Below are 57,337 nucleotides of genomic sequence, written 5' to 3'. Positions count from 1 at the left end.
GCCGCGCCCGTGCGGCGGTTGCGAATCATGTAACCCACGCCGAGCACGGCGAGCCACACGGGAATCAGATACACAGAGATGCGCAGATCGGGGATCAGGCACATCACCACCAGAATGCCCGCGAGGAACACGAGGCACAGATAGTTGGTGAGCGGATAGCCGAGGCTCTTGAACACGGTCGTCTCACCGGCGCGAGCCTTCGCGCGGCGGAATTGCAGGTGGATCAGGCTGATCATCGCCCAGTTGATGATGAGCGCCGACACGACCAGACCCATCAGCAACTCGAACGCCTTGCCCGGCATCAGGTAGTTGATGAGCACGCATGCGGCCGTCGCCAGTGCCGAAACGCCGAGCGCCGCGAGCGGAATGCCGCGCTTGTTGACCTTGAGCAGCGCGCGCGGCGCGTTGCCCTGCTGCGCGAGACCGTAGAGCATGCGGCTGTTGCAGTACACGCCGCTGTTGTAGACCGACAGCGCCGCCGTCAACACCACTGCATTGAGCACGTGCGCGACGAAGTTGCTGTTCATTGCGTGGAAGATCAGCACGAACGGGCTGCCGCCGGCCACGACCTTCTGCCACGGATACAGCGAAAGCAGCACGCCGAGCGCGCCCACATAGAAGATCAGGATGCGGTAGATCACCTGATTGGTGGCGCGCGGAATCGTGCGCGAAGGATCATCGGCTTCGGCCGCCGTGATGCCGACCAGCTCCAGCCCGCCGAACGAGAACATGATGACGGCCATCGCCATGACGAGACCCGACACGCCGTTCGGGAAGAAGCCGCCATGACGCCACAGGTTCGAGACGCTCGCCTCCGGCCCGGCGTTGCCCGAGAACAGCAGCCAGCCGCCGAAGCCGATCATGCCGACGATCGCCACGACCTTGACGATCGCGAACCAGAACTCCAGCTCGCCGTAGGACTTCACGCTCGTCAGGTTGATCGCGTTGATCACGCAGAAGCAGACCAGCGCGGAGACCCATGTGGGAATGCCCGGCCACCAGTACTGCACGTAGATGCCGACGGCGGACAGCTCGGCCATCGACACCAGGATGTAGAGCACCCAGTAATTCCAGCCCGACAGGAAGCCCGCGTATTGCCCGCAGTACTTGTCGGCGAAATGGCTGAACGAACCGGCGACGGGCTCGTCGACCACCATCTCGCCCAGTTGCCGCATGATGAAAAACGCAACGATGCCGGCGATCGCGTAACCGAGCAGCACCGACGGTCCCGCCGTCCTGATGGTCTGCGCGATGCCGAGAAACAACCCGGTGCCGATCGCGCCGCCCAGCGCGATCAGCTGAATGTGACGGTTCTTCAGGCCGCGCTTGAGCGTGCCATCTGCCTCATGTGCCACGTGTCTCTCTCCTGTTGTGATGCGGTGAATTGCGGACGCATCGTACTTCAGGCGTCCCCCGCTCGATTTAGGGGAATCAGTGTAAATTTGTTGCGGCACAATAGGATTTCGTACGAACCGCAGATAAACCCTAGTTTGCGGATTTCGATTTCCTGAGAACGGCGTTTGGAGAAATTAAATTGCAGACTATCGAGATCGATCGTATCGACCTGCGTCTGCTCGGGATTCTGCAATCCCGGGGACGCATCTCCAATCTCGAACTGGCGGAGGCGATCAGCCTGTCGCCCGCGCAGACGCTCAGGCGGCATCGGCGGCTGGAGGAGCTGGGCGTGATCAAAGGCTATGAAACGCGGCTCGACGCGCAGACGCTCGGCTTCGGCGTGGTGGCGTTCATCCAGGTCACGATGGAGCGCGGCCACGTGCGCGACCTGGCGAAGTTCAAGGGCGTGGTCGCAAAGCTCGCGGAGATCCAGGAGTGCTTCGCGGTGACCGGCGATATCGATTACATGCTGAAGGTCATCGCGCGGGATCTGAAGGGACTGTCGGAGTTTCTGCTCGATACGCTGATGCGCATTCCCGGCGTGAGCGGCGTGAAGTCGAGCGTGTGTCTCGACGAATTGAAGTGCGTGAGCGCGGTGCCGCTCGAACCGTGACGCGCGCCGCCCTCACGCGCTGCGGGTTCAGATCGCCATGCCCCCCGACACTTCGATGCGTTGCGCATTCACCCAGCGATTGTCTTCCGACAGCAATGAGGCGATCATCGGTCCGATGTCGTCGGGCAGGCCCGCACGGCCGAGCGCGGTCATGTCGGCGATGCGCTTGTTGAGCTCGGGATTGTCGCGCACGATGCCGCCGCTGAAGTCCGTCTGGATCGCGCCCGGCGCGACCACGTTGACGGCGATCCTGCGCGGCGCGAGTTCCTTCGCCATGTATTTGGTCAGCACTTCAACGGCGCCCTTCATCGAGCCATAAGGCGCGCTTTCCGGCACGATGATGCGCGTGAGGCCCGACGAAACGTTCACGATCCGGCCGCCGTCGCGAATCAGCGGCAAGAGCTTTTGGGTAAGAAAGAACACGCCCTTGAAATGCACGTTGTAGAGCTGATCGAGCTCCGCTTCCGTGGTTTTCTCGATGCTGTTGTGATGCGACGTGCCCGCGTTGTTGACGAGAAAGTCGAAGCGCCCGGCGCCCCATCCGGCGAGCGTGCGACGCACTTCGTCGACGAACGCATCGAAGCCGCGCGTGTCGCCGGTATCGAGTTGCAAGATCGCCGATTGCGCGCCCGCTTCCGTCACGAGCTTCGCGACCTGCTCCGCTTCCGCGCGATTGCTGTGATACGTGAAGATGCTGTCGATGCCGCGCTTCGCGAGATTGAGCACGGTGTTGCGACCGAGTCCGCGGCTGCCGCCGGTGACGATCGCGATCTTTCTGTCGGACATGATGGACGCTCCGTGATATGTGTCCACAGAATAGCGGCCGCGACGCTGCTCGATAATCCGCTTCAATGCGCACGGGTTGTGCGCTACAGCGAACAATGCCGCCGCGTTCACGGCGTGGATGACGAGCGATCCTTCTGCCAGCAGCGCAGCCCGAAAAGCGGCACGACGCCATAGGCATGATCGATCAGGTCCGACTGCAGCTTTTCGTAAAGCTCCCAGCGAATCTCGCTTACATACAGATAAATCTCCAGCGCGACGATCGGCGCCGTGGATTGCATGTGGCGGATCACGAAGGGCTTGTCGCGGCGCACCGCCGGATGTTCGCGCAGATACGCGCTCAGATAGTAGCGGTATAGACCGAGGTTCGTGCGCGGCTCGCCTTCGGGAATCACGAGCCGCCGGCCGATGCGTTCGTTGAGTTGCGCGAGCATGGCGTCGTCGGGAAAGCGCACGGTGTCGACATCGAAATGAATTGCGTGACGCACGCGCCGCGCGCCCGACTCGGTCATGCCGCGCCAGTTCTTCACGCTGTTGGTCAGGAGAAGCTGGCTCGGCAACATCACGATCGTGTTGTCGAAGTTGCGCACTTTGATGGTGTTCAGCGCGATATCGATCACGGTGCCGTCCGCGACGAATCCGGGCACTTCGATCCAGTCGCCCACGCGCAGCATGTCGTAGGCCGCGAGCTGGATGCTGGCGACGAAGCCCAGCAGCGAGTCGCGAAAGATGATGATGAGCAGCGCGGTGATCGCGCTCAGGCCGGTGAGCAGATAGACCGGCGAGCGGCCGATCAGCAAGGACACGATCGCGATCAGCGCGATCAGATACACCACGATGGTGGCGATTTGCAGGAAGCTCTTGATCGGCCGCTCGGTCGCGGACGGAACATGGCTGTAGCGTTCCTCGATGCTGTCGCGCAGTGCGAGCGCCGCGCGCACCAGCGTGTAGACCATGTAGCAGGCGGCGAGCACGCCCATGGGCCGTCCGAGCGACGGGATCACGGGAAACGTGAGGCCGGAGAGCGTGGGCGCCGATGCATAGACGATCGCCGCGGGCACGAGCGGCGCGAGCCGATGGAACACCTTGTGGCGCTCGGCGGCGATCAGCCACTTGCGCCCTTCCCTGCGCGCGAGCCGGCTGACGACAATCAGCATGATCCAGCGGGTCAGGTAGTAGCAGAGGGTGCTCGCCAGGAGAATGCCGAGCAGAAGGATGGCCACCAGCAGGGTCGCGATGGCCCAGCTATCCGTGGCGACGTGGACCTGGCTCCAGTCCGCTCCGCTTTGGATATGCAAGTGGTTGCCGAACATGGACTCTCCTGCTGTGGGAAAACCAATGTCGTCACGCGGGTGCGTCCGGCCGATTCGTCTGGGGGATCGGACGGACGCGTGTAGTTATTGTAGTAGGGAGAGCGCCGCAATTTGCGCCACCGCCTCAGCTCCCGTCACCACGTCCCCTTAAAGGCCTCCTGCACGCGACCCGGGTCCGTGATCCCGTTCGCCACCAGCAACTGCGTGAGCAAGCGAGCCTTCTGCGGATTCAGGTCGAGCGATACCACGAAGCCGCGCTTGTCGTCGTCCACCTCGACGTTGCGGTTCACGAATCCCGACAACACCCGCGTCGAGCGAACCACCACGATGCCCTTCTTCACTGCCCGGTCGAGCGCGGCGAGCGCTTCCTTCGACGCGTCGCCGTCGCCTTCCCCTGCCACGACGATGCCCTTCGCGCCGTCGGCGATCGCGTGATCGATCTGGCGTCCGTCCATGTTGCTGTGCGCGTAGACGATATCGACACGCGGCAACTGTCCGTCGGCGGGCAGGCTCAGCGCGTCGCGCGCCGTTTGCGGCGCCGGTGTGACGAAGCGCACGCTCGCCGGATCGACATAACCGATCGCGCCCGCATTCGGCGACGCGAACGCCTGCACCGCCGTGGTATTCGTCTTGGTGATCCAGCGCGGCGCGTGAATCTGGTCGTTCATCACGACCATCACGCCCCTGCCGCGCGATTGCGCACTCGCCGCCACTTCGACGGCTTCGTAGAGGTTGTTCGGGCCATCGGCGCTCGTGGTCCCGCCGGGCCGCATCGAGCCGACCAGCACCACCGGCTTGTTCGAGCGCAACACGTTATGCAGAAAGAAGGCAGTTTCCTCGATCGTATCGGTGCCGTGCGTAATCACGACGCCGTCCGCCTCGTTCCGTTCGAACGCTTCGTCGATGCGCCGCGCGAGTTGCAGCCAGATCTTGTCGTTCATGTCCTGCGAGCCGACGTTCGAGATCTGCTCCGCGCTGATGCTCGCGAGCTTTTCGATGCCCGGAACGCCGCGCACCAGTTCCTGGCCTTTCACGTTGCCCGAGTTGTAGCCGATCGCCGAGCGCGGATCGGCCGTGCCCGAGATCGTCCCGCCGGTCGCCAGCACGAGCACGCGCGGCGCGCTCGCCGTCGCGGCGCCCGGTTGAGGCGACGGTGCATCGGCGGCCCCGGCGCTGGCGCCAGCTAGCAGCCCCGCGACGAGCAGCGCGGCGGCGCAAGAACGGCGCATCGTGTTGCGCATGATGATGCAGGTGTTCATTTTCGTTTCCTCGAATGATGGCAGCGCCGCGCATGACGCAGGCGCCGCTCCGTGAAAAGACCTTCAGGCAGCCGAAGCGATTCTTCTCGGTTGCGTGAGCATGGCGGGCTGCAGGATTTCGTCGAGTTGCGACTGGCTCAGCAGGCCCCGCTCGATCACGATCTGCGCCACGCTCCTGCCGGACGCGAGCGCTTCCTTCGCGACTTCCGTCGAATGCGTATAGCCGATATACGGATTGAGCGCGGTCACGATGCCGATCGAACTCTCGAGAATCGCGCGCAGCCGCTCGCGGTTTGCCGTGATGCCGTCGACGCACTTCGTGGCGAGCGTGAGGCAGCCCGCGCGCAAGTGAGCGACGCTCTTGAACAGGCTGTGCGCGATGATCGGCTCGAACGCGTTGAGCTGAAGCTGCCCCGCCTCGGCCGCGAAGCTGACGGTCACGTCGTTGCCGATGACCTCGAACGCAATCTGGTTGACGACTTCCGGAATCACCGGATTCACCTTGCCCGGCATGATGCTGGAACCCGCCTGCACCGGCGGCAGGTTGATCTCGCCGAGACCGGCGCGCGGACCGCTCGCGAGCAGCCGCAGATCGTTACAGGTCTTGGAAAGCTTGACCGCGACGCGCTTCAGCACGCCGGAAAGCTGCACGAACGAGCCGACGTCCTGGGTCGCCTCCACCAGGTTCGGCGACGTGCTGAGCGCGATGCCCGTGACTTCGCTCAAATGCCGGCACGCGAGCGGCGCGTATTCCGGATGCGTGTTGATGCCGGTGCCGATCGCCGTCGCGCCGAGATTGATCTCGCAGATCAGTTGCGCCGCTTCGCGGAGCCGCTCCTGATCCTCGCCGAGCATCACAGCGAAGGTGCTGAACTCCTGGCCGAGCGTCATCGGCACCGCGTCCTGAAGCTGCGTGCGCCCCATCTTGAGGTCGTCGGCGAACTCCCGCGCCTTGCGTTCGAACGATGCGCGCAGCACGCCCATCGCATCGACGAGCTGCATGATGCCGGCGTAGGTCGCGATCTTCAGCGCCGTCGGATAGACATCGTTGGTGCTCTGGCCGAGATTCACGTCTTCGTTCGGATGCAGCACGCCGTACTCGCCGCGCTGATGCCCGAGATGTTCGAGCGCGAGATTGGCGATGACTTCGTTCGCGTTCATGTTGGTCGACGTACCCGCGCCGCCCTGAATCACATCGACGACGAAGTGCTCGTGCGCGGTGCCCGAGCGCACTTGCCGGCATGCCTGCACGATGGCCTGCATCTTCACCTCGCTCAATAGCCCGAGATCGTGGTTCGCGAGCGCGGCCGCTTCCTTCACGCTCGCCAGCGCGTTGACGAGATTCGGATAAGCGGAAATGGCGATGCCGGTGATCGGGAAGTTCTCCAGCGCGCGCAGCGTGTGCACGCCGTAGTAGGCGGTGGCGGGCACGGCGAGATCGCCGAGCAGGTCGTGTTCGATACGTTCTGCGGGTGCAAGCATGATGTCCTCTCAAGTTCTGAAATCGACAGGCGAACCGGGTCATCCGGCACACATCGTGTGTGCCGGTCCGTCGCGTTGGGTTGGTTTGATGCGGTTGGGTTACTGCGGTGGTGAAGTGGCGTACGCCACGCATTGCTTCGCGAGCACGTCGGTCGGATCGACCACGCTCACGCGCGTGCCATTCACGCCGGTGAAATGCGTATCGCGCAGCAGCAGCGGCAACTCCGTGCAGCCGAGAATGACGACTTCGACGCCCTGCGCGATGAGCCCCTCGATGGCCGCGCCGATATCCTCCTGACACCGGCCCGACGTGAATCCGGCCTTCACGCCTTCCGTGCCGTAGATGGCTTCCATCACGCGCGCCTGCAGGGCCGGGCCGGGGACGACCTGCCGCAAACCTTGCGATTCGAGCGCCTTCTCATAGACGCCGCTCGCGAGCGTACCGGACGTTGCGAGCACGCCCACGTCGCGCAGCGATGGAAACGTCTCGCGCAGAAAGCGCACCGTCGTCGTCAGCATGTTGACGATGGGTATGCCGAGATACGGCTGAATGCGCTCGACGAAAGCATGGGCCGTATTGCAGGGAATCGCGATCAGGTCCGCGCCGCCGGCTTCGAGCTTCTTGCAGGTCGCATAGAGCGAGATCGTCGGATCGGGGCCGTTGCCGACGAGGTTCTCCGTGCGGTCGGGAATCTGCGGGTTCTGTTCGACCAGCAGCTTGATATGGTCCTGATCGCGCCGCGCGGGCGTGGCGCGCACGATCTTGTGAATGAAGTCCACCGTCGCCGCCGGCCCGACGCCGCCCACCACGCCGACCTTGAAGATCGTCTCGGGCGACTCGTACTGGCCGGACACCACGTATTGCGCATAGGCGAGATTCGAATCGACGAGCGGCACGCGCAACGCGCCCAGCTCGTCGGCTACGAGCGCGATCTCCGTGAGCCCCGGCACGATCACATTGGCGCCCTGCGCGATCAGGTCCTCGCATGCCGCGCGCAACAACTCGACCGGACGGCCGCGCAGGTTGCCGCTCTTCACGCCGTCCGCGCCGTATATGGCCTCGGTGACGAGATCGACGCCGTCGGCATTCGCGCGCGGATGGATCACTTCGAATTCCGGCGACGCGAAATACTTCTCGAACAACTGCCTGCGCCGCGTATGCGCCGACGCGAGCACGCCCACGCGGCGCACCGCCGGAAACTTCCTGCGCACGTGACTGCGTACCGCCTCGACCATATCGACGATCTGCAGCGGCGCATTCGCCTTCAACTCGTCGATGAAGGTATGACTGAGAAAGCACGGCAGCACGACCGTCGTGACGCCACGCTTCTCGAAGCTGCTGATCAGATCGAAGATATACAGCTTGCGCTGCGTGAGCGTCTCGCTGTCGGCATCCGCGCTGCGGAACGGCTGCTGCTCGAAGATCGCATCGAAGTGCTCGGCGTCGCGCGTGGCGGGTGTCGACTTGATCAGCTTGAAGAACACGTCCGCGCTCGCGAGCGGCCCGAGTCCGCCGACCACGCCGAATTTGCGCGCGCCCGTGGCGTCCGCGGTCTTCATTTGGTTTCGCCTTCCAGCTGACCGAACGAAGGCGTGCTCATCGCGGCGCGGCGCTCCTGCCGCGCGACACGTTTCACTTCCCACTTCGCGATGGCCGCCGTCGCGATGCTGTTGCCGATCACATTGGTCGCGGTGCGCCCCATGTCGAGAATCTGGTCGATGGCCAGCACCAGCACCACGCCCGACGGCGGCAGATGGAACATCGGCGCCACGGCGGCGACCACCACCACCGAGCCGCGCGCGACGCCGGCCATACCCTTGCTGCTCACCATCAGCACGAGCAGCATCACGATCTGCGTGCCGAGCGGCATGTCGATGCCGAAGGCCTGCGCGATGAAGATCGCGGCGAAGGCCTGGTACATCATCGAGCCGTCGAGATTGAATGCATAGCCGAGCGGCAAGGTGAAGCCGACCACTTTCTTGTCGACGCCGAATTCCTCCAGCTTTTCAGTCAGTCGCGGATAGGCGGCCTCGCTGCTCGCGGTGGAGAAGGCCAGCATCGCGGGCTCGCGGATCGCCTTGAGCAAGGTCCACACCGGCTTGCCGAGGAACGCGTAGCCGGCGAGGATCAGCGCGGCCCACAACAGCGCGAGCCCCGTATAGAAACTCGCGACGAGCTTGCCGTAAGTGGTGAGCACATCGAGCCCGTGCACCGTGATGGCGGAGGCGAGCGCGCCGAACACGCCCAGCGGCGCGAGCCGCATCACATAGTCCGTCAGCTTCAGCATGGCGGGGACGAGTCCCTCTACGCCCGCGATCAGCGGCGCGACGCGCGGGTCGGACTTGATCACGCTGAGCACGATCCCGAACATCACGGAAAAGACGAGGATCTGCAGGATGTCGTTGCGCGCCATCGCATCGAGGATGCTCGTGGGGAATGCGTGCGTCACGAAGTCCTTGAAATTGAGGCCCGACGTGTTGAGGCCGGTGGCGACATCGGCGCTCGTCTGCGTCATGTGCAGGCCCGCGCCGGGCTGCAGAAGATTGGCGAGCAGAAGTGCGAGCGCGAGCGAAAACAGCGACGCGCACAGGAACCATGCGATGGAGCGCAGGCCGATCCGGCGCACGTCGCTCGTGCCTTCCATGCCCGCGAGTCCCGAAACCAGCGTGGCGAAGACCAGCGGCGCGATGATCATCTTCACGAGCCGCAGAAAGATATCCGTAATGATGGAGAAGTAGCCCGCGATGACCTTGGCGTGCGCGGCGTCCGCAGCCGTGCGATGACAGACATAGCCGACAGCCACGCCGAGCGCCATGCCGGCGAGGATATAAAAGGTGAGCCGATTCTTCATGTGTCTCCGTCCAGGGATGGCGCACGAACGGTCGGACGACCGGCGCGCGCTCGGGTATGGCGGGCGCGCCGGGAATCGGAGCGCCGCGTTTTCGAGTTCAGGACGGAATCTTAGGGAAAGCAGAAAAAACGTGAATGCCAGTGCTGCATATGGCTATGCAAGTTTCGCATAGCGCGGGATAACCCTATCCGGCCGCACCGGATGCGGCGCGCAGATGGCGCCATAGCGTTTCCAGCAGCTCGCTGCGATTGCCGAGATCGCGGTACACGCGCAACTCGAGCGCGAGTTGCCAGTCGGCGCCGCCGGCGGCCACGAGATCGCCGGCATCGAGCTCCGCTGCGATCGAACTCTTCGGCAGCCACGCAATGCCCTCGCCTTCGAGAACCAGCTTCTTCACGACTTCCGCCATGTCGGATTCATAGTGCAGTCGCAGCGCGGGCGCTTGCTTCGATTGCTTCGTGTGCTCCATCACGAGCGCAAGGCAGCGCCCGAAATAGCTCGTCTCCGTGTAAGCGATGAACGACATCGGATGCGCCGGCGCGCCGGGCAGGCGGTACGCCGGCGCGAGCCGCTGATTCGGTTTGCAGACCGGCATGAAGGTATCGACGCCAACGGTCACGTACTCGTACTTCGCCGGATCGAGATGCAGCGGCAACTGCGGATGGTGATAGGCGAGCATCAGTTCGCAGTTGCCGTTGACGAGCATCAGGATCGAATCGTGGACGTTCGCCGGAATCACCCGCGCGCGCACTTCGCCGATATGAGCGGAGAGCGTGCGCAACCAGGCAGGCAGGAAGTTGAGTGCGATGGTGTGGCCCGCCGCGATCTGCAGGCTCTTGCCCGCGATGCGCTGCTCGGTGCGAATGATGGCGCGCGTGTCGAACAGCTTGTCGAGGATGTCCTCGGCGGCGTCGCGAAACAACTGACCCGCTGGCGTGAGCGTCGGCGGAAAGCCGCTGCGGTCGACGAGATCGGCGCCGACCCATTGCTCCAGCGACTGAATGCGCCTGCTGAAGCCGGACTGCGTGACGTTGCGAAACTCCGCCGCGCGCGAAAAGCTCTGATAACGGGCCAGCGCGATGAAGTCTTCGATCCACTTGATTTCCATGTGCCATCCGTCGGTCCGCCCCGTGGCGATCCGGCTCGCCACGGTGAGCGGAGATTCTACGCCGGGCGCGACAGGAGTCGCCGCCCTGCACGTGCGCGGATGGCACGGGCTGCATCCATCTATCTCGCGACCACCGCTTCCCCGACTTCCTCGCGATGCGGCCTTGCACACAGGATCAGCACGCCGCCCGTCAACCCGCAGCAGGCCAGCACGGAAAACGCCAGCTGGAAGTCGCTGCCCTTGCCGGACAGCAGGCCGACCAGCACCGGCCCGATAAATCCGCCGACGAGATTGCCGATCGCACCGATCAGCGCCGTGCCGACGATCGCATCCGCTGCGGGAAGCAACTCCGTCACATAGGTGAAGATGAGCGGCAGGAACATTTCGAGGAAGAAGCCCATCGCGGTGAACAGTGTCATGCGCAACGCGAGCGACGCCGGCGGCACGTTCGCCGCGATCAGCAACAGCAAGCCCGCGACGAGTATCGGCACACCCGCGTGCAACCGACGCTCCTGATGGCGGTCGGAACTGCGCGTCGCGACCAGAATGCCGACTATGCACGCTGCCCACGGCAGCGCCGACAATAACCCGACCGCCTCCGGCCCGAGCTTCTGCGAAGCCGCGATGGACGTGGGCAGCCACAGCATGAAACCATAGACCACGAGATTGATGAGCGAAAAGCCGCCGGCAAGGAACCACGTCGCCCTGAGCGAGATGACGCGGCGAATGCCCGAATGCGAGGTCACGCCTTCGAACGATGCTTGTTCCTCGGCGAGCGCGCGGGTCAGGCCGCGCTTCTGTTCTTCGGAGAGCCAGCGCGCGGAGTGGATGCTCTTCGGAATGGTCGACCACCACACGACCGCCCAGATCCACGCGGGCAAGCCTTCCACGACCATCATCACGCGCCAGTCGTGATGGGCGAGCAGAAAGCCCGAGACCGGCCCAGCCAGCAACGCGCCCAGGGGCGAGCTGATCACCCACAGGCCGAACGCCTTGCCGCGCTCCGCCCGCACGAACCACGCGGCCGTCAGGCTCGAAGCCGCCGCCCACACCGGACCTTCGGCGACGCCCAATACGAGCCGCACCGCGAGCAGTTCCTCGAAGTTGCGCACGAGACCCGTCGCCATGGCGGCCGCGCCCCAGCAGATGAGACTCACCATGACGACGCGGCGCGCGCCATAGCGGGACACGAGCCAGCCACCGGCAAGAAAGGTGATGACATAGCCCCAGAAGAAGATGCCGCCCACCAGACCCGCATGCGCCGCGTCGATGCCGAGGTCGCGACGGATCGACGGCAGCGCGAGTCCGATGTTGGTCCGGTCGAAGTACGAGATCGTGTACATCAGGAAGATCACGAGCACGATCCTGATCCAGCGCGCGGAGCCGGACGAATTCACTTTCGCAAAGCCTGCTTCCTCCATGCTTCGTCTCCTGTGTGTCTCATATGTTTATCGATGTGACTACGATGAATGCGCGTCGAGATCGGCCCAGACGCCTCTGATCAGGTCCTTCAGCATCAACGCCTCTTCCCATCGGTCCGAAAGCTCGTAGCCGTGGCGATCGGTCATCGCGTATTCCTTCGGGCCGAGTTCGCAGAGAAACGTCAGCACGCCGTCATCCGGCGCGCGCTGCCGCCAGCTCGCGAAGCCGTACTTCCACCACGCGAGAAAAAGCTCCAGCCATTCGCGGTGATGCGGGAAACTGATTTGCAGCTGAATCTGTTCGCGGCTGGCTACGCGGCCGTGAAAGCCCCAGCTGTTGTCGAGAATGCGGCGGATGTGCATTCCTCGATCGAGTACGGCCGGACGTCCGGTTGAAGATTGATGTGATCGGCGCCGAGCTCCTGCACGTGCTCGATGATCGGCTTCAGTTCATCGACGGTCTTCGGATAGCACTGCGCCTGCCATGTCAGCCCGTATTCCTTCAGCGTGCGCGTGACGTCGCGCGCGAACGCGTAGTCGAAAAAACGCACGCCCGCGCCATCGAAACCCGCGTCGCGGATCATGCGCAACTGCTCGTCGAGCGGCCATTCCAGTCCGTCCGGGCGACGACGCTCCATCGCCCACAGCGACTGATAAACCTTCAGTTGCTGCATGAACGCTCCTGCATCGTCGCGGCGTTGGCCGTCGCCGTCGTCGCGAAGAAGCGGTTCTTCAGCGAGGTCTGGTTCTCGTAGATCGATCCCTGCTTCGGCGCGGGCGGCAGCGGCATGATCACCGGCACCGGCTCCACGCGCGGGATGATGGTCGGCTCTCCCGCAATGATCCGTTCGTTGAACGCTTCGAGCGTCCTGCCCTGTCCGGGACCGTCGAGCAGCGGCCAGGCGTCGGCGGCGGCGACTTCGTACAGCAGCAGCCGGCGCGGATGGTTCGACGTGTTTTCCGCGGAACCGTGAATGGTCCGCGCATGATGGATCGAGAACGAACCTGCACGGCCGGTGCATGGAATTGCCTGCGCGAAGTCGACATCGCAGGCCGTGGGGTCCATTGCGCCGCAGAAATAGCCGTCCGTATGATGGCTCCAGACACGGCCCTTGTGACTTCCCGGCAGCACGAGCAGCGGGCCGTTTTCAATTTCGCAATCGTCGAGCATCACGCCCACCGCGAGCACGTCTTCGTTGGTGTGCGGATAGAAAGCCCAGTCCTGATGCCATTCGACGGGATCGCCTACGTGCGCCTCCTTCAGGTTGAGCTTCGTGTTGCGCACGCGCAGATTCGGCCCGAGGAGGCTCTTCAATGCGGCGATCAGCGCCGGATGCGTGAGCGCCTCCATGAACACCGGATCGACCTTGATCGGGTCCTTGATGCGCCTCACGCGCGGGCGTTCGGCGCTGTGCGACGGCGCGAGATCGAACACATCGTTCGATGCCGTGATCGAACGCGAGCGCTCGACGAGTTCGTCGGTCACGCGGCGCATCCGCTGCACAAGGTCATCGCTGAAGACATCGGTGACGACCACATAGCCGTCGTTCCTGTATTGCTCCACCTGCTCCTTCGTCAGCACGTTTCTATCTCCTTTACCCTATGGGAGCGCTCCCATTCGCTCACGCCCTCATGCGTGGTTCACATCTGATTTCCGCGTCACATCACAATTTTCCCGCGATGTGCGCGCTCCCATTAAAAGTAAAGTGTATCGTTCGGAGTGTCAAGCGAGCTTTTTCTGTTCTCGCCCGAGCGTTTTCCCTAGTCTTCGCCTGAGTTCAGGATCATGAAAAAAAGCGACACCGCGCCCGAAAGCACCCTGCTCCCCCGCCCGACGATGGAAGACGTCGCGCGCGAAGCCAGGGTCGGCCGCATGACGGTATCGCGCGCGCTGAACCAGCCCGAACTCGTCTCGCCCGAGTCGCTCGCCGCGGTGCACGCCGCCATCGAACGGCTGGGCTACGTGCAGAACCTCAACGCGGGAAGCCTCGCGTCGAACAAGTCGCGCATCGTCGGCGCGGTGATTCCCACCATCGAGCATCCGTTCTTCTCGGACACCATCAGCGGGCTCTCACAGGCGCTCGCGCTCAACGGCTACCAGTTGCTGCTCGGCCAGTCGAACTACGATCCGGCCGAAGAGCTGCGCCTGTTCGACGCCTTCGTCGGACGGCGCGTGGACGGCATCATGCTGATACGCACGTCCGCGCCCGCCGCTCTCGTGAACCGCATCCGGCGCTGCGGCGTGCCCGTGATTGAGGCGTGGGACACGTCAAACGATCAGATCGACATGCGCATCGGCTTCTCGCACCGGGAAGCGGGCGCGGCCGTGGCGCGCTATTTCGCGGGCAAGGGTCGTCGTCAGATCGGCTATCTGGGCAGTGTCGATGTCCGCTCGTCCCAGCGCTTGCAGGGCTTGCGCGAAGGCGCGAAGCAAAGCGCGCTGCCGAAGATCGAAGCGGTCATGCTGGACCGGCCGTCCGGCATCAACGACGCGCCGCAACTCCTCGCCGAACTGCTCGAACGCCGCCCGAACCTCGATGCCCTGTTCTGCTCCAGCGACATGCTCGCGGCGGGCGTGCTGTTCGAATGTCAGCGGCGCGGCATTCGCGTGCCGCAAGATATCGCGCTGATGGGTTTCGTCGATCTGCCGATCGCCGCGGCGACGCATCCCGGCATCACGACGATCCGCGTTCCGTCGCTGGAAATCGGCAAGCTCGCCGGCGCGATGCTGCTGGATTTTCTCGATGGCAAGCGTCCGGCCGACCCGCGCATCGACCTCGGCTTTACGCTCGTGGAGCGCGGCAGCACTTAAGAGCGGCTTTCCGTCATCTCGCGGCGCATCTTTCTTGCTTGCGCTTGAACCAGGCCGCGAGTCCGTCCGCGAATGGCGACGAGCCACCGGGAGCGAACCCGCCTTGACAAGCCGATTGGCCCACGGAAGGACGGAGGAGTCATGCGTGACAACGGATCGAGACCCGGGGTGCGAAGAGCAATTTCTGCCGTGCTGTTTGCATTGCTTACCGCGTGCGGCGGCGGTGGCGGCAGCAGCGACTCGGGCGGCAACAACGCGTCCGCGCCGGCGGGCGGCGTGCATTTGCAGGTGGTCGCGTTCGGCGACAGTCTCTCGGATGTCGGAACCTACGCGCCGGTCGCGAGCGCGGTCGGCGGCGGGCGCTTCACGACGAATCCCGGTCAGGTCTGGGCGCAAAACGTCGCGCAGTACTACGGCGACACGCTCACTGCGGCATTCACGATCGATCTCGGCCACGAACTGAAGCCGCAGAACGGCCTGGGCTACGCGCAGGGCGGCTCCACGGTGGCCACGCCGGCCAACCAGTACCAGTATCTGACGGACGTGATCGGCAACATCGAGATGCCGGTCACGCAGCAGATCGACAGCTACCTTTCGGCGCACGGCAGCTTCAATGCGGGGCAACTGGTGCTCGTCTGGGCCGGCGCGAACGACGTGCTGCGCGCAGGCAGCCCGCCCGCCGCCAATGCGACCGTGCAGGCCGCGGCCAACACGCTCGCGCAACTCGTCGCGCGCATCGTGCAGAACGGGGCTGCGCATGTCGTGGTCGTCAACGTGCCGAACATCGGACTCTCGCCCGATGGCATCGGACAAAGCGACCACGGCGCGAACTTCACGCAGCTATCGCAACTCTTCAACGCGACGCTGAACGCAGCGTTGCAGACCAACGGCGTGCAGGGCAAGGTGATCGTCGTCGATTCGTATGCGTGGACGACGCAGACCATCGCGAACTATCAGGCCAACGGGTTTGCGGTGTCCAATACCGCGCAGGCCTGCGATCCGTCGAAGACACCGCACGACACTTCCTTGCTGTGCTCGCCGGCCACTTATGTATCGTCGAATGCGGACCAGACCTACATGTTCGCCGACGAGCTGCATCCGACCACGCGCATGCACGCGCTGTTCGCGCAATACGTGGAGCAGCAGATCGCGGCGAGCGGGCTCGGGCACTGACGCAGATCAGTTCTGTCGGCTCGTCCAGGCCTCCCCGTCGGGGAACCAGTGTTTGTCGAGCGAGGCCGCTTTCATCTCGATGCTGTAGCCGGGTTTCTGCGGCGGCATGTATCGTCCGTTTCGGATCACGACCGGATCGAGGAAATGCTCATGCAGATGATCGACATATTCGAGCACGCGATTTTCCAGCGACGCCGACACGCACACATAGTCGAAGATGGAAATATGCTGCACGTACTCGCATAGCCCGACGCCGCCGGCATGCGGACACACCGGCACGCCGAACTTCGCCGCCATCAGCAGCACGATGATCACTTCGTTGAGGCCACCGAGACGGCAACTGTCGATCTGGCAGAAGTCGATGGCCTCGGCCTGCAGCAGTTGCTTGAACATCACGCGGTTCTGACAGTGCTCGCCCGTCGCGACACCGATCATCGGGCTGAGCCGCTTGCGGATCGCCGCGTGGCCGAGCACGTCATCCGGGCTCGTCGGCTCCTCGATCCACCACGGATTGAACTCCGCGAGACGGCGCATGTTCGTCACGGCTTCATCGACGTCCCAGACCTGATTCGCGTCCATCATCAGCTTCGAGTTCTCGCCGATCTCTTCGCGCAAGATGCGCGCGCGCCGCACGTCTTCTTCGAGATTGCCGCCGACCTTCTGCTTGAAGTGCGTCCATCCCTGCGCCACGCCCTCACGCGCGAGACGGCGGATCTTGTCGTCGTCGTAGCCGAGCCAGCCCGCTGAAGTCGTGTAGCCCGGATAACCGCGCTCCAGCATTTCCTTCTCGCGCTCGCCGCGCGTCTTTTCATGACGCTTGAGCAACGCGATGGCTTCGTATGGCGTGATCGCATCGGTCACGTAACGGAAGTCGAGACAGCGCACCAGCTCTTCGGGCGTCATGTCGACGAGCAGCTTCCACACCGGCTTGCCTTCCGACTTGGCCCACAGGTCCCACGCCGCGTTCACGACCGCGGCGGTCGCGAGATGGATCGCGCCCTTGTCCGGGCCGATCCAGCGCAACTGGCTATCCGATGTGAACGCGCGCCAGAACGCGCCCATGTTCGCGGTGATATCGCCGAGCTTCTTGCCGACGATGAGCGGCGCGAGCGCGTTCACCGCGGCCACGCATATCTCGTTGCCACGGCCGATGGTGAAGGTCAGGCCATGGCCCGTGAGACCTTCGGGTGAGTCGGTTTCGAGCGTGACATAGGTGGCCGAATAATCCGGCGCTGCGTTCATGGCGTCGGAGCCATCGAGCGAACGTGAGGTGGGAAAGCGAATGTCCCGGACGGACAGCCTGGTAATCGTGGTCATCTGAACGCCCTCCGAAGCGTTGTCGATCGACTGAAAATCTCGCGGAAGAAAGCTGATGAAAGCTCGATGAATCATCAACGCGTCCCACATATTCGACTAGGCATTTGCACGCGTTGACAACGTTGAATGCGCTTTCTAGCATGCTAGCATCCTGATCGGAAATCAAGCGCGTGAGTACATCTCCTGATACGACGACCGCAGCGACGACCACCGTTGGCAGTCCCTATGACGCGCTGCACAAAATCAGAAGCGGCGAGCGCGGCAGCCTGACCGATGCGGTCGAGGCGGCATTGAGGGAAGCCATCGTGACGCTGGCGCTCGAACCCGGAATGATGATCGACAAGCTCGCCGTGTGCGAACGCATGGGCGTATCGCGCTTTCCGGTCTCTGCCGCGCTGGCGCGGCTCGCGCATGCGGGTCTCGTCGAAGTCTTGCCGCAGCGCGGCACGCGCGTGAAGCCCATCGCGCTCGAAGACATACATCAGCATCTGTTCATCCGCAGCGCGCTCGAAGTCGAGACCGTGCGCGGCGTCGCGCGACTGCGTGACCCGGCGACGCTCGAGGCGCTCGCGCTCAATCTCGATCAGCAGCGCATGACCCTGAAGACCGGCCAGCGCCTCGCGTTTCATGGGCTCGACCTGGCCTTCCACGAGATTCTTCTCGATGCGATCAACCTGCCGCGCGTGAAGGAAATCGTCGCGGTGTCGCGCAGCGCGCTCGATCGCGCGCGCCAGCTTCTCGCCAGCCCCGAACGCCTCGTCCATACGCTCGACGAACACGAGCGCATCTTCGACGCCATCCGCAGCGGCAATGCGGATCTCGCCGCCAAGACGATGCACGATCATCTCGATCAGGTGGTCGCGGAATTGCGGCGCTCGGCGCATGAACGGCCCGATCTCTTCGCGCCCTAACCGTCCCCGCATGCATGCAGGACCCCCATGACTCAGGATTTCATGCCACCTCCATGACACCCCTCATCTCCGTCAGTCAGTTGAGCAAGAGCTTTCCCGGCGTGCGCGCGCTGCATGAAGTGCGCTTCGACATCATGCCGGGCGAAGTCCATGCATTGATGGGCGAAAACGGCGCGGGCAAGTCCACGCTCATGAAAATTCTCGCGGGCGTCTACACGCGCGATTCCGGCGAGATGCTGTTCGACGGCAAACCGGTCGATTTCACGAGTCCGCGCGAGGCTCAAGGCCTGGGCATCGGCATCATTCATCAGGAATTGCAGCTGATGAATCATCTGAGCGTCGCGCAGAACATCTTCATCGGCCGCGAGCCGCGCAAGCTCATGGGTCTGCTGCTCGACGAGGACAAGCTCAACGACGCGGCGCGCGAAATTCTCGCCCGCATGCATGTGAATCTCGATCCGCGCACGACCGTCGGCACGCTCACGGTGGCGAGCCAGCAGATGGTCGAAATTGCCAAGGCGCTGTCCTTCGATTCGCGCGTGCTCATCATGGACGAACCCACTTCCGCGCTCAACGACGCGGAAATCGCCGAGCTGTTCCGCATCATCCGGCAACTGAAGGAACGCGGCGTCGGCATCGTCTACATCTCGCACAAGATGGATGAGCTCAAGCAGATTTCCGACCGCGTCACCGTGATGCGCGACGGCGAATACGTCGCCACCGTGAATACGCACGAGACCAGCGTGGAGACCATCATCGGCATGATGGTCGGCAGAACGCTCACCGATCTCACGTCGTTTCTGGGTGGCGCGCATCAGGGCGAGGTCGCGCTCGAAGTGCGTCATCTCAACGCCGGGCCGCTCGTGCGCGACGTGAGTTTCAAGCTGCATAAAGGCGAGATTCTCGGCTTCGCGGGACTCATGGGCGCAGGACGCACGGAAGTCGCGCGCGCGGTGTTCGGCGCCGATCCGGTGCAGTCGGGCGAGATAGTCGTGAACGGCGCGAAGGCGTCGATCAAAAAGCCCAGCGATGCGGTGAAGCGCGGCATCGGCTATCTGTCGGAAGACCGCAAGCGCTTCGGCCTGGCGACGGGCATGGACGTCGAGTCGAACATCGTGATGTCGAATCTCGGCAAGTTTCTTTCGGCCGGCATGTTCCTGCGCCGCGCGAAGATCCGCAAGACGGCAGCGCACTTCATCAAGCTGCTCGCCATTCGCACGCCCTCGCCCACGCAGCCCGCGCGTCTGCTTTCGGGCGGCAACCAGCAGAAGATCGTCATCGCGAAATGGCTGGAGCGCGACTGCGACGTGCTGTTCTTCGACGAGCCGACACGCGGAATCGATGTCGGCGCGAAAAGCGAAATCTACAAGCTGTTGCGTTCGCTCGCTCAACAAGGCAAGGCCATCGTGATGATTTCATCCGAGCTGCCGGAAGTGCTGCGCATGAGCGATCGCATCGTCGTGATGTGCGAGGGGCGCATCACCGGCGAGCTGTCATCGAGCGAAGCGACGCAGGAGCGCATCATGCAGCTCGCGACGCGGCGCGAATCCCTGAAAGCGGCATGAGCCGCGAGATCATCCGACACATAAGGCCGAACCCATGACACAACCCACGGAAACCGCGCCGCTCGCCAATCAAAGACGCACCAACGGCCTGCGCGCGCGCGTCTTTTCGCCGACCGCGCTGCAGAAGCTGCTGGCGTTCGCGAGCCTGATCCTGCTGCTGGTGTTCTTCAGCTTCGCATCGCCCGCCTTCATGCAGATGGACAACTTCCTCGGCATCCTGCAAGCCACGGCGGTGAATGGCGTGCTCGCGATCGCGGCGACTTTCGTCATCATCACGGGCGGCATCGACTTGTCGGTGGGCACGCTGATGACCTTCACCGCCGTCATCTGCGGCGTGTTCCTCACTTACTGGCATTTGCCGATGTGGATCGGCGTGATCGCGGCGATCGTCACCGGCGCGCTCTGCGGCACGATCTCGGGCACGCTGACCGCGAAGATGAAGATCCCGCCGTTCATCGCGACGCTCGGCATGATGATGCTGCTGAAGGGTTTGTCGCTCGTGGTCTCGTCTGACAAGCCGATCTATTTCACCGACACCGAGAACTTCTACATGATCTCGCAGGACTCGCTGATCGGCTATTTCCTGCCGAGCGTGCCGATTCCGAACGCAGTGCTGATTCTCTTTGCGCTCGCCATCGTCAGTTCCATCACGCTCAATCGCACGGCGCTGGGCCGCTATACGTTCGCGCTCGGCAGCAACGAGGAAGCGGTGCGTCTGTCGGGTGTGAACGTCGATCGCTGGAAGATCGCCATCTACGGGCTCGGCGGCGCGATCTGCGGCATCGCGGGTCTGTTGATCGCGTCGCGCCTGAACTCGGCGCAGCCCGCGCTCGGACAAGGTTATGAGCTCGACGCCATCGCGGCGGTCGTGATCGGCGGCACGTCGCTCTCGGGCGGCTCGGGCACGATACTCGGCACCATCATCGGCGCGTTCATCATGAGCGTGCTGACCAATGGCTTGCGCATCATGTCGGTCGCTCAGGAATGGCAGATCGTCGTGACGGGCGCAATCATCATTCTCGCGGTGTACGCGGATATCCTGCGGCGCAAGAAGAGCAGCTAATCGGCGCATCGGCGCATGCAGGCCAGATCAACAAAGGGAGCACCCAACCTCAGGAGGAGATCCACCATGCTGAAAAGAAGAATCATCGGCGCGCTGATCGGCGCGAGCGCGCTGCTGGGCGCGTCGGGTGTCACGTATGCGGACGAGCCGTATATTCCGCTGATATCGAAGGGCTTCCAGCATCAGTTCTGGCAGGCCGTGAAAGCGGGCGCGGATCAGGCCGCGAAAGAGCAGAAGGTGCGCGTGACCTTCGAAGGCCCCGAAACCGAAGCGATGGTCGATAAGCAGATCGACATGCTTTCGGCCGCGCTCGCGAAGAAGCCGCAGGCCATTGGTATCGCCGCGCTCGACAGCAAGGCCGCGATTCCGCTGCTCAAGCGCGCGCAGAGTCAAAAGATTCCGATCATCGCATTCGACTCGGGCGTGGACAGCGACATTCCGCTCACCACCTGCGCCACCGACAATCTCGCCGCCGCCGCGCTCGCCGCCGACAAGATGGCCGACGCGATCGGCAACGCGGGCGAAGTGGGCGTGATCGTGCACGACCAGACGAGCCGCACCGGCATCGACCGGCGCGACGGCTTTCTCAACCAGATGAAGTCCAAGCATCCGAACGTCAAGATCGTGTCCGTACAATACGGTGGCGGCGATCACCTGAAGTCGGCTGAAATCGCCAAGGCGATGATTCAGGCCAACCCGAACATCAAGGGCATCTTCGGCGCCAACGAAGGCTCGGCGGAAGGCGCGGCGATCGGCGTGAAGGAATCGGGCAAGAAGCTCGTGCTGATCGGCTACGACTCGGGCAAGGAGCAAAAGGACGACATCATGTCGGGCCTGATGGCGGGCGCGATCACGCAGAATCCGGTGGGCATCGGCAAGTGCGTGGTCGATTCGGCCGTGAAGGCCCTGCACGGCGAGAAGCTGCCGAAGAAGGTCGATACCGGCTTCTACTGGTACGACAAGAGCAACATGGACGATCCGAAGATCAAGGCAGTGCTGTACGACTGATCGCGCTCGTTACGCACGAGCTGGAGGAAGCGTGCGCGCTTCCTCTACTTCACCCAGCCCCTTTCGATGAGCGGCACGTCCCACGCGGGTTCCGGGCCCAGCCGCTCCGCCAGAAACTCGACCAGCGCCTTCACCTTGAGTCCTTGTCGTTGCGTCGCGGGATAAACGGCCGCGAAGTGCATCGGCGAAAGCGCGTAGTCGGACAGGACCGGCACGAGCGAGCCGTCGAGCAACGCGTCGCTCGCCACCAGCGTCGGCAGGCACACCACGCCGCCGCCGGTCAGCGCATAGTCGCGCAGCAAATGCACTGAATTGGACCGGATGATGCCGGGCAATTCCATTTCCACGATCTCGTCGCCGCGCGTCAGCGTCCAGCGATTGCGCGACGGATAGCCCGAGTAGAGCGCCGTCGTGTGCGCGAGCAGATCGCGCGGATGCCGTGGCGCGCCATGTTCCCGCAGATAGGAAGGCGCGGCGCAGAACAGGCGCCGCACGATGAACAGACGCCTCTCGATCAATGTCTCGGAGATCGCCGGGAAGATTTGAAACGCGACATCGAAGCCTTCTTCGATCGGATCGACGACACGGTCATTGACGATCACGTCGAGCTGAATGCCGGGATAGCGCCGGTTGAACTCGGCCAGCGACGCGCCGAAGTGCCCGAGTGCGAAGCCCGGCAACATCTGGATGCGCAGCCGCCCGGTAGGCGTCGCGCGCAACTCGCGCATCTGGTCCGTCAGTTCGTTGACGCGCCCCACCACTTCAGCGCATTCGCGATAGAAGGCTTCGCCGACATCCGAAAGCCTCACGTGCCGCGTGCTGCGATGAAACAGCGGCACGTTCAGGAACTTCTCCAGTTGCTGGATGCGCGTGGTCACGACCGAACTGGTGACGCCGAGCTGCCGCGCCGCTTCCGCGAAGCTGCTGGTTTCCGCCACGCGCACGAACGCCTCGATGCTGAGAAAACGATCCATGCCGGTCCCTTTCGGTCTCATCCAGCATGTCAGTGTATCCGCTGCGGCGCGTGGTCTCCTCGCGCATGCGCTTATTCAGGCTGCTCGCTTCCGGTGAGTTCGACCGCGCGTGCATCGCGGCGCACTCTGGCGGGCGCGGTCTCTTCGAGCAGCAGACTCACGCCGATACCGAGCAGCACCGCGACGATCGGCAGCCATAGAATATTCTGGATACCGAAACGTGTCGCGACGAAGCCGGCTATGGCAGGCGCCACGCCGCCACCGAAGATTTCGCCCGCGCCCACCACGATACCGATCGCGGTCGACACCATGCCGATGGGCGCCGCCTCGGTCGCAACGGGTCCCGAGAGCAGCGAAACGAGACCGAGCGTAAAGAACGACGCGACGAACAACACCACGAACAGGGCGAGCGGCTGCGCGCCCAGACCGCGAAACACATACAGCATGACGGCCGTTCCCGCGAATCCGGCGATGCTCGCCAGACGGCGGCCGACGAGATCGGAAAGCCCAGGCAAGCCGAACTGACCGACGAAGCCGCCGAAGCCGATCGCCGACACGACGACGCCCATGCGCTGCGTGTCGAGCGCGAGGTAATCGGTGAGATAGAGCGGCAGCATCGCGCCGAGCACGAAGACGCCCGTCATCGCGCAGAACAGCGCGGCCATGGCGACGGGAATGTTGCGGCTCTTGAACACGTCGCGCCAGTGGCCGCGTTCGTGCCGCGCCTGGCGGGCGGCCACGGCTGGCTCATCGGCCGGGCGCGGTTCGCGAATCACGAAGTACATCAGCAGGCCAAGGATCAGACCGGGAACGGAAACCAGCGCGAACACCCAGCGCCAGGACACGACGCCGAGCAGTTGCGTCGCGATGATCGGCGCAAGCGCGAGCCCGAATAGCGCGAAGCCGCTTTGCTGCAACCCGAGATTGAAGCCGCGCCGTTTCGGATGCGAGGCGTCGGCGGTCGCGGCGAAGCTGGTCGGACAGAACGAGCCTTCGGCGACGCCCATCAGCGCGCGCACGGCGAGCAGGCTGGCCAGTCCGCCCGCGACGCCCGAGAAACCGGAAAGCAGCGAGAACGCGATGATCGCGGGAATCAGCACCTTGCGACGCCCGATCCTGTCCGAGATGCCACCCATCAGCGCGGCGAAAACGCCCCACGATAACCCGAGTATGCCGATGCAGTTGCCGACATCCTGCGCGGTCAGATGCAGGTCTTTCATGATCGATGGGAAGAGCGGTGCGATCAGCCACCGATCGAGGCCCACCAGACCGAATCCGAGCGCCAGCAGCGTCACGGCTTTCCATTCGTAGGACGTATCCCACCGGTTCGATTTCATCCTTCGTCTCCTGAGTCAGAATCGGCGACGTCCGCGCTTGGGGCGACGTCGACGAAGCAGAGCGTGACTCAGGCGCGTGTCGAACAGAACGGCGGAAGCGGCGAATGCGTCATTCGCCAAATGCAAACAATGAGGCGGGAAGCGCATGGGACAAGGGCTTGCGCCGGGATTCACACCGGCGTTCGAGCGCTCCATGCAGGCACTAGGGATTGTGCGGATTCGGGCTCTTCCTCACACCGGGTAGTAATGCCACAAGCCTTCCTTGATCTCAGGCGGAATGTTCATCTGCTTTTGCAGGTTATGCCGCAGGTATATTCGGCAGAGCGGCGAGCGACTGCTTCAGCATCGTCGCGGCATCGGCATAAGTGGTCGGCGCGATAACCGTATTGGGTTCGCGTACACTGCTGATGCATAAGCGAGGGTCATGTACGCGGTGTGTCATTGTCCTCAGTGTTCCTTCGACGGGGGAACGAGATGAACGAAATCCGCAATCCGGATCAGCAGTTCGCCGGTTCGATCCCCGAGCTTTACGACACGCACATGGTGCCGCTGATCTTCGAAGCGTATGCGCAAGACATCGCTCGCCGTGTCGCGTCGCTTCGGCCGGAACGCGTGCTCGAGGTAGCCGCTGGAACGGGCGTCGTCACGCGCGCGCTCGCGAAGCTCGTTGGCGAATCCGCGACGATTGTCTCCACCGACCTCAATCCGGCGATGCTCGCCCGCGCACAGTCGGTAGGAACGGCGCGTCCGGTTCATTGGCAGCAAGCCGATGCCACGCACTTGCCTTTCGCCGATGCGCAATTCGATGTTGTTGTCTGCCAGTTCGGCGTCATGTTCTTCCCCGAAAAAGCGAAAGCTTTCGAGGAGATAAAACGCGTCCTGAGCCCGCGCGGGGTCTTCATCTTCAACGTGTGGGACCGGATCGAGGACAACGCGTTCGCTCATGTGGTGACGAACGCGCTGGCGAGCGTCTTTCTCACCGACCCGCCCACGTTCATGAAGCGCATCGCGCACGGATACCATGACCTTCGGCTGATCGAGCGCGACCTGCGTTCAGGCGGCTTCGGCGGGCAGATCCTGCTTGAAACAATGAGCCTGGTGAGCCGTTCGGACACGCCGAACATTGCCGCCATCGCTTACTGTCAGGGCACGCCACTGCGTCTCGAAATCGAGGCGCATGGTTCCGATGCCTTGCCGCGAGCCACGAAGGCGAGCACCGCAGCGCTCACCGATCGATTCGGCTCAGGACCGATCGAAGGAACGATCCAGGCGCACGTTTGCGTCGCAAGCCCCCGATGACACAGAAAGCCGTTTAGATGAAGAATCGAAAACTCGTTGAGGCCGCATGGAAGGCGTACAGGAAAAGGGATTATCCGACCGCCGAAAGCCAGCTGCGTCGATCGATCGAACTCGATGAGCGAGATGGAATCGCTCACAACAACCTGGCCAACCTGTTGCGGGTGGCCGGCCGCTTTCATGAAGCGACCGAACACTACCGTCTCGCGCTCGAACAGCACCCCGATTCGGCCGAGATTCGAAACAACCTCGCCGGTGCGCTCGAAGCGTCGGGGAAATACGATCTCGCCGAGGCCGAGTATCGCGCAGCAGTCCGGCTCAGCCCCGAGTTCGCCGTCGCCCGATTCAATCTCGGTCTGCTCTTGCTGGCCGCGGGAAACTACACGGAGGGCTGGTCCTATTACGAAGCTCGGACGAGCGTATTTCGGGAGTTTGGCTCTCCCTCATTTCCGAAGTGGACCGGAGAAGACCTGCGCGGAAAGTCGATCCTCCTGCTGACCGAACAGGGCTACGGCGACACGATCCAGTTTCTTCGCTATGTCGCGCTGCTTCGGCAACGCGGCGCCGCGTTCGTAACGGTGGCCTGCCAGCCTGCGCTCGCACCGGTGGCGCGCACGACTGGCAACATCGATGAAGTCATCACGGACCCGCACGCTTTGCGGGTGCACGACTACTGGACACCGCTGTTGAGTCTCCCCTATCGCTTCGCCACAACAGTAGATTCGATTCCCGCGAAAGTGCCGTATCTCGGCGTCTTCGGCAATCGGCTCGATGCGTGGCGGCCCCGCTTGCCAGTCGATGTTCTTCGTGTGGGACTTGTCTGGAAAGGCAACCCGCTGCATGACAACGACCTGCACCGTTCAGTTGGCCATTTCGCGGACCTGCTACCGTTATGGTCGGTGCCAGGCATTGGCTTCGTCAGTCTGCAGGTGGACCAGGCGGAGGCCGAAACCGAAGGCCGCGAGAAGCTGCAGCCAATCCTGCGGCTCGGACGCGAGATCCGGGACTTCGGCGACACGGCCGCGATCGTCGCGCAACTCAATCTGGTGATCTGCGTGGATACGGCCGTCGCGCATCTCGCTGGCGCGCTTGGCATTGCCTGCTGGCTGATGCTGCCCGCCCGGGGCGTGGACTGGCGCTGGCATCGATATGGCAACACTTCACCGTGGTATCCGGAAGGAATGTATCTCTTTCGGCAAGATTCGCGGGGATGGGCAGGCGTAATCGACGATGTAAGAAATGCATTGGCCGACGTGGTTAGTCAACGTCATGCATAAACTCCGCAGAAGCGGTTACCGATATGTAGCTTACGTTTCGGATAACTTTGACCGATAGGGGCAGAACACGGAATCAGATCGCGCGGGCGTCTCGCGGAAAGAGCCCTTGCATGACATTTCTGTTTGCCTAAAATTTCGGTGTCCCGAGCCGAAAGTGCCCGAACTGCTCGTTGCTTGCATGAAACATGCTGGCATGGCTCGTCGCGGGAAGAGCGGCGCAAGCGGTTAAGCTCTAGTCAACCCATTCGGGCCCATTGCTTTTCAGTTCAGGCGGTGTTGTACGACCTTGCTGCCAAGCGCGTCGTCCGGCACCCGGAGCCCTGAGACATCACGAACTTGCCTGCGTCCGAGGCTTCGCGCCCCGGAACTGGGAATTCTTGCGGACGACGCCGCAGATACGGCGCTTCTTCCGCGCTTCACGTGACCGCATCCGGCTGCCTCGTCCGAATCTTTTTTCGACGTCGCGGCCACCCGAAGAAGGCGGTCACTTCAGAAATCGACCGAGAAATCATCCGAGGAGCATTCATGGAGCGACCATCCGCCAGCCCCCCGCGTTCGACGAAACTTGCACAGGACTCTTTCGTTTCTTCAGGAAACGCCGGATCGTTCCTGAACGATTTGCTGTGCGGGAGCACGCCCTTGTCGCGCCGTACCTTCTGGGGCATCTGCGTCGTGATCTTCGTGGTCGCGCTCGGCTTGCGACTGATCACGCTGCAAGGCCGTTCGTTGCAGATGGACGAGGCTTATAGCGTCTGGTTCGCCGCGCGGCCGTGGCACGAACTCTGGCATGTCGTGCCGCTGTACGAAATCCATCCTCCGATGTACTACTCCTTGCTCAAGGTATGGATAGGATGGTTTGGCGACTCGGAAGTCGCCGTTCGCGTGCCCTCGGTCATCGTCAGCATGGCGACAGTGCTGCTCGTCGCCGTGAGCGGCAAGCTCCTGCGCGCCGGGCCGGTGATCGATCGCGTGGGCCTCATCGCAGGGCTTCTCCTTGCGACGAACAAAGGCAGCATCATGTATGGCCAGTTGGCCCGCCCCTATGCATTCGAAGCGCTGGCCGTCGCCGTCGCGCTGCTGTGCGCGGTGATCGTGCTCAGGCATGTCACGGCGAATCGCGCACCGGACGCGGGCAGCACCGGCGAACGCGACCTGTATCGCCCCGCGCTCGTCGGCCTTGCGCTCTCGGTCAGTGCGACCTTGTGGTCGCACAATACGGGCTTGCTCGTCGCGTTCTTCATCGGCCTCGGAATGCTGGTGTCGGTGCTGTGCTGGGCGCGCGGTAACCGGCTCGTGGCGGCGCTCACGATCGGAGCGCCGTTCGTCGTCGCTCTGGCGTTGTGGTCGCCGTATGTGAGCTTCCTGATCGCCGCAACGAAGTATGTGCAGTCGTCGTTCTGGGTCAAGCTCGAATGGATCGATTTTCTCAAGGCGTGGTCACTCGCGGCGGGCGCCAGGCTGACGCTGCTGCCTGTGCTCATCCTGTGCGCCGGAGCATGGCTCGCGTTGTGGCGCACATGCCGTCCGGTGGCCTTGTTTCTTGCAATGGTGCTGTTTCTGCCCTTCGCTTTCATCGTCGCTTACAGTTGTCTCGTGCGGCCGATTTTCATGGACCGGCTGTTCGTGTGGATGGCCGCGCCGATGATGTTCCTTACGGCGCTCGGACTCGCGTGGGCGTTGCCGCGCAGTCGCACCCGGCTCACGGTACTCGTGCTGCTGCTCCTGCTCTCCGGTGTGCAACTGGTGCAGCTATATCGCGGGGCAACGGAGGACTTCAGAGCGAGCGTCGCCGAGGTCGCAAACAATCGTCGCAGCGGCGATCTCCTGATCGTCAGCCCGAACGAAGTGGATATAGCCGTGCAGTACTACGCAAAGCAGTTCCGCGACTTTCCCGACGTGCTCGTGGTGCCCTCGCCGTTTCCCGCTATCGGACTCGATCGGCCGTATCTGAGCAATGTCGCCGCGCCGGGGATCGTTCCGGCGGATCGCGACATGGTCCGCGCCGCGATCGCCACGCATGGACGCGTCTGGCTGATCCAGCGAAATGCCGGAGGCTTCGATCCCGACTCAGTGGTTCGCAACGAAATACTCTCGCTGCGCAAGCCCGTTCAAGTGCACGACGAGCACACGCCGGAACTCCGGCCGGAACTGTTCGAGTGAGTGTCGGCGCGCCGATCAGCGCGCCAGACGCGGAGGCAGGTAGGCTCCGTAGTAGGGACCGACCTGCTCGTTGCCCGCCGTGGTGATTGGATAGCCGCCGACGAAATGGCCCTTGATGTATTTGGAGCTGCCTCCCAAGGCCGTATCGATGTGGAATGCGGTGAACGCCAGGATGTTCTGCGGCGAGGACGTCGCGTCGTACACGACGGGCATGACCACGGTGGTCCCGGCCTTGTATCTGTTTCTGACGTAGGGATAGATCGTCGTCATGTCGCCGGATGCGATCGAGATCGAGTCGCCTATGCCCAAAGCCTGCGGATTGCCGCTAACGATTAGCCCTTCCACGTCCGGCACGTTCTGCACGCCGGTTTGAAAACCTGTCCATTGGCCCGTCTGGCAGCCGTTGACCTGTGTGAGCGGATTCGAGACGTCGCCGATATACACCGTGTAAGGCGCTCCCGTGGCCGGATCGTTGCGCGGCATGCCCGTCCGCACGTCCCAGTAATAGGTGTAGATGCAACTGCCGATTTCCATCGGAAAGAGCCCGCCCGCCGCGACCGAGCCGGGCGCCGACACCGTCGCGACCGCCGTGGCCTTGACCGGGCCGTTGTTCATGCCGAAAAGCGGCGCGAGAAAGTAACTGACCGGACCGCCGTTCAGTCCGGGCGCGCGCGATACGCTGACCTGGACGGACGGCGCGTCATAGCTCCCTGGCAATATCGTCGTCGCCTCGATCACCGCGGGCGTGCCGGTCAGATTCCAGTAACCGGCCTGCACCGACGCATCGTGCAGCGTCGCGCCTTCGGACTTGTTCAGGCCCATTGCGTTCGTGGCGGCAAGCTGCGCGGCGCTCCAGTTCGGTCCCGAAATGCTACCGGGAAGCAACTTGGCCGCGCCAGCGAGGGCGGCGGCATCGGCCGCGGTTTGCAGCTCGGTGCGTACGTAAAACAGATGTCCGATGTCCACCGCGAATGCGCCCGCGGCCAGCGCGGTGATCAGCATGAAGGGCATCGACAAGGCAATCGCGCCACGCTGACGCCGCAGGATGGTTCCAGGTCCCGACGACCGGCGCACCCGAAGCGTGTTCGATCCCTGTCGCATTGAATTCAGATGACGTGTGCGGCGCATGTCTTCAGGCGACTCATTGATTGATCATCACGGCCGATGCGCTCAGCATGATGGGGCCGGTCAGCGCGCTGAACGCGGACCCGAGGAGCAGGCCGCTGTACGTATAGGAAAGCGTGACCTTGAGCGTATTGCCGGAGGTGGCGTCGGTTTGTTCAGTCGCGGTAGCCGTCGGCGGATTGTTCGTTCCGCCGCTGATGAGCGAGCCGCTTGCGTTCGAGACCGCGATCGCCGCGATTCGGGATGTCGACAGCGGCGGCACGCTGATCACGGTGCCAGCTCTGGCCGCGACGCGCGCGGCGCTTGTGAGTGCGGCCTTGTCGTACATCATCAGGCTCAAGTCGAAGATGCCGACCAGCACCATGATCAGGAACGGCAGGAGAATCACGAATTCGAGGGTAACGCTGCCCCGCTGTGTGCCCGCAGCCAGCCGGGTCGTGCGAGAGCGTCCAATGGGGCCGTACACGGACTTATGCATTTTCTATTTTTTTGTATTGCGGGGACGTCGGGAATCATCGGAAGGCAATGCACGCTAGCGCCTGGCTCCTTAAGAAACGCTTAAACGCTTGCGGTAAATCGTTTGCGCGCGATCGTCGGCATGGTCGATGGCATTCACCTTGGCTCCTGCTTACGTGACGACGCCGTGAAACTTTCAACTGTTAGAGTTCCGCCTGCCTCGCGGCTGCGCAAGGCGCAAACGGAGCAGAGTCATGAAGGGAATCCATGCTGTATTCGTCGCGGCCTTGCTGATCGCGGCGGCGTCATCGCAGTGTCATGCGCAGCAGTACACGACCGACTGGGTGGCGAATACCTTCGGGACCGACGCCGCTCACGTAGGGAACGCGGCGCGTTCCATGTGGGTAGCGCCCGAGGGCGTCGTTTATACGGCGTCCATGTGGGACGAAAACGAAGGTGGCATCGCCATATACCGGAATGGCCAAAGCGCGGGGTCCATTGGAGAGCACGCCGAATTCCAGGGCGGCGCCATTACGGGCAATGCTTCTCACCTCTTCGCGGCGCTTCAGTTCAATGGGACTGATGGCAGCGGCGCCGTTGGCCGCTACGATCGCGTGACCCATGCGCGCGACCTGACGATCGCGGTCAGCGCGGACACGACTGAACGATGGGCCGATGTGATCACCGGACTCGCGACGTGGCAACAGTTTCTCTACGCGAGTGACTTTCCCGGGAACCGCGTGCGTATCTACACCACCGCGGGGACCTGGGTTCGGGACCTCGCCGTCACCGGTCCAGGCGCACTCGCGACAGATACGCAAGGCAACCTGTGGATCGCGCAGCGGGCCACAGGTACGGTGCAGCATATGAGCCCCACGGGCGCGATGCTGGGAGCCATCGATCTCGGCGCGAGCGCGCGCCCGTCAGCGCTCTACTTCGATCCCGCGAAGCAGCACCTCCTGATCGGCGATCAAGGGCCGGACATGGACGTGAAGTCCTATGACGTCTCGGCGGCGCCCTTCCTGGTGCGAACATTCGGAGTCAGGGGCGGATACCTCGATACGTCAACCGGAACGAAGGGTCAGGTGGGACCGAAACGGTTCACGCGTATAACCGGTCTCGGCAAGGACGCCGCCGGCAATCTCTACGTGTTGAACAACCCATGGGGCGGAACCTGGGATCTCGGGCGCAACGGGGGCACGGACCTGCATGCTTATGACTACGCGGGCCGCTTCCGCTACGCGTTGCAGTCGCTGAACTTCGAGGGAATCGCCGCACCCGATCCGCTCACCGATGGCGCATATCTCTACGGCGGCACCAACATCTATTCGGGCACTGCGGGAGGAAGCTTCGTCGCGAATACCGTCGATCCGTTTTCATACCCGTCCGATCCGCGTATCGATATGAACGACCAGGGACGCGGTGAGCATTTCGCCCAGCTCGCCGCAGTCGGCGCAAATCGGATTCTCGTTGCGGCCGGTCAGAACCCGGACATCTTTTATTTATTCCACTTCAATGCCGCGAATGGCTATGTCGCAATACCGGACGCATCGATTCCCGGAGCGGCGTTCAACACGGCGGCGAGGATAAGAAACGGATTCTGTCTCGACAGCAAGGGCGGCATCTGGGCCGGCCTCGACAAGACGAATGCCATCTGGCATTACCCGCTGACGGGCTTCGACGCCGGCGGCAAGCCGGCATGGGGAGCGGGCATCGCCACCGCCATTCCGCGCACCGTTGCCCCGCTATCGCGAATCATCTACTTGCCCGATAGCGACACGATGATTCTCGCGCAAGGCATAGTTGGAAGCGCGGACTGGACAGCGATAGGAACGAGGATCGAGGTGTACCACGGCTGGCTGGCAGGCAACACGACCGCGCCTGATCCCGTGATCAAGATCACCGCTCCCAATCCGAAGTCGATAACCGCAGCGGGCAACTATCTGTTCGTGGGATACGTACACACCGTACCCAACATCGACGCTTTCAATCTATCCACCGGCAGCCTCGACGCCACGCTCGCCAATAGCAGCCCGGATACCGTATATGTAGGCAATGACGTGGACTCGATGTACGGCCTGAGGTCGTATCGCCGATCGAACGGCGAATATCTGATCACCAAGGACAATTACAACGGCTCCAGCATCGTTGTTTATCGCTGGAATCCGTGAGCGCGTGCCTGAGACTAGCCTTGAGACGATAAGGCGACGCTGCCCGTCAGGGCAGCGTCCACATTCATCACGCCAGGAAAGTGCTCGCCGTCATTGAGCAGCCGGGGACTTGACGCTCGGCGTGGCCAACGTGTTATTGCTCTGGGGGGCGCTGTTGTCGGACGTACCGCTGTTCGTACTGCTCGGCAGGCCCGAGTTAGGCTTCGCGGACATACCGCTGTCCGAATGGGTGACGCCCGGCGTGCCGTACCCGCCGGTTCCGCCCGTGGCGCCGTTTACCTGGTTCGCCGGGCTCGCCGTGCTGCCGGTCGAACCGGCGCCGCTCGTGCCGCCTCCAGCCGCTTGCGCAAAAGCGCCGCCCGACAGCGTGAGTGCGGCAACGGCCGCGATCAACGTGCTGATTGCCTTGCTCATGATCGGTTCCTCCTTGATCGGATGGAAAAATAAACGCAGACGATAACCGTCCACATGATCGTGAGTGGCGCAAACATCGTGCCGCGCGTTTTATCGAACGCCTGATCGATTTACGCGGATGAGTGCGAGCCGAATCCGCCGAACCTTCGACCGATCCTGCGGCTCAGTTTCAGCGCAAACAGCACGGGCTTGGAAAGATGAGGACGAAGCACGGCGCTCTTGCGCACATAGACAGGAACGTTCCATTCGGCGTGCGTTCCGGCGTAGAAAATCGCCGCATCTCCTGCGCGCAGCGAGCGCGGTTCCTGTCCGTCGGAAGCGACGATTACTTCGCCTTCCATCACGTACACCGTTTCATCGGAATCGAAATACCAGTTGAAACGGCCGGCCGTGCAGTCCCAGACCCAGTAGGAAGTGGTCGTGTCGCGGCTTTGCGACCATTGGCCGCTGCGGGCAACGGGGTTGCCTTCGAGAATCCACGCCGGGTCGATCGGGTCTGGTTTCAGTACTACATCGTCCAGACGGACGGACTCGAAAGTGGGATTTGTCATGGAAATTCCTCTACGTGCCCGTGAAGGGACGTAAGTGCGGCAAGAAGAACGTCCGCTCGCTTTTATTCGGCGCGTGGGTCCGTGGCAAAGCGATGCCGGACACACGATACGGCCGGTGTACGCCTGCGCTTCACAATTCGCAGCGAGCATGTAACGCGCGGGGAACGCGCTTGAAACGCAACGATCACGCGTCACGGATCACGATGTCCATATGGAAGACACGTCATTGATCCGGGAAATGGATGCACCCGTCCAGCCGTCTATGTGTCATTCGGCGCAATCGGCGCAAAAAGGTTCCATAACATCCATACCGCGCTCACGTCCGAATAATCATGGAACGAGCAGCGAATGTCCGTTTTTTCGAGTGGCGATATCATCGAATCGTGTGATCTCTTTAGCGAAAGAGTTATGGCATTGCCCTTCTACACGATCGGACATTCGACGCGGACCATCGAGGAATTCGCCGCGCTGCTGCAAGCAGCGAAGGTCGAGGCGGTCGTCGATATCCGTACGATTCCAAGATCGCGGACCAATCCGCAATTCAACGAAGATACGCTTCCCGAAAGTCTCGCGCCTTATGAAATAAGTTATGAGCGGATCGCCGAACTGGGTGGTTTGCGCCATAAGGCAAAAGACGTTGCGCCCGACGTGAACGGCTTCTGGGAGAACCGCAGCTTTCACAACTACGCGGACTACGCGCTATCGGATGGCTTCCGAAACGGCCTCGCGCGGTTGATCAGTTTGGGCCGCAAAAAACGAAGCGCCGTGATGTGCTCGGAGGCGGTGTGGTGGCGTTGTCACCGGCGCATCGTCGCGGACTATCTGCTGGCGCGCGGCGAGACCGTGTTTCATCTGATGGGCGATGACCGCATCGAGGAAGCGCATTTGACGAAAGGCGCGTCGGTCCGCGCGCCGGATACCGTTCGATATCCGGCTGCACATCCGAACGCGTGATCACATGCTGAATACCGCTTCTTCCTGCATGATGCGCGGGTCCGATTCGGCCTCGCAGATCCTTCCGATGGCGGCGCGGTCGGCCTTGCCCTGCTCGGTTAGCGGCACATGGAGGACCACGCGCATTCGCACCGCCTGCGCGACAAGCGCGCCGCACGCCGCTTCGAGCGCGCGCCGGCAACGCGCGATTTCGATCTGCATGCCCGGCCACGGCACGAGCACGACATTCCACGCCGGACCGCACGCGGCGTCATCCGACGCGACGGCCACCGCATAACGCACTTCGGGCAATGCGCATAGCGGCCCTTCGAGCTGCGCGGGACCGATAGCGACGCCATCGATCTCCGCGACATCGGCCGCGCGGCCCAGTATGTGCAGATTGCCCTTTTCATCGATGAAGCCGATGTCGCCCGTCAGACACCAGCCGTCACGAAACTTCCGCGCCGCCTCGACAGGCTGATGATGATAGCCCTGCGCCACCGCCGCGGACTTCACTTCTATGCCGCCGCACTGCCCTCGTCGCGCGAACCGGCCGTTGGTGCGTCGAATGCGCACGTCGACGCCCGTGCGGATGTGCCCAGCGCTATCCAGCAAGCCTGGGTCGCCCAGATAGTCCGATGGTGACAACACGCTCACGAGCCCCGCTTCACTCGCGCCGTAAAGGTGCGTGAGCACCGGGCCGAGGCGGCAAATCGCGCGGCGTCGCAGAATGGCTGGAGCCGATCCGCCGATATGCGCGATCGAGCGCAGCGACGACAGATCGCGCCGGCGCACGTCCGGATGGTCCATTGTTTCGAAGAGCTGCGGCTCGACCAGAAGCAGGTCGGTGATGCCTTCGGCTTCGATCGTCGCGAGCGTGTCGGCCGGATCGTAGCCGGGCTCGAGCACGACCGTGCCGCCGCCCAGCAATGTGTTGTCCACGAGCACTTGCGACAGATACGCGAGCGGCCCGTTCACGAGCTGGCGGCGGTCTGCGGCGCTCGGCGCGCTCACCATCGCCGAATACGCGGCGAAGCTGCGAAGGCTCGCTTTCGGGACGCCGGTCGAGCCACCGGAGGACGCGATCATCGCGAGATCGTCGGGGCGGGCGCTGCTCTCGATTTGCTGATCCGGCTGCACGCGCGCGCGAATGTCCAGACGCAGTCGCGCCGGACCGGTGCCGACATAGACGACGCGCGTCTCCGGGCGCGTGGGCACGAGGTCCGCGGTCTCTTCGAAGGCGACGAGCAAGGTCGGCGCGATGCGGCTCAGAAACGCGGCGCGCCGTTCCGCCGAGGAAATAGCCGGAAGAAACATCGCTGCCGCGCCCAGCAGGTTCGCCGCATAGCGAATGGCGAGCGCGTCGGGACAATTCGGCGCGAACAGCGCGACGAGCGAGCCGCGCCCGATGCCGAGTGTCGTCAACGCGAGCGCGTATCGATGGATCGATGCGCTCAACGCGCCGCCGGTCACATCGCGATCGAGATACCGCAGCACGGCGCGATCGGCGTGCTGGTCGAGGCGATCGAGCAGCACATCGACATAAGAACGGTACGGCGTTTCGGCACGGGTTTCCATGATTGCATCCCTTCTTCATGAGCGATGGATGCAGTGTGGCCGTGCAGAATGAGATAAGAATGAGGCCTCGCGCCGGACCGATTAGTGATGCGCCCGCGCCTTCGCAGCCGCATTGATCCCGCCCGCCATGAACTCGCGCGCATGCTTCGCGAGGTCCATGCCGTCGTCCCACAGGTTGCGCCAGATCGCAAGCGCGTTCGACAACTGCTCGTTCACCACCGTCGATGAAAAACTTTCAAAGGTCACGACACCCTGATAGTCGATCATCGCTAGAGCGTGGAAGAACTGCGAGAAGTCGATGGTCCCGGAGCCGAGATAACCGCGATTGCTCTCGCCGATATGCACATAACCCAGCCGCTTGCCGCATTGCAGGACCGGCTGCATGAAGTCCGCCTCCTCGATATTCATGTGATACGTATCGAGATGCACGACGACATTCGGCGCATCCACTTCATCGATCAAGGCGAGCGCCTGCTGCGCCGTATTCAGCAGATTGCTTTCATACCGGTTCACCACTTCCAGCCCTAAGGTCACGTTCTTCTTCTGCGCGAATTCCGCGATGCGCTTGAGCGAATCGATCGCATTTCGGCGGCCCTGCTTCGTGACCGGCGCGGAGTACTTCGCCATCGCGCCATAAAGAATGCCGCCGAAATACCCGCCGCCCAGTTCCGCGGTGATCGTGATGCCTTCCTCCAGCAACGCGACGCCGCGCGCGACCGTCGCGGCATCTTCGCTGGAGACATCGGCTTCGAATGTGAGACCGCGTGAGCAGCCGATATCGAGTTCATGTTCCTGCAGCAAATCGCGCGTGAGCGCGAGGTCCATGACCTTCGGGCCATGCAGCGAAAGCTCGGCCAGATCGAAACCGGCGGCCTTGGTCTGGCTGATCACCTTGCGGGTCGATTCCGGCGTCAGATCGCCGGCCCAGACCAGTGCATGTACGCCAAGCTTGTTCATCGTGCAACTCCCTCCGGTGTGGTCACGCGCCTGCGGACCCAGATTTTTGAAATGCCGTTGGCCCACGCCCAACGGATCAGCATCACGACCAGCAGGAACACGCCCCACAGCGCCGTCGCGAGATGTTGATTCGCGCCGAGCAGATTCAGCCCCGACGCGATGACCTGAAGAATCACCAGCGCAATCACCACCGGAGCGACGCGCCCGAAGCCGCCGAACGGATCGACGCGCCCCAGAAAACATGCGAGCACGGATATGAGCAGAAAAGCCTCGCCGTGTCCCACGCGCACCGAGTTGAACTGCGCAGCCATCACCACGCCCGCGACGCCGCACATCAGCCCGGACAACATGTAGATGCGCGTGACCGCGCGCGTCGTCGCAATGCCGGAATAGCGCGTGGCTTCGAGATTGCTGCCGACCATGCGCGTGGCGAAGCCGAGCCGCGAGCGCGTCATCACGACATGCCAGAGCAGCGCGCAGCCGATGAAAATCCACAGCGGAATCGGCACGCCGAGAAACACGCCGTTGCCCATCTCGCGCACGAACGGCGGAAAGCCCGAGATATCGCCGCCGTGCGTGAGGAATTCGCCCAGGCCGCGCAGGAAGATCATCATCGAGAGCGAGACGAGAATCGGGCTCGCGCCGGTGCGCGCGATCACCGCGCCCATCACCCAGCCCGACACCGCGCCCGTCGCCAGCGCCGCGACGATGCCGAGCAGCACCGTGCCCGCGCCCGCGTCCGCGCCGCCGTGCGTGTGCAGCACGTAGGCCATCGCGAGGCCGGAGATGTTGGCCGTGAAGGTCACCGCGAGATTGAAGCCGCCGGAGATCAGCGGCATCAGCATGGCGAGCGTGAAGAAGCCGAGCTCCGGCAACTGGAATGCCACGGAAACGAACGTGCCCGCCGTGAAGAAGCGGTCGGAGGCGAAGCTCATGCCCGCGATCACGATGACGAGAAAGCCGAGCAGCCCCGCGACATCGGCGGGAATGAACGATTCGGACGCGCGCGTTTTCATGACGATGCCTTTGCCCCTTGCGACGCCATGCGCGCACCGACGAGCTTCGCGAAGCCGCCGCTCGACAAGGTGATGGCGACGAGAATGATCGCGCCGATGATCATCTTGAATGCGTACGGCGAGATGCCGAGCAGGTTCAGCCCGTTCGCGGTGATGGCGGTGAGCAGGATGCCGAGGATCGCGCCGAGAATCGTGCCGCGTCCGCCGCCCAGTCGCGCGCCGCCGAGCACGACGGCGGCGAGCACATCGAGTTCGCGGCCGTACAGCGCGTTGGGCACGACTTCCTGCACGTAGTGGGCCTGCATCAATCCGGCGATGCCCGCCATCATGCCGAGCCAGCCGAACGCGACGTAGTGCATCGCGCCGATGTTCACGCCCACGCGGCGCGCCCCTTCCGGGTTGTCGCCCATTGCGTAGAGCTGGCGTCCGGTGGTCGTGCGGCGCAACAGGAACCATGTCGCCGCGACCATGACGACCATTACCGCGACGGGCAGCGCGAGCGTCGCCGCGCCGCTCGCGGTATCGATATGCACGATCGACACGCGGTCGACCCACCAGTCCGGCAGATCGTAGATCGATACGCCGCCGGTCAGGAACATCAGCCCGCCGAAGAACACGTTGAACGTGGCGATGGTCACCACGATCGACACGATGCGAAAGCGATAGATGATGGTCGCGTTGATCGCGCCGAGGAGAAAGCCGAAAAACGCCGCGACGACGAAGCCGAGCGCCCAGTTGCCGCCGCCGAGCCGCATCACCGTGAGCGCGGTGAGGTACTGCACGACCGACGCGCCCACCGCGAACGAAATGTCGATGCCGCCCGCGATCAGCACGACCAGCAAGCCCACCGCGAAGATGATGTTGACGGAGCTTTGATTGAGCAGGTCGAAGAGATTCGACAGCGTGAGAAAGGTCGATGTGCTCACGCTGAGCCCGATCATCATCACGAGGATGACGAGCATCAGCAGCGCCTCGATCGAACCGATGCCGAATTTGCGCAGATCAGGCATGGACGTCTCGCTCGATGTTTTCCATGGTCGTCGCGCCCGGCGCGTATTGCCCGACGACGCGGCCATTTCGCATGTGCAGGATGCGGTCGGCGTTGAAATAGACCTCGGGGATTTCGTCGGAGATCAGCAGGATCGCCATGCCTTGCGCCGCGAGCTTGTGGATGATCGCGAAGATGCCGGCGCGCGCGCCCACGTCGACGCCGACCGTCGGCGAATCGAGGATCAACAGCTTCGGATTGGTCGCGAGCCACTTCGCCAGCACGATGCGTTGCTGATTGCCGCCCGACAAGGTCGATACGGCATCGTCCGGCTTGCCGATTTTCACGGCGAGTTGCGCGATCCAGTCTTTTATCAACGCATTGCGCTTCTTCGACGAGATGAGGCGCGTGCCGTCGAGCAGATCGTCGAGCACGGCCGCGACCGTGTTGTCGCCGATCGACTGCGGCTGCACGAGACCGAGCGACAAGCGATCTTCCGACACGTATGCAATGCCCGCGCGAATCGCATCGCGGTTCGAGCGCAGCGCGATCGCGCGGCCTTCGAGGAGGATCGTGCCCGCGCGCGGCCGCGTCATGCCGAACAGCGACAAAGCCAGTTCAGTGCGGCCCGCGCCGAGGCGTCCGGTCAGGCCGAGAATCTCGCCCTTTCTGATCCTGAGCGAGATGTCCGCGTATTCCCGCCCACGCGACAAGCTCTGCACTTCCAGCACGACCGGCGCGGTGGACAGGTCCGTCTGCCGAATCGCGTAGTCGAAGGTGCGGCCCGTCATCAGTTCGGTGAGCCGCGTCTGCGTCATGCCTTGCGTCGGAAACGTGCCGACGTATTGGCCATCGCGCAGCACGGTCACGCGCGTGCACACTTCGAGCACTTCGGCGAGCCGATGACTGACGAACACCACGGCAATGCCGTCCGCCGACAGCCTGCGCACGATTTCGAGCAGCGCCTGCGTCTCCGCGTGACTGAGCGAGGCGGTCGGCTCGTCCATGAACACGAGGCGCGCATCGCGCACCAGCGCCCGCGCAATGGCGACGATCTGCCGCTGCGCGATCGACAGCGCGCGCACCGAACGATTCAGATCGATGCTCACGCCGAGCCGCGCGAGAATCTTGCGCGCCGCGTCCTTCATCGTGCCGTAGTTGACGAAGCGCGGACGCGCGCCGAGGTTCTGCTCGAACGCGATGTTCTCCGCGACCGTCATCTCGGGAAACAGCGCGAGGTCCTGCCAGATCACCTGAATGCCGAGTTCGCGCGCCTTCGCGGGATCGAGCCCTTCGATGGACTGGCCGTCCATCAGCATCACCGCGCCCGGCTCCGGCTGATACACGCCGTTGATGATCTTGATGATCGTGCTCTTGCCGCAGCCGTTCTCGCCCGCGAGGCACAGCACTTCGCCGGGCATGACATCGAACTTCACCGCGCTCAGCGCCTTCACGCCGCCGAACACCTTCGAGATGTTGTCGAGTTGCAGCAAGGGCGCGCGGCCGGCTTGCGGCGCGGCCGGCGCTGTATCGGTGAATGCTGCCTGATTCATGAATCAGAGTCCCGACTTGGCGAGATCGTCGACGGTCTTGGCGTTAAGATCGACGAGCTGATCGACGATCAGGTTGTGTCCGTCCGGATGCACGACGCCCAGGCCCGGAATGTTGGTGCCGTCCTTGATCGGCTGCCCCTTCGCGACCATCGTGCCGAGCGTCACGAACACTTCGCCCGCCTGCTCCGGATTCCACATGTAGCCGCCGGTGAGCACGCCGTCATGCACGAGGCGCCGCCCTTGCCCTGGCGAGAACGGCCCGAGCACGAGGATCTTGCCCTTCATCTGCTTTTCCTGAACCGCGCGCGCGGCGCCAATCGGCCCCTGGCTGCCGAACGCGAGAATCGCCTTCAGGTTCGGATGGGCGCGCATCAGGTCGAGCGCCGTCTTGCGCGAGGCATCGACGTCTTCGGCCACGCCGTAACGGTCGCCCACCAGCGTCATGCCCGGATAGTTCGCCTTGATGTAGGCGATGGCGGCATCGGCCCATGCGTTGTGCAGCGGCACCGTCAGCGAGCCGACGAACACCGCGTATTCCCCTTTGCCGCCGAGCGCTTCGCCCAGACGTTTCGCATAGGCCTCGCCGAAGCCCTTCACGGAGGCCAGCTCGAAGTCCCAGTCGGCGTTCTTCTGCTTCGGCGACTCGTGCGTGATGACCTTGATGCCCGCCGCGCGGGCGCGCTGCAACACGGGTTCGAGCACTTCGGCATCGTTCGGCACGACGCCGATCACATCGACCTTCTGCGCGATCAGGTCTTCGATCGCGCGCACTTGCAGCGCGGGATCGGCGCTCGTCGGGCCCACCATGAACGCCTTCACGCCCAGCTCCTGGCTGCGCTTCTTGATGCCCGCGTCCATCGCGTTGAACCACGGAATGCCGCCGATCTTCACGACCACGCCGATCACGGGCTTGTCGGGCGACGCCGACGCGACGTTCATCGCCAGCGCACACGCGGCCACACCTGCGCACAACATGCGAATCAGATTCTTCTTCATGTCTCCTCCGAAGGGCGTACGCACTCGTCTGGCGGTCGCCCGGTTGAGTGTTCGGATTTCCAGATGCGCCGGTGTGTTGCCATGCAATATTGCTAAATCCATTCAGCAAACCGGGTTGAGGTATGCTGAATCTATTCAGCAACAGGGTCGACCCGGACAAACCCTTATCGTCCGGGGACGGCGAACGCACGGCAGCGGAGCGAGTTTGATGGTCAGCCATACCCCAGCAAAGAAGTCGACGATCTACGACATCGCGAAGGCGACGGGTTCGTCGACATCGACAGTCAGCATGGTGCTGAACGGCACCTGGACGCGTTATCGCATCAAGGAGGAGACGGCCGCGCGCATTCTCGAGAGCGCGCGCAAGCTCGGCTACAACGTCAACATGAAGGCGCGCGGCCTGAGGCTGTCGCGCTCGGGGCTCGCCGGCATGGTGCTGCCGCATTACCGCAACCGCTTCTTCGCGGGGCTCGCGCAGACCTTCGAGGATCAGGCGCGCAGCCGCGGGCTGTGTCCCGTCGTCGTGGGCACGCAGCGCGACCCCGAGGTCGAGGTCAGCGTCACCGAAACGCTCCTGTCGCAACGCGTGGAACTGCTGTTCATCGCCGGCGTGCGCAACCCCGCGCCGCTCAATGCGCTGTGCGCGGCCGCGGGCGTGCCGTCGATCAATCTGGATCTTCCCGGCGACGGCGCGCCTTCGGTCGTGTCCGACAATCGCGGCGGCGCGCGCGCGATCACCGACGTGCTGATCGACAAATTGCTCGCGCGCGGCGCGTCGCCGGCGGAACTCGTTCTGCTGGGCGGCGTGATGGGGGAATACGCGACCGATATGCGCATCGCGGGTTTTCGCGAGACGTTCGAGACACGCGGCATCGCGCCCGCGCCCGATGCCGTCGAATGCTGCGGCTATAACGCCGCTTCCGCGCGGCAGGCGCTGGCCGCGCGCCACGACAGGCTCGGACGGCTGCCCGCCGGCCTGCTGATGAATTCGATCACCGCGTTCGAGGGGCTGGTCCAGTTCACCTCGACCTTGTCGGCCGATGCGTGGAAGTCGGCGGTCGTCGGCTGCTTCGACTGGGACCCGTTCGCGGCGCATCTTCCCTTCGACGTGACGATGTTGCGTCAGGACGTGCAGGCGATCATCTCCGAGGCGTTCGCGCTCGCCGATCGCCATGATCCCGCGAATCGCTCCGTCGTGATCGTGCCGACCGCGTTCGGCCAGACCTTCGAGGAGGCTGAGCAGACGAAGGAGTTCGACCGCTAGCCGCATGCGCGGAAGTCATGGCAGCGTGAAAAGAAAGCGCGTTGACGCGCCGCGCTCGTGCGCCAATACTCGGTAGCTCCCTGCAAACGCGACGAGGAATCTCATGTCCAGCCGTCCCGAGAAGATCGAGACTTTCATCCGCATCGCCCATGGCCTGTTTCAGTCGGAAAAGCTGCCGGATGCCGGCCGGGCCGTCGCGACGAAGGTTTTCGAACGGCTGCAAACGCCATCGGACGATGGCGTGCGGCATCACACGCGCTATCCGGCGCAGGACTGGCTCGACACCGCGCTCGCGCCGTATGTCGATTCGACTTCGGACTTCGGCTCGGCCGCGCGGGCGCTGAAAGCGCTCGAACCCGATCTCGGCTGGTCGCGCCGCACGACCGGCCAGCATGGCGGCGAGAACTGGATCGAGTCGCACGTGCACGGCATGATCTGCGGGCCGGGCGGCGCGGAAAGCCGCTACGACCTGCAACTCGGCTTCACGGTAATGGCGCCGCACACGCGCTATCCCGATCACAGCCATCCGCCCGAGGAAGCTTACGTGCTCCTCTCAGCGGGCGAATTCAGGCAAAACGACGGCGACTGGCTCGATCCGGGCATCGGCGGCGGCATCCATAACGTGCGCAACAACCTGCACGCGATGCGCGCCGGCGCGACGCCCTTTTTCGCGATGTGGTGCCTGCTGGTCTGAGCGCAGCGCCCGCGCGGCGGCGGCTTACTTGCCCGCTGCCGCGCGTTCGATTTCGGCGATATCGATCTTCTTCATGCTCATCATCGCGTCCATTGCGCGTCGCGCGGCGTCGCGGTCGGCGCCGGTGAATATCTCCAGCAGGCGGCGCGGCGTGATCTGCCAGGAAAAGCCCCAGCGGTCCTTGCACCAGCCGCACGGCGCTTCCTTGCCGCCATTGCCGGTGATCGCGCGCCAGTAGCGGTCGGTCTCTTCCTGAGTCCCGGTCTCGACCATGAAGCTCACCGCCTCGTTCGCCTTGTAGTTCGGCCCGCCGTTCAGCCCGATGAAGCGCCGCCCGAGCACGGTGAAGTCGACCGTCAGTTCCGCGCCCTGCCCCACGCCCGGCTTCGCGGAAGCGTGGCCCGCGCCGACATGGCTATCGGGAAACGTGGCGGCATAGAACTCCGCGGCCTCGCGCGCGCGGCCTTCATCGAACCACAGACAGGTGACAAGCTCGGCCATCGTCATCTCCTTGCGAGACTGCTAACATCGATCAAGTGCGCGGATTTCGCCGCTACAATCTGAACATTCGCGCCACCCGGACGCGTCGCATTCATGTCCGGGGCAATGCCGATCCGTCTTGCATCGCCCGTTCCATCCGCAATTTGACATGCAATCTTTTGACATGCAAACGAAGGAGGCTTGGAGATGAAGAAGAATTCCGCAGCCACATGGATCTTCGCCGCGATGGTGGTCGGCATCGGCGTCGGCTACATGATCTTCACCAGCTTCCCCGACAAGAAATCCGCCGTCGAGATAGCCGGCTACATCTCGCTCGTGTCGGACATCTTCCTGCGGCTCATCAAGATGGTCATCGGGCCGCTCGTGTTCTCCACGCTGGTGGTCGGCATCGCGCATATGGGCGACGCGGCGTCCGTCGGGCGCGTGTTCGCCAAGGCGCTCGCCTGGTTCGTGACCGCCTCGCTCGTCTCGCTGCTGCTCGGCCTGGTGATGTCGAACCTGCTCAGGCCCGGAGACAACCTCGGACTGCCGCTGCCCGATATCGGCGCATCCGTGAATCTCGCGACCGCGAAGTTCACGCTGAAGGATTTCGTCGGCCATAGCGTGCCGCGCTCCTTCGCCGAATCGATGGCGAACAACGAGATCCTGCAGATCGTCGTGTTCTCGATGTTCTTCGGCGTGGCGCTCGCCGCGCTCGGCGAGAAAGGCAAGATCCTGCTCGCGGCGATCGACCAGTTGTCGCACGTGATGCTCAAGATCACCGGCTACGTGATGAAGCTCGCGCCGCTCGCCGTGCTCGCCGCGATGGCCTCCACCGTGGCCGTCAACGGGCTCACGATCCTGCTCAAGTTCGCCGTCTTCATGGCGGATTTCTATCTGAGCCTGTTCCTGCTATGGGGACTGCTCGCGCTCGCCGGCCTGGTGTTTCTCGGCCGGCGCATTTTCAGGCTGCTCGCGCTCATCAAGGAAGCGTTCATGCTGTCGTTCGCCACCGCGAGTTCGGAAGCCGCCTATCCGAAGATACTCGATGCGCTCGACCGCTTCGGCGTGAAGCGCAAGATCTCCAGCTTCGTCATGCCGATGGGCTACTCGTTCAACCTCGACGGCTCGATGATGTACTGCACCTTCGCGTCGCTGTTCATCGCGCAGGCGTACAACATGCATCTGTCGCTCGGCACGCAGATCACGATGCTGCTGGTGCTCATGCTGACCTCGAAAGGCATGGCGGGCGTGCCGCGCGCGTCGCTGGTCGTGATCGCGGCGACGCTCAACCAGTTCGGTATTCCCGAGGCGGGGCTGTTGCTGATACTCGGCGTCGACACCTTCCTCGACATGGGCCGCTCGGCGACGAACGCGGTGGGCAATTCCATCGCGAGCGCGGTGGTGGCGAAGTGGGAAGGCGAGCTCTTGTCGGAGTCGGACGCGGCAGCCAATGCGGCGCGCATCGAGGCCGAGCAGGAAGCGTCGCTCGCGCATCCGGCGGAAGTCTGACGGAGACCGGACCATGAAGACGCAGCGCTTCAGAATGGCGCTGGCGCTCGCCGCGCTGATGGCCGCCGCCTGCGTGGCGCGCGCCGCCGACGACGTCCAGGCGCCGCCGCCCGTAACCGATCCTTACGCGCCCGCCACGCTCACGGGCACGCTCGCCAAGGTGCGCGACAGCGGCACGATCGCTCTGGGCTATCGCGACGCCTCCGTGCCCTTCTCCTATCTCGATGCGCGCAGGCAGCCCATTGGTTACTCCATCGAACTGTGTCGCGCGCTGGTCTCCGCGATCGAGGTCGCGATCCACAAGAACGTGCAGATACAGTGGGTGCCGGTCACGCCGGAGAATCGCATGGAGGCGGTCGCGAGCGGCCGCGTCGATCTGGAATGCGGCTCGACCACGAGCAATCTCGAACGGCAGAAACGCGTGGCGTTCTCGCCCATCTTCTTCGTCGCCGGCACCAAGGTGATGGTGAAGAAAGGCTCGCCGATCCATTCGTTCCGCGATCTCGCGGGCAAGAAGGTCGCGGTGACGGCCGGCACGACGAACGAAAAGGCGCTGCGCGATATCGACCGGAAGTTCGCGCTGGGCATCCAGTTGCAGGTCGTGCCGGACCATGCGGAAGGCTTCGCGCGCGTGGCGAACGGCCAGGCCGAGGCGTTCGCCACCGACGACGTGCTGCTCTACGGGCTCATCGCCGAGAACAAGGGGAAAGGCGCGTTTCAGGTTGTCGGCGATTATCTGTCGTATGACCCTTACGGCATCATGTATCGCAAGAACGATCCGCAGCTCGCGCAAGTGGTGAAGAACACGTTCCAGGAACTCGCCGCCGATGGCGAGATCGAGCGGCAATACAAGCGCTGGTTCCTGCAGCGCCTGCCGTCCGGCGCGAGCCTCGACATGCCGATGAGCGCGCAGCTCGAAAGCATCATCGAGACGATGGCGGGCGGAGAGGCGCAGTGAAGCTCAGATCTTGAAGCTTTCGAGCGTGGCCGGATGGAACAGCTTTTCCGGCTGCAGCAGCCTGCTGGACAAGCCTTCCCCGTGATGGCGCTTGAGGAAGCGCGACAGCACATGCCGGTTCGGCTCGAAGCCGTAGGACCAGAAATCGTCGCCCAGCAGGCGGCGCGCGTTGCGCAACTGCTCTTCGACGAACGGCAAGGTCACTTTCGTGGCGGACGTATCGCTCAGCTTCGCAAGCGCGATAGCCTTGCTTTTCTCGAACGCCTTCGCCACCGCGCCCGGCAGCCACGGATGCTTGTCGGCCAGCGTGCGCCGCACGCCGAGCAGATGCATGATCGGAAACAGCTTCGTGCGCGAGTACCAGTCGGACGCGGCCTGCTGCGGATCGTCGTAGAGATACTTCACATGCGGATGGCCGTTCGTGAAGCATGACGGCGCGCGCGGGCCGATCAGCGCATCGATCTCGCCCGATGCGAGCATGCCGGAGATCGTCGCATTGGCGGGCGCGCTTTCGAGGTGCACATCGGCGGGCAGATTCAGCTTGATCTTCTCCTCGCGACCCACCTCCTCATAACCACCGCGAATCCACGTCACATCCGAAGCCTTCACGCCGTGGTCTTCTTCGAGAAACAGACGCGCCCACACATTCGCGGTGAGCTGGTACTCGGGCACGCCGATGCGCTTGCCCTTCAGGTCCTGCGGCGTATCGATGCCGCGGTCGTTGCGCACGTAGATGGACGTATGACGGAACGCGCGCGACGGAAACACCGGCACGCCGATATACGGACTCGTGCCCGCCGCCGTCTTCACGCTGTAACTCGAGAGCGACAGTTCGCAGATGTCGTAATCCGCGTGGCGAAACGCGCGAAAGAAAATCTCTTCCGGGTCCTGCAACATGAACACCGGATCGACGCCGTCGATCTGCACTTCGCCGTCGATCAGCGGCCGCATGCGGTCGTAGTTGCCGACCGCGATCGACAAGTTGAGCTTGCTCATTCTTCGTTCCTCTGTGAAAGCCTGATAGTCGTGTTATCCGCCGATGACCACGTCGCGCTGCTCATGGCTCGAACGCAGCATCGCAAGGCAGATTTCCAGCGTGCCGCGCGCCCACGCGCCGTCGTGCAACGGGGCGATATCGCCATGCACGGCGGCGATCAGTTCGTCGATGACCTCGACACGCGGCACGCGTGGCGCGGGCAGCGCATGACGCTCGCACCGTTCGTCGCCGTAGATGAAGATCGCATCCGGCAACGGGCGCAGATCGCCGCGCTCGCACGACACGATCAGCGGCCCGAAATGCTGATGCGCGCGCGTATCCGGCTTCGTGCGCGACGGCGCAAGGTACGATTCGCCGCCATAGGTGCCTGCGGCCTTGAGGCGCGTCTCTTCGTCCTTCGATTGCACGCGCGCGAGCTTGCGGCGCGCCTGACCGTAATCGTCGGCGTGCTTGGCCTGTCCCATCTCGCCGATCCATCCGGTCCATTCGTCGGAATCGAAATGCGCGTAACCGTTGTACGAGAGCGTCGCGAACGCGCCATGCTCGAACCATAGCGTCGCGGTGTATGCGCCTTCCGTGGGGCGCGCGCGATCCCAGTTGCCGACCGCCGCGCGAATGCGCGTCGCGCGGCTGCCCGCGAGCAGGCGCACGATGTCCACCTGATGCGCGGCCTGACTGAACACCGCGCCGCCGCCCTCCTGCGTGTTCAGCTCTTCCGGCCTGCGCGGGCGATACAGATAGTCGGTGTAGTTGAGCGCCTGGATCATCTTCACGTCGCCGAACGCGCCCGATGCGATCAGCTCTCGCGTGCGCAGATAAGGGGTGTCGAAGCTGTGGCAATGCCCGACGATCAGATGCACGTTCGCCGAGCGGCACACGTCGATCATGTCGTCGCATTCGGCGAGCGACAGCGCCATCGGTTTCTCGACCAGCACGTGTTTGCCATGCGCCGCCGCGATGCGCGTGTGCGCCGCGTGAAACTGATGCGGGCTCGCGATATAGATCGCATCGACCTCCGGCATGCGCGCGAGCGATCCGACGTCCTCGAACGCGGGCGCATCGAAGTCCGCTTCGAATTGCGCGCGGGCCGTGGCGCGCGGATCACACGCGCCGACGAGCTTCACGCGCGCATCCGCGATGAACGTCGGCAACATCAGCGAGAAGGCGCGTCCGAGCCCCGCTATGCCGAGTCGGATCGTCTCCATCAGACCTGCACCTGATAGTTCGGCTCGACTTCCGACGCCGTCTCTTGCGACTCGACCCATACCGGCGTGGCCGCGTATTGCTTCCAGTCGGTGTCCTTCGGCACCATCGCCTGGAACGAGCAGACGCTCTTCGGAATCGCCTTCTCTCCGGTGCCGATGGCGCTCTCGCCCGCCTGAAACTCCTTCAGCGCATCGAGCATGCGGCGGCGGAACTCGACCACGGCCACGTCGCTTGCGCCCAGCCGCTCTTCGGTGCGATCGGCGATCGGGCCCATGGTCACCCACATCGCGATGTCCTGATTCGGAAAGCCCTTGATACCGGTGAAGTTGCCGGCTTTCATCGCCTCGCGGTCCTGCCAGAAGCGGTTTTCATGATTGCGCAGCGGACGGTAATAAGCGTCGAGGTCCGCGCCCACCTGCTGGCCGAGGAACTTGCGCCAGGTTTCCGTTTCCGGCGTCTTGTCCGGACGGCCCCAGGCAATGAAATAGAACGCGGTGCTCGTGTCGTCGCAAGGCACGTTGATGTTCGCGACGTTGTAGAGATTGTTCGGCGGAATCAGCGCGGTGGCGGGCGCGACGAACACGGTCGAGCGCACGTAGTCGTGCGTCGCGGCGTTCTGGATCGGCCGGCGCAGCGCCGCGTAGCGAAAGCCATAACTCGTGCGATGCACCTGCAGGCGCGGCGCCTTGTCGGTCGACGGACGCAGCCAGTTCTTCGATGTCGCCTCCGCGCCGCCGACGCGCGCCGGCACGAAGTCCGACGAATGCAGGCTCGAACTATGCGCCGAATCGATCGCGCCTTCGAGCACCTGCGCCCAGTTGCACGGCAGGATCGCCTTCGCGATGCTCACGCGCGTGTCCTCCGTCGGCGCCCATGCGGGCGGCGTGAATTCGGGAATCGCGTCTTGCGGGCCCATGAACGCCCACACGATGCCGCCCCACTCCTTCGTTTCATACGCCTTGTGCCTGACCTTCTTCGTCATGTCGCTGCACGAAGGCTCGGACACCATTTCGATGATGTTGCCCTTCACGTCCATCTTCCAGCCGTGATAGAGGCAACGCAGCCCGCAATCCTCGTTGCGCCCATAGACCAGCGACACGCGCCGGTGCGGGCAGTATTCGTCCATCACGCCGACGTTGCCGTCGGTGTCGCGGAACACGACCAGATCCTCGCCGAACACGCGCGCCTTGACGGGCGCGCCGTCCGGCTCGCTGACCTCCTCGACGAGACACACGGGCGTCCAGTGACGACGCATCATCTGACCCATCGGCGCATCGCCTTCGACACGGCACAGCAGTTCGTTCTCTTCATGCGTGAGCATCTTTGCTTCTCCCCACCAACGTGTTCGTTAAAGATCCAGCACCAGTTCTTCACTCTTCGCGCGCGACACGCAGATCATGATGTGCGCGCTTTTCTCGTCGTCGCCGAGCACCATGTCGCGGTGATCCGCTTCACCCGCGCACAGCGTGGTGCGGCACGATCCGCACGTTCCGCTCTCGCACGAACTCGGCGCGCGAATGCCGTTGTCGCGCAGGATTTCGAGGATCGAACGGTCCTTCGGAATCTCGAAGCAACGGCCCGAGCGTTCGAGCTTCACGCTGAACGGCTTGTTGTCCGCCGCGCGCGACTGATCCACGCCGAAGCTCTCGAAATGCACGCTGCCTTGCGGCCAGTGGCCGGTCATGTCGCGCACGCCGTCCATCAATGCGCGCGGGCCGCAGCAGTACACATGCGCGCCGCTGCCCGGCTTTTCGAACACGGGCCAGAAGTCGAAGGCGTTTTCGGCCTTGCCGTGATCGTGATGAATGACCACGTCGGTTTTCCATTCGTCGCCCGAAAGCTCTTCGATGAAGGCCGTCATCTCCGCATTGCGCGTGAGGTAATAGAGCTTGAACGACGCTTCTCCGGTGGACCTGAGATGACGCATCATCGAAAGAATCGGCGTGATGCCGATGCCGCCCGCGACGAACACGAAGCGGCGCGCGCGCGCGTTGAGCCCGAACTCGTTGCGCGGCTCCGAGACCTCGATGCGGTCGCCCTGCGCGACGTCGTCCGTCATGCTGATCGAGCCGCCACGTCCCGCCGCATCGCGCTTCACCGCAATCACGTAGCGATCCGTTTCGGACGGATCGTTGCACAGCGAATAGTTGCGGTTCGCGCCGCTCGGCACGCGCACTGTCACATGCGCGCCCGCCGTGAACGGCGCGAGCGCGCGTCCATCCGCATCGCGCAACTCAAAACTGACGATGCCCTCCGCCACCTGTTCCTTCTTCGTCACCACGAGCGTCCTGAAAGACATCTCGTTGCTCGCCGTCTCGCTCATTTCCCTTGCTCTCCTGCTTTCGTCTCCATGCGTTTATATTAGATATCTAATTATTTTAAGGCAAGCGGGTTTTCCCGGAAACGCGCGGCGAACGCTGCAAATGAAAACGGCGCCCGAAGGCGCCGCCGTGCTGCGAGAAACACGAATACTGCATGTCAGGTGTGCTTTTCCGCGTGCTCGCGCAAGGTGTTCGCCGGCACGCCGATGAGCACCGCGAGGCCGCCCAGCACCACGATCGCGGCGATGGCCGAGAGACCGATAGCGAGGCTGCCGGTCATCGTCTTGATCCAGCCGAGCGCGAGCGGCCCGCAGAACGCCCCCACTTGTCCCAGGCTGCTGATGGCGCCGATGCCCGCGGCGGCCGCGTCATCGGAAAGATAGGCGGGTGGAATCGACCAGATGATGGCCGCCGCGCCGAAGTAGGAAATGGAGATCATGCCGAGACACATGATGGCGGCCGCCGTGTTGTGCGACAGCACGGGCAACAGAAACCCGCCCAGTGCGCCGACCGCCGTGCACGCGAAGAAGTGCCAGCGCCGCTCCAGCGTGACATCGGAACTGCGCGCGACCGCGAACATCCCGAGCGCGCCGATGATGTACGGCAGCGCTGACAACAAGCCGACGTTGAGCACGTCCGCGACGCCCGCTTGCCGGATGATGGTCGGCGTCCAGTAGTTGAGGATCGTGCCGCACAACGGAACCGTGCCCCAGCCCGCCGCGAGGATATACACGCGCGGGTCCTTCAGCGCCGTGAGCAGTTGATGACGCGAATGATTCGCGGGCTTCTTCTCGGCGCGGTCGGCTGCGAGCGCATCGAGGATGATCTTCTTTTGCTCGTCGTCGAGCCAGCGCGCTTCCTGCGGACGATCGACCAGATAGAAGAACGCGACGACGCCCATCAGCAGGGCCGGCAGGCCTTCGAGGAAGAACAGCCACTGCCACGCCTTGTAGCCGAGCACATCGACGAAGTTATGCAGGATCCAGCCCGACAGCGGCCCGCCGATGATGCCCGCCGCCGCGATCGCCAGCAGAAAGCGCGAGGTAATGCGCGCACGCCGCGCACCCGGATACCAGTACGTCAGATACAGGATGATGCCGGGCCAGAAACCCGCCTCGGCCGCGCCGAGCAGAATGCGCGCGATGTAGAACTGCGTCGGCGTGGTCATGAAGGCCATCGCGGTGGAGATGCCGCCCCACAGGACCATGATGCGCGAGATGGTGAGGCGCGCGCCGATCTTCTTGAGCCAGAGCGTGCTCGGCACTTCGAGCAGCACATAGCCGATGAAGAACAGACTCACGCCCAGACCGTAGGCGGCGTCGGAGAGGCCCAGGTCCTGCTTCAGATGCAATTGCGCGAAGCTCACATTCACGCGGTCGAGATAGTTCAGCACCCAGCACACGAAAATGAACGACATGAGCCGCCACGTGACCTTGTGATAGGTGGCCTCGACGCGCGCCGCCGCTGCGTCCGATTCCGACATGAATTGCGTGACTGTGGATTTGGCCACCAAACGTCTCCGTTTCACTTTTCTCTTGAGGACGATGCGGCGGCGCGCGGGCTCATCCGCCACCGCCGGACATCAGGAGTTTTTATTCGATATCTAACTATAATGGTAGGGAGACGACGGCGCGCGAACAAGTTCGGGTTTGCACCGAGACGCGTGTCGAGGCGTCGCGGATGCGCGTCACAAGAGGCTCAACGGCTATCATGTCGATGAGAAAAGTCCGGCTCTCTGGAAGAATTTACCGTCATGACACGAAAGAAGACTGGGGAAGGCGCACCGCGCGAAACCGAGGAAATGCTGCGCCACTGGCATGAGTCCGTGCCGAACGACCGCTTGGCGCACCTCGTGAAAGACGCCACGCGTTCGATGGTGCGCGCGTTGCAGATGCGGCTCGCGGAGCATTCGGTGTCGTTCGGACACTGGACCTTTTTACGGATCCTGTGGGAAGCGGACGGTCTGACGCAGCGTGAGTTGAGCGAACAGGCGGGCGTGATGGCGCCGACCACGTTCGCGGCCGTCACCGCGATGGAAAAGCTCGGCCTCGTCGAGCGTCAGCAGCGGCCCGAGAACAAGAAGAACATGCACGTGTATCTCACTGCCGAAGGACGGGCGCTGAAGAAGAAGCTCGTGCCGCTGGCGGAAGAGGTCAACGAGATCAGCGTGACGGGTCTGAGCGAACGCGATATCAAGATTGCGCGCAAGGTGCTGCTGACCATCATCGAGAATCTCGCGGAGGATGAGGCGGGAGAAACGAATCCGATGCGCCGCGTGCCTTCTACGCGCGAGCTCGGAAGGATCATTGCGGAAAGGGGAGAGACGCTGGAGGATGTCTGATCCTGGGTTGGCGTAAATCATGCCGAAGATGTCATTTACGGCGATAGCGTCGCGCACGCCACTGGCCTAGAGTAATCCCCATCCCGATCACTCATCGCCCGGAGAACGACCATGACCCTCGACCGCCCCGTCTGGACCGCGCTGACCACGCGGCAGGCGCATCTCGGCGAAGGCGACGCCCTCGCCCGCCGCTACGATCCCGATATCGCGCCTTTCGCGGCTGTCGACTCGGAAAGCCCGAACTCGTGGCGAGCGCTCGGTGCGATGCTGAAACCGCAGGAGCGCGCGGCCGTGTTGTCTCCGGGTGACGTCGAGATCGAGGTCGAAGGGATTGAAGCGCAGCGCCTCGGCACGATCCATCAGATGATCGACACGCAGCGGTTCGCCGAAAGCACCGACGATCGCGACATGATCCGCCTCGCCAAGCAAGACGTGCCCGACATGCTCGAACTCGCGCAACGCACCAGGCCCGGCCCGTTCGGCAAGCGCACGCATGAGATGGGCAACTACATCGGCATACGCGATGAAGGACGTCTCATCGCGATGGCGGGCGAACGCATGCGAATGGACGGCCATGTCGAGATCAGCGCCGTATGCGTCGATGAACAGTGGCGCGGGCGAGGCATCGCCGCGCGGCTCATCAACGTGCTGCGCCGGGAGATCGCGCAACGTGGCGAGACGCCGTTCCTGCACGTGTTCAGCCACAACACCGGCGCCATCGGCTTGTATGAACGGCTCGGCTTCGCGCTGCGTCACGAGTTCATGCTGACGCAGCTCGTGCGCGCGGCTTAAGCGTCAGCGCGGCTTGCGCGCATGGCGTTTCGAAGCAGCCGACGGCAGCTCGCCGAACATCACGCGATAGTCATGCGCGAAGCTGCTCAGATGCCAGAAGCCCCACTTCGTCGCCGCCGATGTCACGGATTCGCCCAGGCGCAGATCGCGTCGCACATGATTCAGCCGGACCGCGCGAAGATAGGCGATCGGGTTCAGGTTCAGCGCCTCCTGGAAGGCATATTGCAGCGTTCTGCGACTCACGCCGACCTGCACGCACAACTCCGCGATGGACAGCGGACACGTCGCCGGGTCCTGAAGACGATCCTGCACCGCGTTGACGAGCGGCCAGTACTTCGTCGGGCGCGCGTTGCCGCTGCCCGCCTCGGGTATCACGGAGATGGCCTCGGAGATCGCATAGAGAATCGTCCGTTCGAGCAGCGCGATGCGTTCGTCGGTATCGGCCTGCTCGCCGGGCGACGCCTGCGCCGATGCGGCGAGCGTCTGCTTGAGAAGCTGGCGCAGATTGTCGGCGGCGTCGGCGGCCATCGGGATCAGGGGCGACATCGGCCGCGATAGCAGCGATGCCCCGAGCGCGCGCATCGGCTCGGAAGCGAGCTTGTCCGGCTCGATTTCCACATTCACCAGCACATGCCGGTCCGGAGAATAGAACTCGAATTCCGGCCCGCTCGAAAACACGTGCAGGCTGTCGCGGCTGCTCTTCTCGCCACACATGCGCGCGTGCCCTTCCAGTTCCAGCGGCACGGCCACGGCCACGCGGTCGGACGGCACCGAGCCTTGCTGAAGGATTACCTTGTCCAGATGCTCGACGAGCAGCCGTATGCCGCCCAGCGACACGATCGACGACGACCCGTGAAACAGGCCGCCCGAAATCTGCGTGTAGTTGAGGCTCCAGCCATCGAAGGCGCGCGCCTGCTCGTCCACGTCGGTGAACGCGGAGAACGCGACCGACCGGGCGAAGCGCCGTGTGCCTGATCCTGTCGTCGGATGTGATGCCGCGCTCATCGGGAGTCGCCGTGTTGCAGTTCAAATCGCGATTCTATCGGGGATGACCACGCGCCAAAAAGCCTCGACGCGCGCGCTTCGTGGAAAGCCCTTAGCTGCCGAAATCCGATAGTGCACGGCTTTCCGGCGCCATAACGTCGGTGTCGACAGCGTGAAAACGAACCATCGGAGAACATGCACATGACTGTAAAGCTCGACGGCCGCCTCGCGGGCAAGGTCGCCATCGTGAGCGGCGGCGCCGGCGGCTGCGGCGCGGCTGCGGCCTCGTTGTTCGCGGCGCAAGGCGCGAAGGTCGCCATTGTCGATCGAGATTTCGACGCGGCGGAAACACTCGCGTCCAGACTGCGCGACGACGGCCTGCAGGCGATCGGCATCGGCGCGGACGTGTCGAATCAGACGGACGTGCGCCGCGCGGTGGCCCGCGCGCGCGACGCCTATGGCAACGCCAACATCCTCTTCAATCACGCGGGCACGCTGATCGTGAAGCCGTTCCTCGACATCGAGGAGACCGAGTGGGACTGGCTCATGAGCGTGAACGTCAAGAGCATGTTCCTGATGACGCAGGCCGTCCTGCCGCAGATGCTCGAACAGGGCGGCGGCAGCATCGTCTGCACGTCGTCGATATCCGCCGTCTGCGCGACGCCCGGCGAAGTGCTTTACGACGCGACCAAGGGCGCGTGCCACATGTTCGCGCGCGCGATCGCCGTCGAATACCGCGATCGCGGCATTCGCTGCAATGCGCTTGCGCCGGGCTTCATCCGCACGCCGCACGGCATCCGCGAGCTGAAAGATCTCCAGGCGATGGGCGTCGACGCCACCGAGGAAGCCATCGCCCAGCAACAGGGTCGGCTGTGCGAGCCGTCGGAAGTGGCCGCCGCCGCGCTGTTCCTGGCCTCCGATGAATCGAGCTTCGTGAACGGCACGCATCTCTTCGTCGACAACTGTTTTTCCGCGGTGTAGCGCCGCGTTTCCAGCGCCCAGGCGTGGTCACGGGATCGAAGGTTTCGCCGCGAAGCGAACCTTCGATCTTTTTTTCGCACTCGCGCCGTGCACGCCATTCCAGCGGCATGTCGCAATTCTTCTATCCGGCCGCGTCCGAATTCGATGCAATGGCGATTGTCGAGACGCCTTCAGTGTGGCGCGTCCGGAGCCGTTTGAATCCCACCTACTTGGATATCCACTATGTTCGATCGCGCAATCAGCACCGTTGAAAACGTCGACCCGGAACTCTGGGCCGCCATCACCGATGAAAACCGCCGTCAGGAAGATCACATCGAGCTGATCGCGTCGGAAAACTATACGTCGCCCGCCGTCATGGCCGCGCAAGGCTCGCAACTGACCAACAAGTATGCGGAAGGCTATCCGGGCAAGCGTTACTACGGCGGCTGCGAGTATGTCGATGTGGTCGAGCAGCTCGCCATCGATCGCGTGAAGCAGATCTTCGGCGCCGAAGCCGCGAACGTGCAGCCGAACTCCGGCTCGCAGGCCAACCAGGGCGTGTTCTTCGCGATGCTCAAGCCCGGCGACACGATCATGGGCCTGAGCCTCGCGCACGGCGGCCACCTCACGCACGGCTCGCCCGTCAACATGTCGGGCAAGTGGTTCAACGTCGTGAGCTATGGCCTGACCGAAGCGGAAGACATCGACTACGAAGCGGCCGAAGCGCTCGCCAACGAGCACAAACCGAAGCTGATCGTCGCGGGCGCTTCCGCGTTCGCGCTGAAGATCGACTTCGAGCGCCTTGGGAAGATCGCGAAGTCGGTCGGCGCGTATCTGATGGTCGACATGGCGCATTACGCGGGCCTGATCGCCGCAGGTCTCTATCCGAACCCCGTGCCGCACGCCGACTTCGTCACGACGACCACGCACAAGAGCCTGCGCGGCCCGCGCGGCGGCGTCATCCTGATGAA

Annotated in this window: 52 protein-coding genes (1 of these 52 cut by a window edge); 20 read left to right on the top strand and 32 right to left on the bottom strand. The window is 63.5% G+C overall.

What is annotated here, in order from left to right; translation table 11 throughout:
* A protein-coding gene (locus tag AWB79_RS30590) for an amino acid permease (RefSeq protein WP_061171183.1) crosses the window boundary here: on the bottom strand, positions 1-1,355 show its 5' portion. Its footprint begins 28 nt before the window's first position; the window shows 1,355 of its 1,383 coding nt (coding positions 1-1,355); the start codon lies at positions 1,353-1,355; the stop codon falls past the left edge of the window.
* A 179-nt stretch (positions 1,356-1,534) separates the two neighbouring features.
* Between AWB79_RS30590 and AWB79_RS30585 the strand changes: the two genes are divergently transcribed.
* Positions 1,535-2,008: an Lrp/AsnC family transcriptional regulator gene (locus AWB79_RS30585; protein WP_061171182.1), complete on the top strand. Its 474-nt coding sequence runs from the start codon at positions 1,535-1,537 to the stop codon at positions 2,006-2,008.
* A gap of 27 nt (positions 2,009-2,035) precedes the next feature.
* Here AWB79_RS30585 and AWB79_RS30580 read toward each other — a convergent pair whose 3' ends face one another.
* From AWB79_RS30580 to AWB79_RS30535, 11 genes are all read right to left on the bottom strand, one after another.
* Positions 2,036-2,794 carry an SDR family NAD(P)-dependent oxidoreductase gene (locus AWB79_RS30580; protein WP_061171204.1) on the bottom strand — a complete coding sequence of 253 codons (759 nt, stop codon included), beginning with the start codon at positions 2,792-2,794 and terminating at the stop codon, positions 2,036-2,038.
* 107 nt (positions 2,795-2,901) lie between these two features.
* Positions 2,902-4,104, bottom strand: a complete 1,203-nt coding sequence (locus AWB79_RS30575) for a mechanosensitive ion channel family protein (protein WP_061171181.1) — start codon at positions 4,102-4,104, stop codon at positions 2,902-2,904.
* A 134-nt stretch (positions 4,105-4,238) separates the two neighbouring features.
* Positions 4,239-5,363 carry an asparaginase gene (locus tag AWB79_RS30570; protein ID WP_061171180.1) on the bottom strand — a complete coding sequence of 375 codons (1,125 nt, stop codon included), beginning with the start codon at positions 5,361-5,363 and terminating at the stop codon, positions 4,239-4,241.
* A gap of 63 nt (positions 5,364-5,426) precedes the next feature.
* Positions 5,427-6,845 carry an aspartate ammonia-lyase gene (aspA, locus tag AWB79_RS30565; protein ID WP_061171179.1) on the bottom strand — a complete coding sequence of 473 codons (1,419 nt, stop codon included), beginning with the start codon at positions 6,843-6,845 and terminating at the stop codon, positions 5,427-5,429.
* Between the two features lie 99 nt (positions 6,846-6,944).
* Positions 6,945-8,405 (bottom strand): cysteate racemase, encoded by a 1,461-nt coding sequence (cuyB, locus tag AWB79_RS30560; protein WP_061171178.1) that lies wholly within the window; start codon positions 8,403-8,405, stop codon positions 6,945-6,947.
* Positions 8,402-9,697: a dicarboxylate/amino acid:cation symporter gene (locus AWB79_RS30555; protein ID WP_061171177.1), complete on the bottom strand. Its 1,296-nt coding sequence runs from the start codon at positions 9,695-9,697 to the stop codon at positions 8,402-8,404. The genes cuyB and AWB79_RS30555 overlap by 4 nt, the downstream gene beginning before the upstream one ends.
* A 184-nt stretch (positions 9,698-9,881) precedes the next feature.
* On the bottom strand, positions 9,882-10,805 hold the full coding sequence (locus AWB79_RS30550; protein WP_061171176.1) for a LysR substrate-binding domain-containing protein: 924 nt from the start codon (positions 10,803-10,805) through the stop codon (positions 9,882-9,884).
* A 119-nt stretch (positions 10,806-10,924) separates the two neighbouring features.
* Positions 10,925-12,226 (bottom strand): MFS transporter, encoded by a 1,302-nt coding sequence (locus AWB79_RS30545; protein WP_061171175.1) that lies wholly within the window; start codon positions 12,224-12,226, stop codon positions 10,925-10,927.
* A gap of 39 nt (positions 12,227-12,265) precedes the next feature.
* Complete coding sequence (locus AWB79_RS40670) at positions 12,266-12,589, bottom strand: hypothetical protein (protein ID WP_232471066.1); 324 nt, start codon at positions 12,587-12,589, stop codon at positions 12,266-12,268.
* Positions 12,538-12,900 carry an IolE/MocC family protein gene (locus tag AWB79_RS40665; protein ID WP_232471065.1) on the bottom strand — a complete coding sequence of 121 codons (363 nt, stop codon included), beginning with the start codon at positions 12,898-12,900 and terminating at the stop codon, positions 12,538-12,540. The genes AWB79_RS40670 and AWB79_RS40665 overlap by 52 nt, the downstream gene beginning before the upstream one ends.
* Positions 12,888-13,808, bottom strand: coding sequence for a phytanoyl-CoA dioxygenase family protein (locus AWB79_RS30535; RefSeq protein WP_061171174.1), 921 nt, complete (start codon positions 13,806-13,808; stop codon positions 12,888-12,890). The genes AWB79_RS40665 and AWB79_RS30535 overlap by 13 nt, the downstream gene beginning before the upstream one ends.
* Positions 13,809-14,012: 204 nt before the next feature.
* Here AWB79_RS30535 and AWB79_RS30530 point away from each other — a divergent pair, with 204 nt between their 5' ends.
* Positions 14,013-15,038: a LacI family DNA-binding transcriptional regulator gene (locus AWB79_RS30530; protein WP_061171173.1), complete on the top strand. Its 1,026-nt coding sequence runs from the start codon at positions 14,013-14,015 to the stop codon at positions 15,036-15,038.
* Between the two features lie 141 nt (positions 15,039-15,179).
* Positions 15,180-16,211, top strand: coding sequence for an SGNH/GDSL hydrolase family protein (locus tag AWB79_RS30525; protein ID WP_061171172.1), 1,032 nt, complete (start codon positions 15,180-15,182; stop codon positions 16,209-16,211).
* Positions 16,212-16,217: 6 nt separating this feature from the next.
* Here AWB79_RS30525 and AWB79_RS30520 read toward each other — a convergent pair whose 3' ends face one another.
* Positions 16,218-17,528 carry an L-fuconate dehydratase gene (locus AWB79_RS30520; RefSeq protein WP_061171203.1) on the bottom strand — a complete coding sequence of 437 codons (1,311 nt, stop codon included), beginning with the start codon at positions 17,526-17,528 and terminating at the stop codon, positions 16,218-16,220.
* Between the two features lie 170 nt (positions 17,529-17,698).
* On the opposite strand from AWB79_RS30520, the gene AWB79_RS30515 reads away from it, so the two are divergent.
* The 4 genes from AWB79_RS30515 to AWB79_RS30500 all read left to right on the top strand — a co-directional run bounded on the left by AWB79_RS30515 (position 17,699) and on the right by AWB79_RS30500 (position 22,075).
* Positions 17,699-18,439 carry a GntR family transcriptional regulator gene (locus tag AWB79_RS30515; RefSeq protein ID WP_061171171.1) on the top strand — a complete coding sequence of 247 codons (741 nt, stop codon included), beginning with the start codon at positions 17,699-17,701 and terminating at the stop codon, positions 18,437-18,439.
* A gap of 53 nt (positions 18,440-18,492) precedes the next feature.
* The gene (locus AWB79_RS30510; RefSeq protein ID WP_061171170.1) at positions 18,493-20,004 is read left to right on the top strand and encodes a sugar ABC transporter ATP-binding protein; all 1,512 of its coding nucleotides are present in this window, start codon (positions 18,493-18,495) and stop codon (positions 20,002-20,004) included.
* Positions 20,005-20,038: 34 nt separating this feature from the next.
* A complete protein-coding gene (locus AWB79_RS30505) occupies positions 20,039-21,067 on the top strand; it encodes an ABC transporter permease (protein WP_061171169.1) in 1,029 nt (342 codons plus the stop codon).
* A 66-nt stretch (positions 21,068-21,133) separates the two neighbouring features.
* Positions 21,134-22,075, top strand: a complete 942-nt coding sequence (locus tag AWB79_RS30500) for an ABC transporter substrate-binding protein (RefSeq protein ID WP_061171168.1) — start codon at positions 21,134-21,136, stop codon at positions 22,073-22,075.
* A gap of 44 nt (positions 22,076-22,119) precedes the next feature.
* Here the strand turns inward: AWB79_RS30500 and AWB79_RS30495 are convergent, their stop codons facing one another.
* Both AWB79_RS30495 and AWB79_RS30490 read right to left on the bottom strand, forming a co-directional pair.
* Positions 22,120-23,049 carry a LysR family transcriptional regulator gene (locus AWB79_RS30495; RefSeq protein ID WP_061171167.1) on the bottom strand — a complete coding sequence of 310 codons (930 nt, stop codon included), beginning with the start codon at positions 23,047-23,049 and terminating at the stop codon, positions 22,120-22,122.
* Between the two features lie 71 nt (positions 23,050-23,120).
* Complete coding sequence (locus AWB79_RS30490) at positions 23,121-24,386, bottom strand: MFS transporter (RefSeq protein ID WP_061171166.1); 1,266 nt, start codon at positions 24,384-24,386, stop codon at positions 23,121-23,123.
* A 474-nt stretch (positions 24,387-24,860) separates the two neighbouring features.
* Here AWB79_RS30490 and AWB79_RS30485 point away from each other — a divergent pair, with 474 nt between their 5' ends.
* The 3 genes from AWB79_RS30485 (at position 24,861) to AWB79_RS30475 (ending at position 29,119) form a co-directional block, all read left to right on the top strand.
* Positions 24,861-25,685, top strand: a complete 825-nt coding sequence (locus tag AWB79_RS30485; protein WP_061171165.1) for a class I SAM-dependent methyltransferase — start codon at positions 24,861-24,863, stop codon at positions 25,683-25,685.
* Between the two features lie 17 nt (positions 25,686-25,702).
* Positions 25,703-26,959 carry a tetratricopeptide repeat protein gene (locus AWB79_RS30480; protein ID WP_061171164.1) on the top strand — a complete coding sequence of 419 codons (1,257 nt, stop codon included), beginning with the start codon at positions 25,703-25,705 and terminating at the stop codon, positions 26,957-26,959.
* A gap of 639 nt (positions 26,960-27,598) precedes the next feature.
* Positions 27,599-29,119, top strand: coding sequence for a glycosyltransferase family 39 protein (locus AWB79_RS30475; RefSeq protein ID WP_061171163.1), 1,521 nt, complete (start codon positions 27,599-27,601; stop codon positions 29,117-29,119).
* Between the two features lie 15 nt (positions 29,120-29,134).
* Here AWB79_RS30475 and AWB79_RS30470 read toward each other — a convergent pair whose 3' ends face one another.
* Together AWB79_RS30470 and AWB79_RS30465 are read right to left on the bottom strand one after the other, a co-directional pair.
* Entirely contained in the window at positions 29,135-30,220 is a 1,086-nt protein-coding gene (locus AWB79_RS30470) for a TadG family pilus assembly protein (protein ID WP_063963587.1), read from the bottom strand.
* Between the two features lie 40 nt (positions 30,221-30,260).
* On the bottom strand, positions 30,261-30,722 hold the full coding sequence (locus tag AWB79_RS30465; RefSeq protein WP_061171162.1) for a TadE/TadG family type IV pilus assembly protein: 462 nt from the start codon (positions 30,720-30,722) through the stop codon (positions 30,261-30,263).
* Positions 30,723-30,954: 232 nt separating this feature from the next.
* Here AWB79_RS30465 and AWB79_RS30460 point away from each other — a divergent pair, with 232 nt between their 5' ends.
* A complete protein-coding gene (locus AWB79_RS30460) occupies positions 30,955-32,871 on the top strand; it encodes an SMP-30/gluconolactonase/LRE family protein (protein WP_061171161.1) in 1,917 nt (638 codons plus the stop codon).
* A 90-nt stretch (positions 32,872-32,961) separates the two neighbouring features.
* Here the strand turns inward: AWB79_RS30460 and AWB79_RS40660 are convergent, their stop codons facing one another.
* Together AWB79_RS40660 and AWB79_RS30450 are read right to left on the bottom strand one after the other, a co-directional pair.
* On the bottom strand, positions 32,962-33,285 hold the full coding sequence (locus tag AWB79_RS40660) for a hypothetical protein (RefSeq protein ID WP_074169454.1): 324 nt from the start codon (positions 33,283-33,285) through the stop codon (positions 32,962-32,964).
* Between the two features lie 110 nt (positions 33,286-33,395).
* Positions 33,396-33,836, bottom strand: a complete 441-nt coding sequence (locus AWB79_RS30450; RefSeq protein ID WP_061171159.1) for a cupin domain-containing protein — start codon at positions 33,834-33,836, stop codon at positions 33,396-33,398.
* 408 nt (positions 33,837-34,244) lie between these two features.
* On the opposite strand from AWB79_RS30450, the gene AWB79_RS30445 reads away from it, so the two are divergent.
* Entirely contained in the window at positions 34,245-34,790 is a 546-nt protein-coding gene (locus tag AWB79_RS30445) for a DUF488 domain-containing protein (RefSeq protein ID WP_061171158.1), read from the top strand.
* On the opposite strand, the gene AWB79_RS30440 is transcribed toward AWB79_RS30445, so the two are convergent.
* From AWB79_RS30440 to AWB79_RS30415, 6 genes are all read right to left on the bottom strand, one after another.
* On the bottom strand, positions 34,791-36,347 hold the full coding sequence (locus AWB79_RS30440) for an AMP-binding protein (RefSeq protein ID WP_082862513.1): 1,557 nt from the start codon (positions 36,345-36,347) through the stop codon (positions 34,791-34,793).
* Between the two features lie 81 nt (positions 36,348-36,428).
* Positions 36,429-37,304 (bottom strand): sugar phosphate isomerase/epimerase family protein, encoded by an 876-nt coding sequence (locus tag AWB79_RS30435; protein ID WP_061171157.1) that lies wholly within the window; start codon positions 37,302-37,304, stop codon positions 36,429-36,431.
* Positions 37,301-38,320, bottom strand: coding sequence for an ABC transporter permease (locus tag AWB79_RS30430; RefSeq protein ID WP_061171156.1), 1,020 nt, complete (start codon positions 38,318-38,320; stop codon positions 37,301-37,303). The genes AWB79_RS30435 and AWB79_RS30430 overlap by 4 nt, the downstream gene beginning before the upstream one ends.
* Positions 38,317-39,330 (bottom strand): ABC transporter permease, encoded by a 1,014-nt coding sequence (locus AWB79_RS30425; RefSeq protein ID WP_082862512.1) that lies wholly within the window; start codon positions 39,328-39,330, stop codon positions 38,317-38,319. Before AWB79_RS30425 ends, AWB79_RS30430 begins: the two co-directional genes overlap by 4 nt.
* Positions 39,323-40,861, bottom strand: coding sequence for a sugar ABC transporter ATP-binding protein (locus tag AWB79_RS30420; RefSeq protein WP_061171155.1), 1,539 nt, complete (start codon positions 40,859-40,861; stop codon positions 39,323-39,325). Before AWB79_RS30420 ends, AWB79_RS30425 begins: the two co-directional genes overlap by 8 nt.
* A 3-nt stretch (positions 40,862-40,864) precedes the next feature.
* Entirely contained in the window at positions 40,865-41,857 is a 993-nt protein-coding gene (locus AWB79_RS30415; RefSeq protein WP_061171154.1) for a substrate-binding domain-containing protein, read from the bottom strand.
* Positions 41,858-42,065: 208 nt separating this feature from the next.
* Between AWB79_RS30415 and AWB79_RS30410 the strand changes: the two genes are divergently transcribed.
* Together AWB79_RS30410 and AWB79_RS30405 are read left to right on the top strand one after the other, a co-directional pair.
* Positions 42,066-43,121, top strand: a complete 1,056-nt coding sequence (locus AWB79_RS30410) for a LacI family DNA-binding transcriptional regulator (protein ID WP_061171200.1) — start codon at positions 42,066-42,068, stop codon at positions 43,119-43,121.
* Positions 43,122-43,224: 103 nt separating this feature from the next.
* Positions 43,225-43,815 carry a dimethylsulfonioproprionate lyase family protein gene (locus AWB79_RS30405; RefSeq protein ID WP_061171153.1) on the top strand — a complete coding sequence of 197 codons (591 nt, stop codon included), beginning with the start codon at positions 43,225-43,227 and terminating at the stop codon, positions 43,813-43,815.
* A 24-nt stretch (positions 43,816-43,839) separates the two neighbouring features.
* Here AWB79_RS30405 and AWB79_RS30400 read toward each other — a convergent pair whose 3' ends face one another.
* Positions 43,840-44,316: a VOC family protein gene (locus AWB79_RS30400; RefSeq protein ID WP_061171199.1), complete on the bottom strand. Its 477-nt coding sequence runs from the start codon at positions 44,314-44,316 to the stop codon at positions 43,840-43,842.
* A gap of 186 nt (positions 44,317-44,502) precedes the next feature.
* On the opposite strand from AWB79_RS30400, the gene AWB79_RS30395 reads away from it, so the two are divergent.
* Positions 44,503-45,807, top strand: a complete 1,305-nt coding sequence (locus AWB79_RS30395; protein WP_061171152.1) for a dicarboxylate/amino acid:cation symporter — start codon at positions 44,503-44,505, stop codon at positions 45,805-45,807.
* Positions 45,808-45,820: 13 nt separating this feature from the next.
* Positions 45,821-46,765 carry an amino acid ABC transporter substrate-binding protein gene (locus tag AWB79_RS30390; RefSeq protein ID WP_061171151.1) on the top strand — a complete coding sequence of 315 codons (945 nt, stop codon included), beginning with the start codon at positions 45,821-45,823 and terminating at the stop codon, positions 46,763-46,765.
* A gap of 3 nt (positions 46,766-46,768) precedes the next feature.
* Here AWB79_RS30390 and AWB79_RS30385 read toward each other — a convergent pair whose 3' ends face one another.
* From AWB79_RS30385 to AWB79_RS30365, 5 genes are all read right to left on the bottom strand, one after another.
* Positions 46,769-47,761 carry an ABC transporter substrate-binding protein gene (locus AWB79_RS30385; protein WP_061171150.1) on the bottom strand — a complete coding sequence of 331 codons (993 nt, stop codon included), beginning with the start codon at positions 47,759-47,761 and terminating at the stop codon, positions 46,769-46,771.
* Positions 47,762-47,794: 33 nt separating this feature from the next.
* Entirely contained in the window at positions 47,795-48,967 is a 1,173-nt protein-coding gene (locus tag AWB79_RS30380; RefSeq protein ID WP_061171149.1) for a Gfo/Idh/MocA family protein, read from the bottom strand.
* Complete coding sequence (locus AWB79_RS30375; RefSeq protein WP_061171148.1) at positions 48,967-50,289, bottom strand: Rieske 2Fe-2S domain-containing protein; 1,323 nt, start codon at positions 50,287-50,289, stop codon at positions 48,967-48,969. Before AWB79_RS30375 ends, AWB79_RS30380 begins: the two co-directional genes overlap by 1 nt.
* A 27-nt stretch (positions 50,290-50,316) precedes the next feature.
* On the bottom strand, positions 50,317-51,291 hold the full coding sequence (locus AWB79_RS30370; protein ID WP_061171147.1) for a PDR/VanB family oxidoreductase: 975 nt from the start codon (positions 51,289-51,291) through the stop codon (positions 50,317-50,319).
* A gap of 155 nt (positions 51,292-51,446) precedes the next feature.
* Positions 51,447-52,772, bottom strand: a complete 1,326-nt coding sequence (locus AWB79_RS30365; protein ID WP_061171146.1) for an MFS transporter — start codon at positions 52,770-52,772, stop codon at positions 51,447-51,449.
* A 270-nt stretch (positions 52,773-53,042) separates the two neighbouring features.
* Here AWB79_RS30365 and AWB79_RS30360 point away from each other — a divergent pair, with 270 nt between their 5' ends.
* Both AWB79_RS30360 and AWB79_RS30355 read left to right on the top strand, forming a co-directional pair.
* Positions 53,043-53,630, top strand: a complete 588-nt coding sequence (locus AWB79_RS30360) for a MarR family winged helix-turn-helix transcriptional regulator (RefSeq protein WP_061171145.1) — start codon at positions 53,043-53,045, stop codon at positions 53,628-53,630.
* Positions 53,631-53,741: 111 nt separating this feature from the next.
* Positions 53,742-54,422, top strand: a complete 681-nt coding sequence (locus tag AWB79_RS30355; protein WP_061171144.1) for a GNAT family N-acetyltransferase — start codon at positions 53,742-53,744, stop codon at positions 54,420-54,422.
* A 3-nt stretch (positions 54,423-54,425) separates the two neighbouring features.
* Here AWB79_RS30355 and AWB79_RS30350 read toward each other — a convergent pair whose 3' ends face one another.
* Positions 54,426-55,427: a helix-turn-helix domain-containing protein gene (locus AWB79_RS30350; protein WP_061171143.1), complete on the bottom strand. Its 1,002-nt coding sequence runs from the start codon at positions 55,425-55,427 to the stop codon at positions 54,426-54,428.
* A 180-nt stretch (positions 55,428-55,607) separates the two neighbouring features.
* Between AWB79_RS30350 and AWB79_RS30345 the strand changes: the two genes are divergently transcribed.
* Together AWB79_RS30345 and glyA are read left to right on the top strand one after the other, a co-directional pair.
* Entirely contained in the window at positions 55,608-56,387 is a 780-nt protein-coding gene (locus AWB79_RS30345; RefSeq protein ID WP_061171198.1) for an SDR family NAD(P)-dependent oxidoreductase, read from the top strand.
* A gap of 222 nt (positions 56,388-56,609) precedes the next feature.
* The coding region (glyA, locus tag AWB79_RS30335; protein ID WP_157695881.1) for a serine hydroxymethyltransferase at positions 56,610-57,337 on the top strand (728 nt) is incomplete at its 3' end.

The organism is Caballeronia hypogeia (assembly GCF_001544875.2).
GTDB lineage: Bacteria > Pseudomonadota > Gammaproteobacteria > Burkholderiales > Burkholderiaceae > Caballeronia > Caballeronia hypogeia.
Note: the sequence above shows the minus strand (reverse complement) of the source record. Positions and strands in the feature narration are given on the sequence as shown.

Coding starts and splice junctions, on each gene's coding strand:
- AWB79_RS30360 (WP_061171145.1), top strand. CDS start 53,043: ATGACACGAAAGAAGACTGGGGAAGGCGCACCGCGCGAAACCGAGGAA.
- cuyB (WP_061171178.1), bottom strand. CDS start 8,405: ATGAAGACCGCGGACGCCACGGGCGCGCGCAAATTCGGCGTGGTCGGC.
- AWB79_RS40670 (WP_232471066.1), bottom strand. CDS start 12,589: ATGCACATCCGCCGCATTCTCGACAACAGCTGGGGCTTTCACGGCCGC.
- AWB79_RS30500 (WP_061171168.1), top strand. CDS start 21,134: ATGCTGAAAAGAAGAATCATCGGCGCGCTGATCGGCGCGAGCGCGCTG.
- AWB79_RS30365 (WP_061171146.1), bottom strand. CDS start 52,772: ATGTCGGAATCGGACGCAGCGGCGGCGCGCGTCGAGGCCACCTATCAC.
- AWB79_RS30425 (WP_082862512.1), bottom strand. CDS start 39,330: ATGCCTGATCTGCGCAAATTCGGCATCGGTTCGATCGAGGCGCTGCTG.
- AWB79_RS30525 (WP_061171172.1), top strand. CDS start 15,180: ATGCGTGACAACGGATCGAGACCCGGGGTGCGAAGAGCAATTTCTGCC.
- AWB79_RS40660 (WP_074169454.1), bottom strand. CDS start 33,285: ATGAGCAAGGCAATCAGCACGTTGATCGCGGCCGTTGCCGCACTCACG.
- AWB79_RS30520 (WP_061171203.1), bottom strand. CDS start 17,528: ATGACCACGATTACCAGGCTGTCCGTCCGGGACATTCGCTTTCCCACC.
- AWB79_RS30545 (WP_061171175.1), bottom strand. CDS start 12,226: ATGGAGGAAGCAGGCTTTGCGAAAGTGAATTCGTCCGGCTCCGCGCGC.
- AWB79_RS30440 (WP_082862513.1), bottom strand. CDS start 36,347: ATGGAAACCCGTGCCGAAACGCCGTACCGTTCTTATGTCGATGTGCTG.
- AWB79_RS30510 (WP_061171170.1), top strand. CDS start 18,493: ATGACACCCCTCATCTCCGTCAGTCAGTTGAGCAAGAGCTTTCCCGGC.
- AWB79_RS30495 (WP_061171167.1), bottom strand. CDS start 23,049: ATGGATCGTTTTCTCAGCATCGAGGCGTTCGTGCGCGTGGCGGAAACC.
- AWB79_RS30345 (WP_061171198.1), top strand. CDS start 55,608: ATGACTGTAAAGCTCGACGGCCGCCTCGCGGGCAAGGTCGCCATCGTG.
- AWB79_RS30410 (WP_061171200.1), top strand. CDS start 42,066: ATGGTCAGCCATACCCCAGCAAAGAAGTCGACGATCTACGACATCGCG.
- AWB79_RS30430 (WP_061171156.1), bottom strand. CDS start 38,320: ATGAAAACGCGCGCGTCCGAATCGTTCATTCCCGCCGATGTCGCGGGG.
- AWB79_RS30350 (WP_061171143.1), bottom strand. CDS start 55,427: ATGAGCGCGGCATCACATCCGACGACAGGATCAGGCACACGGCGCTTC.
- AWB79_RS30505 (WP_061171169.1), top strand. CDS start 20,039: ATGACACAACCCACGGAAACCGCGCCGCTCGCCAATCAAAGACGCACC.
- AWB79_RS30550 (WP_061171176.1), bottom strand. CDS start 10,805: ATGGAAATCAAGTGGATCGAAGACTTCATCGCGCTGGCCCGTTATCAG.
- AWB79_RS30570 (WP_061171180.1), bottom strand. CDS start 5,363: ATGAACACCTGCATCATCATGCGCAACACGATGCGCCGTTCTTGCGCC.
- aspA (WP_061171179.1), bottom strand. CDS start 6,845: ATGCTTGCACCCGCAGAACGTATCGAACACGACCTGCTCGGCGATCTC.
- AWB79_RS30415 (WP_061171154.1), bottom strand. CDS start 41,857: ATGAAGAAGAATCTGATTCGCATGTTGTGCGCAGGTGTGGCCGCGTGT.
- AWB79_RS30485 (WP_061171165.1), top strand. CDS start 24,861: ATGAACGAAATCCGCAATCCGGATCAGCAGTTCGCCGGTTCGATCCCC.
- AWB79_RS40665 (WP_232471065.1), bottom strand. CDS start 12,900: ATGCAGCAACTGAAGGTTTATCAGTCGCTGTGGGCGATGGAGCGTCGT.
- AWB79_RS30400 (WP_061171199.1), bottom strand. CDS start 44,316: ATGGCCGAGCTTGTCACCTGTCTGTGGTTCGATGAAGGCCGCGCGCGC.
- AWB79_RS30450 (WP_061171159.1), bottom strand. CDS start 33,836: ATGACAAATCCCACTTTCGAGTCCGTCCGTCTGGACGATGTAGTACTG.
- AWB79_RS30490 (WP_061171166.1), bottom strand. CDS start 24,386: ATGAAATCGAACCGGTGGGATACGTCCTACGAATGGAAAGCCGTGACG.
- AWB79_RS30385 (WP_061171150.1), bottom strand. CDS start 47,761: ATGAGCAAGCTCAACTTGTCGATCGCGGTCGGCAACTACGACCGCATG.
- AWB79_RS30420 (WP_061171155.1), bottom strand. CDS start 40,861: ATGAATCAGGCAGCATTCACCGATACAGCGCCGGCCGCGCCGCAAGCC.
- AWB79_RS30375 (WP_061171148.1), bottom strand. CDS start 50,289: ATGCTCACGCATGAAGAGAACGAACTGCTGTGCCGTGTCGAAGGCGAT.
- AWB79_RS30580 (WP_061171204.1), bottom strand. CDS start 2,794: ATGTCCGACAGAAAGATCGCGATCGTCACCGGCGGCAGCCGCGGACTC.
- AWB79_RS30435 (WP_061171157.1), bottom strand. CDS start 37,304: ATGAACAAGCTTGGCGTACATGCACTGGTCTGGGCCGGCGATCTGACG.
- AWB79_RS30530 (WP_061171173.1), top strand. CDS start 14,013: ATGAAAAAAAGCGACACCGCGCCCGAAAGCACCCTGCTCCCCCGCCCG.
- AWB79_RS30460 (WP_061171161.1), top strand. CDS start 30,955: ATGAAGGGAATCCATGCTGTATTCGTCGCGGCCTTGCTGATCGCGGCG.
- AWB79_RS30370 (WP_061171147.1), bottom strand. CDS start 51,291: ATGAGCGAGACGGCGAGCAACGAGATGTCTTTCAGGACGCTCGTGGTG.
- AWB79_RS30555 (WP_061171177.1), bottom strand. CDS start 9,697: ATGAAGAATCGGCTCACCTTTTATATCCTCGCCGGCATGGCGCTCGGC.
- AWB79_RS30405 (WP_061171153.1), top strand. CDS start 43,225: ATGTCCAGCCGTCCCGAGAAGATCGAGACTTTCATCCGCATCGCCCAT.
- AWB79_RS30480 (WP_061171164.1), top strand. CDS start 25,703: ATGAAGAATCGAAAACTCGTTGAGGCCGCATGGAAGGCGTACAGGAAA.
- AWB79_RS30380 (WP_061171149.1), bottom strand. CDS start 48,967: ATGGAGACGATCCGACTCGGCATAGCGGGGCTCGGACGCGCCTTCTCG.
- AWB79_RS30445 (WP_061171158.1), top strand. CDS start 34,245: ATGGCATTGCCCTTCTACACGATCGGACATTCGACGCGGACCATCGAG.
- AWB79_RS30390 (WP_061171151.1), top strand. CDS start 45,821: ATGAAGACGCAGCGCTTCAGAATGGCGCTGGCGCTCGCCGCGCTGATG.
- AWB79_RS30395 (WP_061171152.1), top strand. CDS start 44,503: ATGAAGAAGAATTCCGCAGCCACATGGATCTTCGCCGCGATGGTGGTC.
- AWB79_RS30355 (WP_061171144.1), top strand. CDS start 53,742: ATGACCCTCGACCGCCCCGTCTGGACCGCGCTGACCACGCGGCAGGCG.
- AWB79_RS30465 (WP_061171162.1), bottom strand. CDS start 30,722: ATGCATAAGTCCGTGTACGGCCCCATTGGACGCTCTCGCACGACCCGG.
- AWB79_RS30575 (WP_061171181.1), bottom strand. CDS start 4,104: ATGTTCGGCAACCACTTGCATATCCAAAGCGGAGCGGACTGGAGCCAG.
- AWB79_RS30470 (WP_063963587.1), bottom strand. CDS start 30,220: ATGCGACAGGGATCGAACACGCTTCGGGTGCGCCGGTCGTCGGGACCT.